Raw genomic sequence first — 52,990 nt, 5'->3', positions numbered from 1 at the left:
CAGGAGCGAGCGCGCCGCGCTTGCGGCCGCCGCGCGCGTCGTCGTCACGAGCGAGGCCAGCGCGCGGATCGTGGCCGCCGATTACGGCGTCCAGTCTCGGCGCATCACCGTCGTGCGTCCAGGCAATGATCCGGTTCCGCGGGCGCTGGGCAGCAATGACGGTCTTGTGCGCCTTCTCTCGGTCGGAACGGTGGCGCCAGGCAAAGGCTACGATGTGCTGATCGCGGCGGTTGCCACCCTTGCCGACATGCCGTGGCGGCTGACGATTGCCGGTGACCGGACGCGCAACCCGGGCGTCGCGGCCCGGCTCGACGCCGATATCGCAGCCCACGGTCTCGCCGACAGGGTGGCCGTGCTCGGCGCCGTGCCGCCCGAGCGCATCCTCGACCTGTATCTGGCATCCGACGTGTTCGTGCTCGCGTCGCGCTTCGAAAGCTATGGGATGGTGCTCACCGAAGCGATCGCGCACGGGCTGCCGGTGGTGTCGACCATGGCAGGCGCAATCCCCGACACGGTGCCGGCGGGGACCGGCCTCCTGGTGCCGCCTGATGACGTGGCCGCATTGGCCCACGCCCTGCGCCGCCTGATCAGTGATCGTGCCGAACGACAGCGGCTCGCCGCGAACGCATGTGCGGCAGCGGCGCAGCTCCCCACATGGCATGATTCCGCCCGGCTCCTTGCCGGCGCAATCGAGACGGTCGGCAAACCTCTTTTCAGCAGGGAGACGGCCGCAGGACGACGGATGTGAGGCGATAACAGCCTCAACCCCGCGCGCAGCCTCAGCAAACACCGCCAAATGGTCTTATCCACACGGCCTCCACCCATCTTCGACATTGCGCAGCCCGGCAGCCGAGCCCGGATCGCCCGCGACAAGGCCGCATGTTTAGCTGGCTCTAGAAACGGTCGGGCTGTGGCCCCAGCTTCGCCCGCCTCAGCCCGATCTCCGGGAGGAGCAGGGCCTACCCACCCAGCCACATCCCGCATTCCTTGGCTGCATCGACGAACGCCGCGCGGGCCTGATCCGGAGTGCCCTTGCCGCCGAGCGCATCCAGGCAGGCAGCAACGGCCAATCGCCATTTCGGCCCGCTCTCCTGCCACGTCAGAAGCTGTTCGGCCGCACGCTCGACCGAACTGATGGAGATGCTCAGCCCGGGTTTGTCGGTCATGACCGAGACGGGCGGTTGAAACCACATGCGTGCCAATGGCTTCTCCCTAAGATCGAATCTCCCTGAGCGGCTCTGCAGCCCGGCAGCCAGGCGTAATCCCGCCCAAGAGAGCGGCCCGCTATCCCCAGCCTAAACCAGCTCATCATACGGAATGATCCGCAGCATCTGTTTTACCCGCATCGCTTCGAAGAGTTGCCGATCATGACCCGAGATCAGCGAGCAAGGAGGCGGCGCTCAAGCAGCGCCTGCATGTCACGGCGGCCGTCGGCGATGACGAGGATGAAGACCTTGCTCCCGATGACGCGATAGATCAGGCGATACGGATCGAGCAGAACCTGCCGGAATTCCCGAATTCCGAGCGTTTCAAGTTCCTTGGGAATGCTGCCCCGGTCCGGGTAGCGCTCCAGTGTATGGATTTTCTCAAGGAATGCATCGAGTAACGATTCGGCCGCCTCGGCTGAACGATGTTCGGCCAGATACACGTGGATGGTTTCGAGGTCATCTTCCGCGCCTTGCGTCAATTCGACCTCGAAGCGCTCTTCCGTCATCAACGATCAGCCGCTTTCGCGCGCAGCCTTTCGACAACAGAGCGAGCTGGCTTCGTCTTGCCGGCGTCGATATCCTGATTGCCGATGGCTAGCAGCTTTAACAGTGCGAGCGTCTCTTGCGTCTGCTCGAAAGAGGCGACGTCCTGGATCACCGCCTTGGCCTCGCCATTCTGCGTGATCACCATGGGCTCCCGCCTCTCGGCGAGGTTCAAGAGGATGTCGGCTGCGTTGGCCTTCAAATAGCTGATCGGCTTCACCTGGGCCGAATATCGCATCGCTACCTCGCGGTCTAAATTCAGACCAAATATAGTCCGAACGCCTGTGCGCCGCAATGACGGCGCAAGATGCAGCCAGGACTGTCCCGTGTGGATGAGCTGCGGCGCCAGGAGCGGCGCGGCTGCCGACCAGCGCAGCCTGGCTCGCCGACGTCCTCGCCCGAAACCGTCTCGACGAGCTTCCGCCCTGGAACTGGCGACACTTGCGAGACCACGATCGTCTTTGTGCCGCGCGAGACCAGCGTCTTGAGAGAGACCGGGCCGGGCCCGCCATCCCCAGCGGAAGAGAGCGCGAGCAGGATCTCGTCGCCGATCTCCGGGCGGCGGCCGTCCTCGTCGGAATAGATCTTCTTTCCCGCGCGATAGAGGGGAGGTTGCTGATCAGGTGATCGCGAAAGCGCGCTTGCGCCCGGCGGTGGGGGCTGCGCGGTATAACGGATATCATCGCCGAGGTCGGGAATGACCGGACTGTCGGTTGCGATCTAGCTGTGGAGCCTCAACAGGTTGTTCTCGTCGAGAGCGAGTCTGCTGATGGGTGTCTTTGCCTGGATTCCGGCATGGGGTCGATGCCAGTTGTAGTGATGGAGCCAGCGCGGCAGCTCCTCCGTTCGCCGCTCTGAGTGGTCGTAGGGCCTCGCATAAGCCCATTCGCGCAGCGCGGTCTGGATGAAGCGTTCGGCCTTGCCGTTGGTCTTGGGCGTGTAGGGCCGTGTCCTGATGTGGCGCAGGCCGAGATCGCGACAGGCGTCGCGGAAGGCGTGGGCTTTGTAGCAGGAGCCGTTGTCGGTCATGACGCGGGCGACGGTGACGCCGAGGTGTTCGTAATAGGCGACGGCGGCGCGCAGGAAGGCGACCGCGCTGATCGCCTTCTCATCCGGCTTCATCTCGACGAAGGCCAGCCGGGAGGCATCGTCGATGCAGACATGGGCGAACTCCCAGCCAGCCCCGACGCTGCGACCGCCGCCGCGATCCCCGGTGACGCGATGCCCCGGCTCGCTGAACCGATTGAGCTTCTTGATGTCGAGATGGATCAGCTCGCCAGGATGAGCGCGCTCGTAGCGGCGCACCGGCTCGGCCGGATCGAGGTCACGCATCCGGCTCAGCCGCGCCCGCCGCAGGATCCGGCTCACCGTGGCTGGCGAGACGCCAACCTGCTTGGCGATCGCCTTGCCGCTCAGCCGCTGGCGGCGCAGCGCGATGGTCTGCTCAACCTGGCCTTCGGGCGTCGGACGATGCAGCCGGCGCGGACGCGACGAGCGGTCGGCCAGACCCGCCAGGCCCCCGGCGGCGAAGCGCGCCATCCATTTACGGACGGTCTTCAGGCTGACGCCGACGCAGACCGCGATCTCGCCAGGCCTGCGCCCATCGGCCGCCATCCCGACGATCCGCTCTCGACCCAGCGGCGTCAGCCGGGCATTCTTGTGGATGTTCATCCGGTTCCTCCCAGAGGGCTCTGAAGTGTCGCAACCTCAGCTTCCTCGCTCGGGACCGGATGGACAACCTATTGAGAGCTCACATCTAGCAAGGTAGCAACTGTCCGGAGTTTGGACCGAAACTGGAACACGGCTTGTTATAGAGAACGCCGGAGCGGCCTTCGGTTGGGAAGGAATAGGAGTAGGTCGGCGGGCCCGAGACACGCCCTTGCAGCGGAGTGCGGTAGCTCGGACGCCGCATCGCTTCGTCGATGGCGACACGCGTCAAGACGCCAGCGACACCGGCAAGGCCCCCACCGAGAGCGCCGCCGATCAAATCCAGCGCGATGTCGCGCTGCGCTTGGGCCTGGGCCTGGGCTTGGGCCTGCGGCGTAGCCGTGAAGGAACTGAGCGCGACAACGGAAATCGCCCAAGCGCGGTGCATGCTACGTACTTTCTCGCGGTTTCAGTAGGGCGTGCTACCAAATCCCGCCTTTCGGGCGCGCTAAGAAATTGAGTAAGCACAACTTTAAGGCGATCTACGAGAGCTGGGGCCAAGCGCGGACAATCCGACCCAATATTCCACGGCCATGATCGTGAGCCTGCCGAACCTTCACCCTTGGGTGTCCTGCTCAGCCGCCTGGTGTGCGCAGCCCTCAGCCCTAAACCCCAACAACTCGTCATACGGAATAATCCGCAGGATCTGTTTCACCCGCCGCCCTGAGGAGTGGTGCCTGGCGCCTGAGCGAGAAACAGAGGATCAGCGGGACGAAATACGGCATCTGCCGTATTGAGCGCCGCGGGCGGAACCTTGAAATTGCAGGCATGAGCCTCCGTGCGGAGGCCTTTTGCTCCCGCCCGAGGTGGCTTTTGTCTTTTCGAGCCAAGCCCGCCATCGCCGCCCTGTTGCTGACGACGGCCCTGACCAGCGCAGCCGCTGCCCAGTCGACGGGTCTCCTGACCGATCCGAACACGTGGCGGACGCCGGAATATCTGGCGCAATGGGGCCTCGACACCATCAATGCCGCGAAGGCCTATGCCCGAGGCGTCGATGGCACCGGTGTCCTGGTCGGGGTCATCGATACCGGCATCTTCGCCGGCCATTCCGAGTTCATCGGTCGCTATGGCGGAGGCTACGACTACCCCACCGGAACGGCGCAGGCGATCGATCGCAGCGGGCACGGCACGATGGTTTCATCAGTCATCGCCGCCAACCGTGACGGCACCGGCATGCACGGGGTCGCCCCCGGCGCCACGCTCGTCGTGGCCGGAGCCGAAATCGAGTTGGGATGGGTCGAAACGGATCTCACGACGCGAGCCTATGCCGATCTGCAGGCGCGCGGCGTCCGTATCATCAATAACAGCTACGGCGATGACCGCCCGATTACGGCATTCACGCGGGACAGCATTCTGGCGGAATATGCGTCAGACATCCCCACCTTTCGGCGCGCAGTCGCTGCAGGGGTTCTCAGCATCTGGGGCACGGCGAACCAGGGTCTCGACCAGCCGAGTGCCCAGGCTGGACTGCCTCATATCTTCCCGGAGCTGGAGCGCGGCTGGCTGGCCGTGGCGGGCTATGCGGCCGGCTACGAGCCCTGGTATACCAACCGCTGCGGCGTGGCGAAGAACTGGTGCCTGACGGCGCCCGGCGGGGGCGACTGGTTCGGCACCGAATTTCCCGATGATCCCATCGTCGTGGCCAACAACAGCGGCGGCTACTCCAAGGTTTACGGCACCTCGGTCGCAGCGCCGCATGTCGCCGGCGCAGCCGCGCTGGTGTGGCAGATGTTTCCGTTCTTCACGGCCGATCAGGTGCGCCAGACGCTGCTCGGCACGGCGCGCGACATCGGTGATCCGGGGGTGGACGAAAAATTCGGCTACGGGTTGCTCGATGTCGGCAAGGCGGTGCTCGGTCCCGGCCGATTCGACTGGGGCGATTTCGTCGTCGAGCAGCCGGGGGGCGTCGCTTTCTTCGAGAACGACATCGTCGGCGCGGGCGGCCTGGTCAAGCGCGGCGGCGGCGAACTCGTCCTGACCGGGCACAGCGCCTATGCCGGGGCGACGCGCGTCGAGGGCGGCTTCCTCTCCGTGATGGGCAGCATCGCCTCAGCCACCACGGTCAGCGGGCTCGGTGTCCTGGCCGGCTCCGGCGTGATCAACGGCGCGGTCGACAATGCCGGCACCGTCTGGGCCGGCGACGGATATGGCGTCGGCGTGCTCACGATCAACGGCAACTATGTGCAGCGCCCCGAGGGCGTGCTGGTCCAGCAGATCGACGGCACGGGAGGCCTCAACCACCTCGCCGTCACCGGCACGGCGAGCCTTGCCGGCCGCGTCGCCTTCGCCGGCGGGAACACGCTTCTGCCGCGCCTGCTCAGCATGCCGGTGCTCAGCGCCGGCGAAGGCATCAGCGGCCGCTTCGATGGTGTCGAGGGGCCGGCCGGCGACGGCACGGCCGCCTTCATTCGGGCGAGCCTGCGCTATCAGCCCCGCGTCGCCTATCTCGACATCCGCACGCTGCCGTTCGACAGCCCGCAGGTCTGCGCCTCCGCCAACCAGTGCGCGGCTGGCAGCGGCCTGGAGCGCGGCGTCGCCGGCGGGGATCGCGACCTGCGCGCGGTGGCGGCGCTGCTGCAGTCGGCCGGCACGCGCGCCGGCGCGCAGCGGGCGCTCGCCGCGCTGTCTGGCGAGACGCAGGCCAATCTCGGCACGCTGGCGCTCGGCGGCTTCTCGCCCTTCGCAGGAATGATCGAGCGGCGCCTTGCCGCGCGGCGCGCCGGCCCGGCCGAGCCCAGCGGCGGATGGAGCCCGGCGCTGGCCTATGCGCCGGGCGCGACGAACGACCCGCTGGCGGCGATGCTGAGGCAGCTCCCGGCCGCCCGGGCGGCGCCCGAGAGCAGCGCCTGGCTGCGTGGCTACGGCCTGTTCGGCAGGCTGGGCGGCGACGTCAATGCGGGCGGCGGCGCCTATCGGGGCGGCGGCGCGATCGGCGGCGTCGACCGGCAGTTCACGCCCTCGTTCCTGGCCGGCGTCAGCGTCGGCTATTCCAGCATGGATGCCGATTTCCGCAATTTTGCCGGCAATGGCAGCGTCAAGGCCTATGAGGGCGCGCTCTATGGCAGCCATGCCAGCGGCCCGCTGCGGCTCGACGGCATCCTGGGCTATGCCCGCCTCGGCTTCGACAGCCAGCGCAGCATCGCCTTCGGTGCCCTGTCGCGCCGGGCCCGCGCCGAATACGATGGCGACCGCTTCAGCGGCGCGCTGGAGGCCGGCTACGGCGTCGATCTCGGCTGGTCGAAGGTCGAGCCGCTGGCCGGGCTGCGCTACACCTTTCTGCGCCAGGACGGCGTCAGCGAGACCGGTGCCGGCAGCATCGGCCTGAGGACCCCATCGCAATCGGCGCAAAGCCTGCTCGGCAGCCTTGGCCTGCGTCTGGCGACGAGCTTCGACATCGGCACGAGCCGCCTCGCGCTCGAGGCGCGCGGGCGCTGGCAGCATGAATTCCTCGACGACGTGATGGTGCTGAACGCGTCCTTCATCGGCGCCCCGGCCGCCAGCTTCCCGGTGCGGGGCGCCCGGGTCGCGCGCGACAGCGCGGTCATCGGCGCCGGCCTCTCGCTCCAGATCGGCCGCAGGCTGACCCTGTTCGCCGATTACGACGCCAGCCTGAACGGCGACGTCACCGCCCACGCCGCGACGGCCGGGCTGCGCGTGACCTGGTAGAGGGCAAGGCCGTGCGGGAGCGGCAGTTGCGATGCGGCATGGCCCAGCGCGCGACCAGCGTCGTGACAGAGACCGGGCCAGGCTCGCCGTTCTCGTCGGCATGGACGCCAGTGCCTTGATCGATCGCCGCGGCCAGAGGGCCGGATGTCGTCGCGACGTCCGCAACCGGTCGGGCACCGCGAGTGCGACGCCGGGTAAAAAGACGTCACGGGAAAGCCGGAACTACGGCTCGCAGCGGTCAGGCTGCTCGAGCCTCGGGACGTGCGGGTCGACAAGGAGGCCTGCCTGAAGAGGCCTGCGCGCGCGGGTGTCGCCCAGCCCCGAAGACGCTCAGCCGGTGAAACCCATCATCGCGTTCAAGATGGCTGACGCCAGTTTTGTCGACCAGACGAATCTGATGTCCGGGCTCACTGAGGCGCCCAACCTGATGGATCTCAACCCCTTCGCGTTCGAGAATCTCATCGCCAACCTGTTTGGTCAGATGGGCTTGGAGAGCAAGCTCACGCGTTCGGCCGGGGATGGTGGGGGTCGACTGCGTCGCCTTCGACACGCGACCGGGATTGGCTGGCAAGGTCATCATTCAGGCCAAGCGATCTCTTCGGCTCGATGATGAACGAAGTCGCGAACAAGGGCATTCTCGTCACCACCAGCGACTATGGACCCGACGCCGTCACCTTCACCACGGATAAGCCGATTGAACTGATCGATGGCCGCGGGTTGCGCGTTCTGCTGCAAGCGATTGGAACGCAGGCGCGAATCGTTTTCCCGGAGCAGAATTGAAAGCGGCCTCGGGCATCGCAGGTCAGGAGCCGTCTGACGATCTGGTCGCTGCGCCGGCCGGAAAGGGCATCCAGGACGCCGGAAACGAACTCACGGCTGGATAAGACTTGGGGGCAACGTCAGCTCTTCTGCTTTTTGGGCAGGCCGTCCGAGCATGCTTCGCCTTGACGGTGGTGCAGGCGCAATGCCTGATTGCGGCATTCGCCGACGCATATTTTTCTGCGGATGTGGTTGCTTTCTCAGGGGGCCTGGGCCATCTCTAGCAATAACAAGACCCGCCACGCCTCGGACGAAGCCTTCGGGCTTCGCACTGCGCACCCCGGCGGGTTTCTTGTTTTTGGGCCCTGCCAGTTGCGCAGTCGCGGATGAAGTTTACCAAGCCCTCACTTTCGATTTCCGATCAGATTGTGTTGCTCGTGCGGCGAGGCATGGCGGTGCCAGACCCGGCGCGCGCCGAGCACTTCCTGCGCCATATCAGCTACTATCGGTTGCGAGCCTACTGGCTGCCTTTTGAGCAGCCAGCTGCGGCCGACGGCGACCACACGTTCCGCAAGGGAACATCCTTCGAAGATGCGCTGCAGCTCTACATGTTCGACCGGCATCTGCGCTTGCTCGTCATGGACGCGGTTGAGCGAATCGAAGTCTCGCTGCGCGGCGGCTGGGCGCACCATCTGGCGGTCACCTATGGGCCTCACGGCTACATCAATCCGCAGATCTATGGCGATCCCGCCAACTACGCGACGGCTCTCGCGAGCCTGATCGAGGAAATCGGCAGATCACGAGATACCTTCATTATCCACTACGGCCGAAAATACTCTGATCCGCAGCTGCCACCCATCTGGATGGCCGCTGAAGTCATGTCGCTGGGGCGGCTTTCGAAATGGATCGGTAATCTGGGCGCACGTGCTGACCGCCAAGCTATCGCCAAGACCTACGGATTGGACGAAAAGGTGCTGCTTTCCATCGCGCACCATCTCACTGTCGTGCGCAACATCTGCGCGCACCATGGCCGCCTCTGGAACAAGCAGTTCACGGTCACGATGATGGTCCCGAATTCGCCAGGGTCGCTCAAACTGGCAATGAACCCGCAGACGACGCGCAAGCTCTACAACACGCTCGCGACGGTTGGATACATGCTGCAGGTCATTGCGCCCGGCAGCGAGTGGCGGAGGCATCTGATCGAACTGCTGGACGCATACCCATTGGCACCGCCGGCGGAGATGGGCTTCCCGGCCAACTGGCGCGTCTTGCCAGCTTGGCGACTGCCGCCAGCGTGAGGTGTCATCGCCGGCGGTGACCGGATACCCCTTGGACGGGCCAGCAGGCCGTCCAACATCGGGGCAGGCCTAAACCCCGAACAACTGGTCATAGGGGATGATGCGCAGCATCCCCCGCATGGCGTCGAAGCGCAGTTCCTTCGGCGGGTGTGACTTGCGAGACGAGGATCGTCCTGGCGCCGCGCGAGACCAGCGTCTTGACATGGACGGGGCCGGGCTCGCCATCCCCGTCGGAATAGAGCTCGAGCAGGACCTCGTCGCCGATCTCCGGGCGGCGGCCGTCCTCGTCGGCACAGATCTTCTTTCGCGTGCGGCAGAGCGGGTACGTGCTGTTCGTCAAGGACCGCGCCAAACGCGGCATCGGGATCGCCAGGCGCCGTTTTGGGGCGCAAAGCCGACATTCGCTGTTGGACGATGATCCAACCTCCGTTCTTTGCGCGCGGCTGACGGGTCGCAGTCGTGCGAGTGCAACGGCCGCGGGGGCGCTCACATCAGATCATTCCATCGAGCCATGACTCGACAATGCGGACGAGCTGGTCAGGGGCTTCCAGCGGCACCATATGTCCGGCGCCTTCGATGACGACGAGTTCCGCATCGGGTATCCCCGCTCGCAACTGCTCTGCTTCCTCGACGCTGCGGACCCGGTCATCAGCGGATGCGACGATCAAGGTCGGACACGCGATCTCCCCGAGCCGATCGAGGTCGCTGCTCCGTGGATGCGCTGCCTGTCGCATGAAGACGTCGCCACCCAGGCGCTTGGCCATCTCCCGCACGCGGTCGACCAACGGGTCGTCGCTGCTTCGCGAATGGTGAAGCGTGCGCATCACCGAGGCTCGGCTCAGGCCGGCATAGCCGTGCGAGGCGACCCTTTCAACCGAACGAACCTTGCGCTCGGCTTCGTCGGGCGTATCGGCTCGGCCCGAGGTGGCGACGAGCACAAGCGCCTGAACGCGGTCCGGAGCCCTGCGGGCGATCTCCCGCGCGACGTATCCACCCATCGAGAAGCCGATCGCCACGAAGCGTTCCGGGGCCTGTGAAAGCACGCCTTCGGCCATCCCTTCGATGGTGTCGTGGCCGGTGAGGTCGCCATGGAAGAGCGTGTGGCGACGGGCCAGCGCGGGCGCCACCTCGCGCCAAAGTTCGGCGCCCAGCATGAAGCCGGGAAGCAGGACGAGGTTCAACGGGTCGTCCTCCACTCTATGAAACTCGGCGCTATAGCGTGACGGCCTGCAAGGAAAACTGCTTCCCGGACTCAAGGGGGATCAGCCTCTCGGAGAGGAAGGCGAAGCCGGTCCCTTCCGCAGCCTTATGGAAGTCATCTCAAACCCCCAGCAACTCGTCATACGGGATGATCCGCAGCATCTGCTTCACCCGCAGCGCGTCGAAGCGCAGTTCCTTCGGCGGGTTGTACTGGGAGACGACGATCGTCCTGGCGCCGCGCGCGACCAGCGTCTTGACATAGACCGGGCCAGGCTCGCCATCCTCGTCGGAATAGAGCTCGAGCAACACCTCGTCGCCGATCTCGGGGCGGCGGCCGTCCTCGTCGGCATAGATCTTCTTTCCCGCGCGATAGAGCGGGTACATGCTGTTCGTGATCAGGTTGACCGCAAAGGCGCGCTTGCGGCCGGCCAGCGCCGGAGGCCGGGTGGTGCGCTCCAGCACATCGCCGTTCAGCCGGAAATCGCCATCCTCCTCGCTGCCGCCGACCGCCGTGCCCATCACGGGCAGGTCGCGCGCGCCGCCGAGCGGCTTCAAAAGCTCAGGCTGGCCGGCGATCGCGGCATTGGGCTCGGGCTCGTCATCGCCCGCCATCAGCGCGCCGTCCAGGATCAGGTGCTTCAGCCCGACGGCGGCGAGCACGCTGGTCAGGTGCTTCGAGCGCCGGGTCTGGCCATCCTCGATCTTCTTGATCGCGACCTGGGAGACGCCGATGCGCCGCGCCAGCTCGGCCTGCGACCAGCCAAGTGCGTTGCGGGCATCCTTGATGAGCGGGCCGAGTTCCATAGCCCAATCAATAACTTAGGATATCGCGGCCGTCTCGATAACTTTTGTGATTGACTAATCATAACTTAAGTTATCAATATGGAGCATGACCTCAGCCGCTCACCTGACCTCAATCCACTCAGCGACGCCAGTCGCGCCAGCGACGCCGGGCGCGCCGGCGACGCCAGTCGATTCCGCGACGCCGGGCGCTGCCCTGACGCCGCCCGAGCTTTTGCGCCGCGAGATCCAGCGCGCCGGTTCCGAAGCGAGGCTCGCCACTGCTGCCGGCTGTTCGCAGGTGGCGATCAACAAGGCGAAGCGCGCCGCTTCCGTCTCGCCCTGGATGGCGCTCAGGCTCGAGGCCGCGACCGGCGTGCCGCGCCAGCACTGGCGCCCCGATCTCTGGCCGGGAAACGGCGTGCCGGGCGAGACGCCGGAGCAGGCCTTGCCGGAGAGGGCCGCGCCATGGCCCCCGCAGCCCGCCCGCATCGCCCGGTTCCGCAAACCTGTTTGCGTGACGCAGCTCGCTTTCCCGCTCGACAGGAGGCATCCATGACCGCGCTACCGATCCAGGGCTATGCCCGGGAGTATGGCAGCGCCGCCGAGATGCTGGCGGCCTATCGCGCCCGGCAGGCGCTGCCGTGGAAACAGGCGGCGAAACCGGACGAGCCGGCGCAGGCTATCATGCGGCCCGCGCGCGAAGCACCCGCCCGGAGCGAGACAAGCGCCCGCCAGGCCGAGAGCCGCGAGACCGGCAAGCGCGAGGCCGGCAAGCGCGAGGTGGGCAGGCAGCAAGCGGAGACCCGGCCAGGCGCGGTGCCCTGGGCAGTGGTGCGCAGGCAGTATCGCCTGTTCCATGCCAGCATGCCGCCGCGTGGCAAGGCCCGCGCCGGCGAGATCATCGCCGCGGTCGCAGCTGAGACCGGCATCGCCGTCGATGCGATCAAGGGCGAGCAGCGCGTCGCGCCCATCGCCCAGGCGCGCCAGCTCGCGATCTGGCGGGTGGCGGGCGAGACCGAATTGTCGCTCTCCGAGATCGGGCGGCTGTTCCACCGCGACCACACCACCGTTCTCCACGCGATCCGCGTCATCAATCAGCGCCGCGGCGCCGATGTCCGTTCCTATGGCGGGGTTCCGGCCGCCCGAACCGACGAGGGCAAGAGATCCGCGAACCAGGCATCCGCGAACACGGCATCCCCGAACAAGGCATCCCCCAACGAGGCTCCTGCCGGCCGCAAGCCCGCAGGCGGGACGGCGGTGGCGCCATGATGGCCGCACCCGATCCCAGCCCCCGCGGGCAGGGCAGCGCTCGCTGCCTGTCGCAGCAGCGTCATCTTCGCCAGTCCCCCTGCCGTCATCGCCCGAGAGGTGTCCGCTTGAGCCGCCAGTCCCGTCCTCGTGCCGGCTTGATGCAGGGCCGCACAATCATGGTAGTCTGCAAGTCTATCGGTGATGTCGCGCGCGCATCCGAGCCGAAGACCAGGGGTCTATTGGCGAAGGCGTCCGGGAGGATCGTCGGGGACAGGGAACTCTATCGCGGGGGCGCGAGATGAGCCGTGCCTGGATGCCGCTCTATGTTGCCGATTACCTCGCAAGCACGGGGCATCTCAGCGCGGCCGAGAACGGCGCCTATCTGCTGCTGATCATGCATTACTGGCAAAATGGCGGGCTCCCCGGCGAGGACCGAAGGCTCGCCCGGATCGCCCGGATGTCGCCGGCCGAGTGGGAGGACAGCCGCGACGTGCTCGCCGAGCTGTTCGAGGAGGGCTGGGTCCATAAGCGCATCGAGGCGGAGCTGAAGGTCGCCGCCGAGATCAGCGGGCAGGCGCGGGCCAAGGCCGTCCGGCGCTGGCAGGGCCCTGCGGCAGATGCCGGGGCGAATGCTGTGGCAGATGCCGGTGCAAATGCTGCAGCTGATGCCGGGGCAGATGCTGCAGCTCATGCTGGCGCTATGCCGGGGCAGATGCCGGGGCAATGCCAATCACAATCACCTACTACAACAGTATCTAACGATCCTGTTGTAGTGCGCGCCAAGGCGCCGCCCGAACACGTCCAGATCCTGGATTGCCTGAAATCGGTTCTTTCGGATGAGCGGGCTGTGGGCGTCATCGCCCATCGCAAGAAGCTGAAAAAGCCCCTCACGCTTCACGCCGCCAGGATCCTTGCCACGGAACTCGCATCCGTCACCGAGCCCGACAAGGCCGCGGACCTGATGATTTTGCGGGGCTGGCTGGGCTTCTGTGCCGAATGGGGCGTCAATGCCGGGCTCACGCTCGCATCCCCGCCGGGCCAGCCTGGGAGCGATGCCGCGTCCGGCGTCAGGATCTCGCCGGTCGACGATCCCGAAGCCTGGGATGCGTGGCGGCAGGCGAGGGGAGGCAAGCCCCTTCCGACCGACAAGACAGGCAGGTGGACCGTGCCCACCCGTCTTCCCCCGAGCACCACCCAACATGAGAGGGAGCAGGCAGCATGAATGAGCGATCCCCCGTTGGCATTCCCGACGAGGCCATCCTGAGCGGGCCGCAGCTCGACTGGCGACATGTCGATGGCCCGGCGATGTGGTGGGACTCGGATATCCACTGGCTGACACGGTGGGAGCGCCTGAAGCTCTGGCTGCACCTGACCACCGCCGACGAACTCGCCTGCATGCACTGGCCTGCGTTCGCGCTGCGCCGCTTCGTGCTTCTGGCGCAGCGCACGGCCTGCCCGGGCACTGAGACGCCCACCCCCGGAAACCCGAACCCGAGCACCGGCGAGCCCTAGCCAACAAACGCTGGAGTTTCTGACAGCGTGCGCCCGGCTGCGGGCGCGCGATGGCGGGCGGCTGCGCCGAGTTCCCGGCGAGAGGCCCGCACCAACCCAAGCCAACCCAAGCCAACCAGAGGAAGAAGACGAGATGGCACGCGCAGGACGCAAACCCCGCATCGATGTCGGCCGCTACCCGAACGGCCGGATCAGGAATGCCGAGCGGGGCGAACGCCCCGACAAGATCATGGCGGTGGCGCTCGCGCAGCCGCACCGCCGGGGCAATGCCTCGCCGATGGCCGGCTATGCCTTCGGCCGGATGTTTCTGGGCGGCATGATCGACCGGCGCCAGTTCGAGGCGGCCGAGACGGTGACGCGCCGTTTCGTGCGCTATCACCGCCACATCACCGACAGCCTCCCCAAGCTGCCGAGCATGGTCGCCGAGCTGGTGGCGGGCACGACAGGCGAGGGCGCCGATCTCGACGACGAGACGGTGGCCAAAATCCGCTCGGAGTATCGCGAGCTGCAGGATGCGCTGGCCGATGTCGGCCTGCACCATGACGGCAACGCGATCCTGATGCGGGTCTGCGTGCTCGACCGCGACATCACCGACCACGCGACCATGGGCACCTTCCGCTGCGCGCTGAACACCATCGCGCATCGGCTCCGGTTGAGCTGATGGCGTAGTTCAAGGTGGTGATTTGCGCCCGTGTCAGCGATGACCGGGCGCTTGTTCGTTTCAGACCCAACGAGGATGCCGCCGCCTTTCGCCGAAACGCTCCGCTGGCGTCTGCTTCAACCCACGACCATCCTCGACAGGTTCTCTGGGGCAGCCGGCACCGAGCCCGGCCTTGTCGGTTCTGTTCAGGCTGCAACCCGCAGCTTCAACCCGAGCGCCTTCATCACGCCCATCAGGGTTGAAAGGCGAGGGTCTCCCTTCTCGCTCAGGGCGCGATAGAGCGCCTCGCGCGTCACGCCGGCGTCCTTCGCCACCTGCGTCATGCCGCGCGCCCGCGCGACCTCGCCAAGAGCCTTGGCAAGAAACGCCGGGTCATCCTCATCGAAGGCGGCCTCGAGATAGGCGACCTGCTGCTCAGGGGTCTTGAGATACTCCTGGATATCGAATCTGGTCGTTTCGAGGGGCATGTCTCAGGCCTCCTTTGCCATTCGCTTGGCCTTTGCGATATCCGCCGATTGGCTGCTCTTGTCGCCGCCGTACAGCAACGGCGTCGTTGGTCAATGAAGCCCTCTGCTCTTGCCTCATCTCTCTCTTGTCTGCACTGCTGTCTAATTGGAGTTTAAGGGTTCCGAGCTGATATAGTTCTATGAAACTTCCGTTCTTTGGCCGCAAATCATCATCATCGCCTTCGCGAACACCGGATTCGCCGCCGTCAGTCAGCGGAAATGGCGAGGTCCATCCAGGGCATCGCGCCGTGCTCGATCATCTGCGCAGGATTGAGGCCACGCAGCCACTCGCACGCCCACAGCTCGTCGGCCGTATCCTATTCGATATGGTAGGCAAGATGATCGCAAACGATCGCGGCGTGCGCATGGAAGATCTCCTCGCGATCCTCGCATCATGCGGCGGTTTCTCCTGCTTGTCCGCCGCGTTCAGCGAAGTCCTCGGCCCTACTCCCCCGACCGGCAACAATCTGACGGTGGTGGAAGGCAAGGACGGCCATCGCTATTTCTTCGGCGACCTTCCCAACCGCTATCTCATCGAGAGCGAATTCGCGCTGCTCGGCTTGGCTTTGGGCATGGCTCAAGCTTGCGGCGGAACTGTCTCCCTGGATATGGCGCACCAGACCATGCGTCGGGTCGCGAACACCGTAGGCGGGGACGAATTCGGAAAGCCGGAGCTTCCCACCGAGCATCGTCCCGGCGATTTCCCGATCAACTACGTTCGCGACCACTGGCCGAAGGCTCTCGAAGCGCTAAACTTCTATGAAGTACCGCCAACGTTGCGACCGGCCGCGATTGGCTTTGCGCTTCAGCGCGCGATCGAGGCGGGCCAGGATGCTATCGATCCGACGATGGCGGCGCGGATCGTGATTGAGTGCGCCGTTCCGATGGCCAAGATCGATCCGGAGCGACTTGTCTAAGCTCGGATTCACCCACCTGCGACCGTCGGAATGTCTGCTCATGAGCAAGGCCCCCCGGCGGCTTTAGGGAGTGGGACCGGCGCGGGTGATCTGCGCCCGCCAGGAATGACCGGGCGCTTCCGCGTTCTGGTCTCGCAACCCTGCGACCCTGCCTGAGGTCTCAAATGCGCAACGCGCCGGTCTCCGCTCGCCGACTTCTGCTTTCAACGCGGGGGTCGCAGGTGGCGTCTTCCGACCAGGCAGCCCTGATCGGAAGAGCCGGGGCTATTTACCCAGCTGGCTGACCGGGAAGCACCAGGTCGGCCACCTTGTAGATGTGGAATTCGCTTTTCGAGACGGTGTCCAGCTGCTTGAACTTTTCGGCGAAAACCGGATCGGCAAAGAACTCGTCGACATTGTTCTCGTCGCGGATCGCCTCGATGTTCACGACGGTCTTGCCGTCCGTGCTCTTCGACAGGTTGCTCCAGAGAAACCCCGCCTTTCGCTCTGCGACATAGTGCACGACATCCTGGATGATCCTGAAGGCTTCCTCCTGCTTGCCGGGATGGGCATGGATGACGTTGACGACGAACACGGTGGGCTCAGGAGCGAAGGCGAATTCGGCTTTCGGGGTATCGGTCACGGGATCTCCGATCAGGAAGGGCCGGCGGAATTTGCCGGCGCGGCCAGAGATAGACGGCGCCACGGGGCGGAATAAATGGGCTATGTCTCCGGAGATAACGGACATGGATGTCCGCAATGGAGGCTTATGCCGTGGACAATATCGCTGCGTTGAACGCGTTCGTCGTGACCGCCGAGACGCGCAGCTTCGTCCGGGCCGGAGAGGCGCTCGGCGTCTCGGCCTCGGCCGTCGGCAAGACCATCGTCCGCCTGGAGAAGCGCCTCGGCGTCCGTCTCTTTCACCGCAACACCCGCAGCATCGCGATCACGGCCGAGGGCGCCATGTTCCTGGAGCGCTGCCGGCGGATCTTCGGCGAGCTGGAGGCGGCGGAGCAGGAGCTGTCGCAGAGCATCGCGGCGCCCCGCGGCAGGCTTCGCGTCAGCCTGCCGCTCGCCGGCATGCTGTTCATGCCGACGATCACGAAGTTCATGCAGGCCTTTCCCGAGGTCACGATCGACCTCGATTTCACCGATCGCCTGGTCGATGTGATCGAGGAGGGATTTGACGCGGTCGTCCGCACCGGGGAGATCAGCGATAGCCGCCTGATGATGCGAAGCCTGGGCAGATTCTCGCACCGCATCGTCGGATCAGCTGAGTATTTCGCCCGCTTCGGGACGCCTGAAAAACCGCAGGACCTGTCGGCGCATATCTGCCTGCACCACAAATATCCCTCGTCCGGCAAGCTCGAGCGCTGGCCGCTGCGCCACGACGGAAAGTCGGGAAAACTGGATCTGCCGATCTCGTCCATGGCCAGCACGCTGGAACCCTTGATCAGCATGGCCGAGGCCGGGCTCGGCGTCGCCTGCCTGCCGCTCTTCACGGTGGGCCAACAGATCGCCGAGGGGAGGCTGGTTTCCGTCCTGGCCGATCATGTCGAGGATGCCGGCGAGTTCCGCATCCTCTGGCCCTCCAGCCGCCAGCTGTCCCCGAAGATCCAGGCCCTCGTCAGGTTCATGGCCGAGAATCTGTTTCGCTCGTGACGGCAATCTCTCGCCTGTGCGACCTCGACGGAGGTCGCGGCAGGGAAAGCGGATTTGCCCCGAGCGACGCCACCGCCCTCGGCTCAAATCCAGGCGATACACAAGAATCGCATGAAGAAGGGTTTATATGCGTTTTTTATGCGTGCTATGCCGTTATTCAAGGTGGTGATGTGCGCCCGGGCCAGAGATGGCCGGGCGCTTCTGCGTTTCTGAGGCACACGTGCCCTCGACAGGTTCGCTGGCTCCTTGCGAGCCGACCTTCATGACGACCTCTTCGACATGAACGTGCTTCTCGACATCGAGAAACATATGGCTGTTGCCAATCGTGCGCCTAGGCGCGCACTCTCAGAATGGTGGCAGGGCCTCGCCGAAGGGGCACTTTGTGAATCGGACGCGGTGAACTATGTTGACGGCGTCGGCGGTGTCGTGACATGCGAGCGACCATGACCAAGTTTCAGAAGCGCAAGGCTTCCGCTAAGCGGTTCGCAGGCAGCTTTGTTGCCGGCCTGAGTACGCTTGCGGCCATTTGGCCAAGCTCTGCGCCCGCTCGTTATCCGCACCGATCGGAAACTGATGCGCTCAGGTCCGACGCGCGCAAGATCGGTAACGATCTTCGTCGCGTGATCAGCCGTGAGCAGGAACGTGTCACGAAGAAATAGGCCCGCCGCGCCACCCGCTCCTCAACAGCCGCAGCCAACGACGCACAGGGTCGAGGTGCATCATCAGAGTTGGGAGGGACCGCTTCCGTCGCCGGCAACCCTGGAGGCGTTTCGGGACATCGTGCCCGACGCTCCCGAGCGGATTTTCAGGCAGTGGGAAGTCGAGTCCGCTCATCGTCGAGACTATGAAATGATGGCGCTGAAGGGCTCGATCGCTCGTGACCAGCGAGGCCAGCTGGCCGCTATCGCGTTTGCATTGTCGGCCCTGGCGACTGGCATCATTGCGCTGTTCCTCGGATATCCCGCGGTGGCAGGCGTTGTGGTGGGAACAACCATCGTCTCCGTTGTCGCTGCATTCCTCTATCAGCGCCGCAAATCCTAATGTCCATCGGGCGCGGATGACATGACGAATTCCGTGACTGGCGCGCTCTGTGTGGTCAATCTCATCGCGGTCCAATATTACTGGAAGACGACCTTTGGCGAGTTTTCCTTCGTCGCAGGGCTGTCCGTCGTCGCACTGACAAACCTGGCGGTCCAAGCGGCCTCGCGTCGACTACGTCGATGATCAGCGATCCGCGGGCGTGATGCGCGTGCGCTGCTCCCGCCATCTCTCACCCCGCCCCGAGCGGGGTTTTTCATGGGATCCGCACCGATGGGCCGCCCATCCCTGTTCACGCAAAAGCTCGCGGATCTGATCTGCGAGCGCATTGCCGATGGCCAGAGCCTGCGGGCGATCTGCGCGGAGGCGGGCATGCCCGCGACCGGCACGGTGTTCCGCTGGCTGGAGTCGCACGAGGGTTTTCGCGGGCAATATGCCAGGGCGCGCGAATTCCGGGCCGATACGCTGTTCGACGAGATCCTGGAGATTTCGGACACGCCCGTCGAGGGCGAGGCGGTCAGGGCCGGCAAACCCGCGTCTGAGACCAGCAGGGGCGTCGACCATCGCAAGCTGCAGGTCGAGACCCGCAAATGGATGGCGGCAAAGCTCCAGCCGCAGAAATACAGCGACAAGCCCCCGCCCACTGTTCCCGGCGCGGAGGGCGCGGCTCCCCGTATCGAGGCCATTCGCCGTGTCATCGTTGATCCAACTGGAGATTCCGACAGCTAGGGTCTTTGCCCCGCTGCTCGAGCCGGCGCGCTACAAGGGCGCCCATGGCGGTCGCGGCTCCGGCAAATCGCATTTCTTCGCCGGCCTCCTGGTCGAGGACAGTTTGCGCGAGCGCGGGCTGCTCTCAGTCTGCATCCGCGAGGTCCAGAAGACGCTGAAACAGAGCGCCAAGCGGCTGATCGAGACAAAACTCGCGGAGTTCGGGCTCGGCCAGGCCGAGGGCTTCAAGATCTTTCGCGATACGATCCAGACGCCGGGCGACGGCGCCATCATCTTCCAGGGCATGCAGGACCACACGGCGGAATCGATCAAGTCGCTGGAAGGGTTCAAGCGCGCCTGGATCGAGGAGGCGCAGACGATCTCGGCCCGCTCGCTCAGCCTGCTGCGCCCGACCTTGCGCGCTGAAGGCTCCGAGATCTGGTGCGGCTGGAACCCGCGCCGCAGGCTGGACCCGATCGATGGGATGTTGCGCGGCCCGGCCCTGCCGACCGGCGCCGTCGTCGTCCAGGCGAATTGGAGGCACAACCCATGGTTTCCGAGCGTGCTTGAACGGGAACGGCAGGACTGCCTGCGCGACAACCCCGAGCAATACGACCATATCTGGGAAGGCGGCTATGCCAGCGTCTCGGCTGGCGCCTATTACGCGACGCAGCTTGCCGAGATGCGGCGCGAGGGCAGGGTCGGCGCGGTCGGCCCAGACCCGCTGATGACGATCCGCGCGATCTGGGACATTGGCGGCACCGGCGCCAAGGCCGATGCCTGCGCCATCTGGATCATGCAATTCGTCGGCCGTGAGATCCGCGTGCTGAACTATTACGAGGCGCAAGGCCAGCCGCTCGCCAGCCATGTCACCTGGCTGCGGGCGAACGGCTACGCCAAAGCGCTCTGCATCCTGCCCCATGACGGGGCGAGCAACGACAAGGTCTATGACGTGTCCTATGAGAGCGCGCTGCGCGAGGCCGGGTTCGAGGTCATCGTCGTGCCGAACCAGGGCAAGGGCGCGGCGATGCAGCGCATCGAGGCGGCCAGGCGGCTGTTTCCGGTGATCTGGATCAACGAGGCGACGACCTTGGCCGGGCTCGAGGCGCTCGGCGCCTATCACGCCCGCAAGCACGAGGCGCGCGATATCGATCTCGGGCCCGAACATGACTGGGCCTCGCATGCGGCCGATGCTTTTGGGCTCGCCTGCGTCGTCTACGAGGAGCCGCGGATGGCTAAGCGCGAGCGCAAGCTCAGGCTCGCCGGCAGGCCCGGCGGATGGATGGCGGCATGAGCATGACCAGGGACAAGGCCGGGACCGGCCAGGACATTGATGAGCAAGACACAAGCGCGATGGCTGCCGAGGACAAGGGCGCCGAGATGACGGCTGCCGAGGACAAGGCCAGGATCGTGCGCGACGCGCTGAAGGTCTATGACGACTGGATGGAGCGCGAGCGGGCCAATATCGAGGCCGGCTATGACGATCTCGAATTCCGCGCCGGCAACCAGTGGCCGCCCGAGATCGAGGCCGGGCGGATCGAGGAAGGGCGCCCGGTCCAGACCATCAACCAGATCCCGCAATATGTCCGCCAGGTCACCGGCGACATGCGGCAGATGCGGCCGGCGATCAAGGTCATCCCGGTCGACGACCAGGGCGACGAGGAGAAGGCCGAGGCGCTCGCCGGCGTGATCCGCTATATCGAGAACCGTTCCGATGCGCCGGGCGTGTATTTCCAAGGCGCCGACAGCCAGGTCACCTGCGGCATCGGCGCCTGGCGCGTGAAGACCGAATATGCCGGCGAGAGCACCTTCAACCAGGAAATCCGCATCGCGCCGATCGAGGATGCGCTCGGCGTGATGTTCGATAGCGACGCCGTGCTGCCGACGCGCGAGGACGCGGTGAAATGCCTCGTGCCCTTCGACATGTCGCGCGAAAAATTCAAGGCGCTGTATCCGCAGGCGAGGCTGACCGATTTCGCGGAGAGCGGGGAGGCGGGTTCGGCCCGCGGCGACTGGCTTGGCAGCGACACGATCCGGGTCGGCGAATACTGGTGCAAGACGCCGGTGAAGAAGACGCTGGCGCTGCTGGACGACGGCGCGATCGAGGACGTTTCGGGGGACGCGGCCCGCGCCGCAGCGCTGAAGGCCGCGGGGACCCGCGTCGAGACGCGCGAATCCTACAGGCTCCATCGCTCGCTCGTCACCGCCCATGAGGTGGTCGAGGGGCCGGAGCTCTGGCCGGGCTCGCATATCCCGATCGTCCCGGTGATCGGCGAGGAGGTCCGCATCGGCCGGCGCATCGTGCGCCATGGCGTGGTGCGCTTCGCCAAGGACCCGCAGCGCAGCTACAATTACCTGTCATCGGCGCAGACCGAGGTGACGGCGCTGCAGCCAAAGGCGCCCTTCATCGGCACCGAGAAGAATTTCGAGCAGTACCAGGATGTCTGGGAAACGGCGAACCGCCGCAACCACGCCTATCTGCCCTATACGCCCGACGGCGCCAATGGCAGCATCCCGCCGCAGCGCGTGCAGCCGGCGGTGTCGTCGCAAGGCATTGCCGAGGGCATCGAGCGGGCGGCGCGCGACATGCAGTCGGTCATCGGCATCTACAATTCCTCGCTCGGCGCGCGCTCGAACGAGACCAGCGGCAAGGCGATCCTGGCGCGCCAGCGCGAGGGCGACACCGGCACTTACGTCTATATCGACAACTGGGCCCGCGCGATCCGCCATACCGGCAAGATCCTGGTCGACCTGATCCCAAAGATCTACGACACGGCCCGGGTGCTGCGCATCATCGGCGAGGACGGCCGGACCGAGGAGATCAGGATCAACCAGCTTGGCGGCGTCGCGGCCGATGGCATGACGCCGCGGCTCAGCCATGACGTCACGACCGGCGCCTATGATGTCGCGCTGCAGATGGGGCCGAGCTATGCGACCAAGCGCGAGGAGGTCCGCGACGGCATGACGGCCTTCATCCAGGCGGCGCCGCAGACCGCGCCGCTGATCCTCGACCTCGTCGCCAAAGCCCAGGACTGGCACCTCGCCGACGAGATCGGCGAGCGCCTGGAGACCGTGCTGCCGCCCGAGATCCGCGCCCTGAAGGCGCAAAAGGCGGGCAAGCCGGTGCCGCAAGCGCCGCAGCCACCGCCCGACCCGGGCCAAGAGGCGGCCCGGCAGATGGAGCTGGCGACGCGCGAGGCGGAGCTGGTCGGCAAACAGGCGGATGCCCGCCGCAAGCAGGCTGAAGCCGGCAAGGCCGAGCTCGAGCTCGAGCAGGCGATGGCCGCGCAGATGCTGGCGGCCGGGGGCGGGCCGTCGGCAGGCGAGCCGCAACCCGACCCGGCGCTGGCCGGCATGGCCCAGGCGATCGTCGAGCTGCAGGGCGTGGTGGGCGAGATTGTGCAGGCGCTGCAGGGGCCGGCGGGGGAGGTGGAGGGTTCGGGAGGGCTGATGGTTGAGCCTGAGCCTTTCGCGGAGCCGACGGCGGGGCTGATGCCGATGCAGCAGCCGTTGCCAGTTGAGGTGCGATATTCAGCGGCGGAACCGCAGGGCCAGCCCCCGCAGTTCTAGCTGCGTCGCCGGTTGTGCTCTACCAAGTATCAGGCAAGCTGCACGCGGGAGAGGTAACATCAATCAGGCGGTAGATATGATAGCGGCCATTCGCGGGCACCTCTCGGCGCGGGTACACCTTGGGGATCCGAGCCTTTACTTGTACTCTCTTATCAGAACATGCAAATACAGCGGACGCAATCGCCTGCACCTTTGGACCTCCGACGAACACGCTTATAACGGCATGTTCACCCGCTCCCTTTGAATAACTTCTCAGCACGTCAAGATGCGAAGATAGACTGAATGCAGGCACATCCGATACCTCGGATTCTTCAAGGCGGTACATCTCCTTCACCTTCGAGACTTGCTGATCAAGCACGTAATCCACTTCCGGATGAAGCGAGCTGCGGGGCACCAGGACAGCGACGCGCTCGGGACTAAATTCATTAACCAGACCGTAGAACATGTCGGCATCACCGCCGAGGCCGACCAGGAGCAGCTTCTCTTCTCCCATGCCTCCGCTACCTTCCAGCAGTGGAACAGTCTCGTACCTGTCAACCAGACTGGAGAATGAAGCTGAATTATCGCCCTTCTGATAGGATCCCTCAGCATATCCAAAGTCTATGGCGTGAATTGCCCCGCTTCCCAATCCGTGAGCGATGAGCCATTGCATGTATATGCGCGGCATTGTCGAGCAGTCGACAAATACGCGACGGAATGTGCCATGGTATGAACCGATCCTGTTTGATAGCTCCGACAGGGTCATCTGTAGCGTGTTTATGTTCCTCTGATAGTCGACTGACGGACGCAACGCCAGTTCCGTCAATTCCGCACCGCAGAGTGCAGAGAACTCCCGCAATTTCCGCCTGCTCTCGTCAATAGCTGCTTCGCCAGAATCCGCGAGCGCGAAGTCAAGGACGAGCACCTGCTTGACGGCCAGCGAAATGTGCCGCTCCAGCGCAGCGCACCTGCTCTCCCATCCGAGCGCGACGATAGCTATGTCCGCCGAAATGGAAACGCGGTGCTCGATCAGGCATTCAGCGACCGCGATGTTTCCATAGACGCTGTATTGATCATTAAACATTGGTAGTCCCGTCGTCGAACAACGATCTCTGGAGATGACTCCAGTCCTCGACTGGGAGACCAATTTCCTTAAATACCGAGTCGGCCCAATCCTCCGGCGTCTGCTTGCGAGTAAGGAGAAGCTCCACCACTCGCCACGCGGGCAGGGCATTGGCCACATAGGGGCCGCGATAGGAGAACCTAAAGTGAGGTGCAAAGCGTCGATGCAATCGAACAGTTACCTCGGTGGAATCCGGGTTCTCGTAAGGGCTCTCAAGTTTGCCACGCTCGGAGACCTCCCGGATGAATCCATCTTTCTCGGCACGTTTTAGGACTTCATCGATCTTGCTGTCTGGAAGCTCCATCTTTGCCGCTATTGAACGAAGCTCACTGCGGTTTATGCTGAACAACCCTCGTTCTGTCGTTCCAATGAAATCATTCTCGTCAGATTCCGTCTGCAGTTTCGTCGTTAATCTGCCGAGCGCACGTACCATCCTCACGCTCTCCTCCTCAAAGGGTTGCGCGAGCGACTCCAATCCCTGCAGTTTCTTTTCGGAGGCCGAGATGACAGCTTGCCGCTGCTGTTCAATCGAGATCTCTGTTTCGGAGTTGATGAAATCTAAGATTCGACTAATACTCGCGCTTCTACCGACGGCGCGAGAGTATATTTCGCCCATTATATCGAGGAAATCGCGTATGCACAGGTCACTTAATTGGATAATGATCTGGTGACCCACATACGGATACTCGTGAAGACGAAGCATGCGGCACGCTTCCAAAAAGGCCCAACCCTGCTTTCTCGCGAGAATCCGCTGAAGTGCCTTAACGTCGATTGAGGGCACGCGACGCTCTCGCTCCTTATCTGGCATCTGGCTCAGCGCTAACCCTTCGACGTAGGGGCGCGCCTTCGAGTTCGGGGTGAGTTGCCCCAGTTGCGCTCGTGTCATGTTAAGTTCGAAGAATTCCCGAGCCTCGTCCGCAATACGGATCAGCTTCTGACGGCCTTCAGAACTCTCAGGACTGGCGCTCTGGATAACCCGTTCAAGGATCTGGTTGAGCGATATCACCCCCAAGCGGCGCTTGAGCGAAAATGCGGTGAGTGGGTGTTTGATTTTAAGTTTATCTCGCGCCTTGTCAGGTAACGCATAGAAAAGACGCAGCGAAGCGACATTCTGACAGAGTTGCGCGAATTCCTTGTCGGAGACAGAATCTAAGTTCTCAACATCTCGATCAGCATTAGATAGTGACTGACCGGGTATAACCGTCCTGATGGTGTCATAGAGGCCACCTATATACGCTAGCACCCATTTCACCTCGCCACGTGTCTTTCGGACAATCGTGTTAAGGAATTGCTGCTGGAGCGGTGTGAGAACCTCACAGTCATCGATCATGATCTTTAACTTGATAGGCGGCTTCGCCTGGAAGGCAGATCCTTTGATCAAGGGAGATACTTCACTCACAACCCTGCTTAAGATGGAGCCGGGATCAGTCGCGAAGAAGGGTGAATCGCTCCCTCTGCCACCCATGAAGAAAGCATTGAAGCATCGTTCAATGTATCTCGACACGAGGAATTTAAGTTCATCAAGTCCGAAGAAATCTGGGTTTCCTTCGAACTTCAAGAAGTGCAATACGTCCCGGTTAATTCGAAAAGCGACCCCCCTGTCATCGGTCGCAGAGTAGTCTAGATGCCCCTCCCTTCGAAGAGAACCAAGAGTTTCCAAAAATCGTTCAACTATCTTGAGCTCAAGATAGTGTGAAAAAATCACAAATTGTCTGTTCCTAAGCGCTTCCGGATCAAGGCGGATGTGTTCAGGGATGAGCGAGAGAACGGCGTTGTCGATAAGTGGCGAGAATGTTTCGTTGAGCTGGAAGAACACTCCATACCAGTGGAGAGATCCGATCTGTTCAGCAAGACTTTGGTCGTCAAGAATATGAAGCGTTGACATCGAGCGCAGAATGCTCGTCTTGCCACTGCCCCGTGTACCGGCCACGAATACGGGCTTTGCCGCATTGGAAATGTCAGCGGCTTTCTTACTAAACCATAGGACAGGGCGGCTTTCGTACTCAATTCGGTTTGGACCGAAAGGATTTTGCATCTACTTGCCCTTCACTTGAATTTTCCAGTCCTTGTTGGATCTGCTCAATCCATGAATTTCAATATATTGAGATGAATGGAGCATAACCAGAGTGTCTTCCAATATATTATCCGCCAATTTTGGTTGAAATAAATCAGAAAGTTCATTCCAGAACAGTAAATCACGATCTCTATCGACTCGATATTGCTTCAATTTGGACAAGAGAGCAAAAGCGTTGCTGTCCAATGCGGTTCGCGAATTTAACGATGCCGGGATGAAGCAATGCTCCTCCTCGACGAGAGTTCCGTCGGCGGGCCTCGAACGGTAGGGAATCACCCTTACTCCGACAAGGTCGTCGTGATCTGTGATGAACAAGATGAGCTCGTTGAACCCTCCGGCAATCTCTGGAGCGGCAATAGAAACGACCTGGCTGCCGAGCTTTCGGGGGTCGCTGACTACCTCAATAGGGTCCTGATGAATGTGACCGTGGAGGTACAGGATTGGCTTGCAAGCCGAAAGAAGTTGGGTGCGAACGAAACCCGCGTTCAGCATCTCGGCGTATGGAGAGATGCGTGGTGTCTTCTGCGGAAGCAGATTGTGGTGCCCGACGATCACTCCGAACGCCTGTTTTGCCTCCAGCAAGTGCTCCATCAGGCTGTTGAGCATGGGGGCAGATACATAAGGAGTGTCGAGCTGGCTGTAATACTGGTCGATAAGATCCTTTGGCTTCTCTGGAGGTACAATCGCAGTAGGGATTGCGGGCCCGTCATCAACCGGTACGGGGCTCCCCAGATCGATGGGAGTGGACCAGTCGTCCGTCTTAAGTTTGTCCCTCAGAAACCCCGGTAGATTCTGAAGTTCCCAGCTTCCTATCGACGTATTCACGAGCAGGATTTCCGTGGGACATTCCGTTTTCCCCACGGAGACGGCGATCGGCCGATCGAGCGGTACGGGTTGCCAGCCAAACCGTTCGGCCAATTGGCTGATCATTCGGAATTTTTCGATCTTCCCCAGCTCAAGTGCGTCCTTTCGATTGACGTCATGATTGCCGGGAACGAACAGCAGAGGGATCGTCCTAGAGGCTGCACCACCGCCTCGGCAGAGCAGCGAAAAATGCCGAAAGGCGCCTTCAAGGAATTCCGACTTGCCGCGGGAGGAGAAGTCTCCGACGAAGACGACCCCGTGCATAGAATCCGAAAGCGCCAGATGGCGCAATTTCCGTAACACCGCTCTAAAAGCAGAGCTTCGAAGATTTTCGGAGATGGCAGGCGAAAATTTCTGATCTTTGGCATCTACGTCGCTGGCTACGAAATGCCAGTCTGGATAGTGTATATCACCAACCTGAAGGATTCGAATTCGACGCATTTTGGACCTCGCACACCTATGCCTAGTCCGAGGCGGGCGCGGTTTCTAGGCGCTGGGCCGCAGCCATCCACACCTCCTCAATGCTCCACCGCGATAGCGAAGCTTCTCGACTCGCAAGTTGGCCTCAGGATTATTCGCGCCTATCCGCCGATTGGCGGGCCCTCGCCGAGGAGCGTCCTAGCCGCGATCGGGAAACGCCTGCTGCGCGCACTGATCACGCGTAAGCGGTGGACACTGTCTGGTGTTAGAATTCGAACGCGGTGGCGTCCTGGACGCGCTTCGGACGGGTGGCGGCATGAGCGACGCAAACGGGAATGAGCGCGACACGTCGGGCGCCGTGATCCGGCCGCCGATCGCCTGGGCGCTCGCGGTGCTCGTTGGGCTCGCGCTAGACTGGCTTTATCCGCTGCGGTTCCTGGCGCTGGAGATGCCGGCGGGCGCGCTCGGCGGCATCCTGTTCCTCGCGGGCCTCGCCCTGCTGGTCTGGGCGGCGACGAGTTTTCGCCGCGCCGGCACGCAGATCCCGACCACCCAGCCGACGACGGCGATCGTCGACCAGGGGCCGTACCGCTTCACGCGCAATCCGATCTATCTCGGCATGTTCTTCGGCCTCATCGGCCTTGCCGTCGCCGTCAACAGCCTGTGGCTCCTCGTCCTGCTGCTGCCGTTCTATGTCGTCATCCGCTACGGCGTGGTCGCCCGCGAGGAGGCCTATCTCGATCGCAAATTCGGTGAGGTCTATCGCGCCTACAGGGCCCGCGTCGGGCGCTGGCTGTAGCGAGCGTGGGTCAGCGGCTGGAACCCGCGCGAGCGCGGTCAGATGGACAATGGCTGTGGCCGCTCACCACCGTGGGGGCGCTGGTGGGGCAGGGCTCTGAGCAGGGCCCTCACTCAGGGGCCCTTGCTCGTTTCGCTTCCGGCAGCCTTGCGTCACGCCGCATGGGCGTGTCCGGGCACGACCACCGCCGACAGCGCGATGCCGATCGCTTCCGGGTCGTCCTTCAGCGCGCCATCGGCGAGCGAGACGACGCCGACGAGGCGCTTGTCGCGATTGACCACCGGCAGGCGCCGCACCTGGAGCTCGCCCATGTTCTGCGCGACCTCGTCCATGCTCTCGTCGTCGAAGCAGTATTTCACGTCGCTTGTCATGACCTCGCGCACGAGCGTGTCATGGCCGCGCCCCTCGGCGACGGCGCGGATGACGATGTCGCGGTCGGTGATCATGCCGACAAGATGGTCGTTGTCACCGACAGGCATGAAACCGATATCCTCGGCTGCCATGCGTCGGGCGACCTGCTGCAAGGTCTCGTCTGGCCGGGCGATCTGGGCGCCCCTGGTCATCACATCCGATACAATCATGGTCCTGAGCCTCCGTTCTTTCGGGACGCCTTCAGGCCTCGGGCAGGCCGTTCGGCTGATCCTGATTTCAGGGCGGGCGCGGCGGGAACGAGGACAGGACGGGTTGCGAAGACGATCCGCTCATGCGCTGTCCTGATCCGGCGCCGCTCTCCAGCCAACGAAGAACGCGGGCGAGTGTTCCCGATCGCGCTTGCGAATATCGGGCATGGGTTGCTGACCCGCCGCGCGTGGGGGAACCAATCCCGGATTCGTCGGTTCGCTGCATGGGGTCTCGCCATGAGGAGAACCATGATGTTGAAGACAATCATTCTTGCTGCGGCGATCACCTTGGTTCCGGCCATGGGCATCGCCCAGAATCCGCAGGGCGCGCGCGGTGGTGCGACTGGCGGCGCGGCTGCCGGTGCGGCTGCCGGTGCGGTTGTCGGTGGCCCCGTCGGTGCGGTCGCTGGAGGCGTAGGCGGCGCCGTTGTCGGCGGCATCGTTGGCGACAACACACCCCGGTTCAAGGAATACGTCGTCGAGCAGCGCGTTCCCTCCTACAGCTATCGCCAGGAGCTTCGGGTTGGCACGGTGCTGCCGCAGCGCGGCGTGACCTATCGCACGGTGCCGGCCGAATACGGTGTGAGGAAGGGCTATCGCTACACGGTCGTGAACGATCAGCCCGTTCTGGTCGAACCGAGGACGCGCCGGGTGATTCAGGTCATCGAATGAGCCGCCAAAGCGGGGCCGAGCGACGGCCCCCTATCAGGCTTGGCCCCGTCAGCCTTCACCGGGCTGGCGGGCTTCGTCTTCGGATGGGCTCTATCAGCCAGCACCGAGATCGAGCGCCATCAGGATGCTGTCGCGGTAGAGGCCGTCGCGCTTCCAGTCGCGCCGGCGCCGGCCTTCGATCTGGAAGCCAAGCCGCTCGTAGAGGGCGCGCGCCGGCGCGTTGTCGTGGAGAACCGAGAGCTCGATGCGCTCGAGCCCGCGCTGGCGCGCCCGCTCGAGCGCCAGCGTAAGCAGGCGCTGGCCGAGGCCCTGGCCGCGATGGCTTGCGATGAGGCCCATGCCGAGGCTGCCGACATGGGCACGGACGGGCGAGGCATCCGGGGCAATGTCGCACCAGCCGACCACCTCGCGATCGACCGCCACGACCTGGGGCGCATTGGCCTCGCGCAGGCCGGCGACAAAGGCGGTGTAGCGCTCGAGCGGAGGCGCGCCGAGCCGCGAGAGCCAGCGCCCCTCGCGGGCGACGTCATCAAGGCAGCGGTGACAGCCGGCAAGATCGCTCAGTGAGGCATCGCGCAGTTCGATACTCATGTCTGCCCCCAGCAACGCCCGCGTGTCCGGCGCAGACTAGAGCTGGAGCCGAGGTCGAAGGGAAGGGCGGCGAAGGAGCGTGAGCTTGGCATCTCGCGCCCCTTAGCGGAAGTCGCGGTTGTCCCTACAAGTGCGCTCTAACGTTAAGTCAGGCGAGACGTTCCAGGGCGATCGTGCCTAAACGTGAGGGGCGGCGCCAAAGTGATGGCCCTCACACAATGGGGAATTGACGCGTCCCGTCACGTTGCGCATTTTCATCGCGTAGCGTCAGGGGCAAATTTTGCTGGTCAGGCTGGGCGAACTCTATCGGAGCCGAAAGCACTTGTTCGCTTGGCCGCTGACCGAGGATTGGACCGACGTCCGAGCCACTCTCGAGCTTTTTGCGACGCTGAAGCTGCATTTGGCTTTGGCTGACGACAGCGGAGTCTCGATCGGCGGATTATCGCTGATGCTTGAATTTGATGCGCTCGGCGGTAGGCAGGGAGCGGCGGTACTGCGGTTCTGCGATCAGTCCAATTGGCACCTTGGACGCTTCGATTTTGGCGAGGAGGAAACCCATAGTAACCGTCGAGCAATTAGCCAGGGCTGCAGCGGGGTGCCAGCCTTGGTGAGGGGCTCGCACTGTCACCAATTCGGTCTCAATGAACGGCTCGGCGCTGACGCCTTCCGGGCGACCACCGGGTGCCCGCCTGCGGCTATTCCTATAGTTGACGACCCTCCATCATTTCGTCAACGAATGCGGCTAGTATCTGCGGAGTTCAACATCGAAGGGCTTGACGATATCCCGCCGCCACCATTTCAGGGCGATCTGCTTAGATGACACAAACCACCAACCTGCATGAGATTGCGAACTTGGTAGCCGCGAGCTTGGCCAAGGCGTCTCCGCGCGGTGAGTCTGCTGTCATCGCAACACCGGTGCTGGCGTACGGCCACACTTTCGTACCTGTTCACATCAGCCCGCATCGCAATGGAACTCTTGTCTCCGATGGCGGGTTCGCCAAACGGGAAGCTGCGCTTTTAGGCGGTGACAACTTGTTTAGCGCACAAGCTCGCCGAGCTGCGGCGCATTATGGTGTCCAATGCGACGGCGACATCTTCTTCGCTCTTGAGCGCGAGGCAGAGATTGATGCGCTCACAAGTGCTGTTGCATCTGTCGCTAACGCTTCGAAGTCCACAATCGAAGGTGTCATGCACCGGATGGTGGAGACGCACGTCGACGCCAATCGCGACCTTGTATTGCGTAGCATCATCGCAAGCTTCCATCATACGCAGGTTCTAACGGGATCTAAGGCGAAACTACACGGCGCAAGGGAGCAATGGGACTTTGACGTTGTTGTTCAAACTCCGCAGCGCACGCTCGCAGTTGACATAATCTCCCCCCATTCAGGGTCGGTCACCAGCGCGTTCGCGAAGTTCAGTGACATTCGCGATCGGGCGAATGCGCCACGAGGCGTCGGAGTGCTGCTAGATAAAGAAAAGACGCCACGTTTGAAGCTCATTACGGATGTGGCTAGCCTTGTGCCTTTAGAGGCCGTCTCGGAGCAGCAGTGGCGACATCTGGCGCGGGCTGCCTAGTTTTGCGTCGCGGTTCTGGCCGTTCCGTCCTCCGTCACGGCGGAGCGGTTTTATGCCAGGCTCGGCTTCAAGGCGGTTCGCGACAGCTATCATGGCGAGGAGCGCACCATTGTCATGGAGCGGAACCAAGATCGGGCGTGAGCTGACTGCCCGCCAGGACTCTGGCTCTTCTCTGATGTCGGCGCCTTGCCCGCTTCATGGTTGGGACAAGGCGCCTGACGGAATCGCTGGGCCCAGGAAACCGGGAGGGTTCAGCTCTTCTTCTTGGCCGCCATAGAGCCCGCGGTGACCTCGTCCTTATGGGCCGCGAAGGCGGCCAGGACTTCGGCCTTCTCGCGTTTCGGGACCTTGGCGAAATCCAGGCTCCGTCCGAGCTCTTCTGCAACCGCGTCGAATTCGGCCGGAGAGATCCGCAGGTTCCGATGCGCCTCCTCGAGCCCGATCGGCGTCTTGCCCGGCCGGGTGGCCGTGTACTCGAAGGGCCCGCCCGAGACCTTGCAGACCCAGAGCGTCCGCATGAATTTGAGACCGGCCAGCCTGTCCAGGTTCTTCGTGTGCCATTCCCGCAGTTCCGGGTTCTTTGATTTCTGGCCGACAACGGGGTTCTTGACGACGGCGTCGCTGAAATGATCCACGACCGCCGCAATGGCGAAGACGCCACCCAGCCGCTCATAGAGCGTTTTCTCGGATGCCTTTTGCTGCGTCTGCGCGGAGGCCGTCTCCGCGAAGGCCAACCCCGTGACCGGGGCGGCAAGCGCCAGCCCTGCGATGACGCTCCGTCTGGCGATCAAAGTCGAAACAGCCTGTGCCATCGTCGCCTCCCGTTGATGTGCGCAGGCTGGAAACGTTCAGCGAGGCCACATGTTCAGAAGGCTCACGTTCCGTGCCGAGCCGCGCGCGGGCCTGCTGCCTCGTTGGCGGCAGCCGGATCGGCTGGTAGTTCTGCCCTACCCGAGTCCAGCGAGGCTAACGATGACCATCCATATTCGTTCTGCGCGGGCGGACGACGCCGACGCGATCAGTGCGGTGATCCTCGCTGCGCTTCGCGAGACCAATGCCAGGGATTATTCCCTCGACGTCATTGCACAGGTGGAACGAAGCTTCAGCCCTGCTGCGGTCTCGGAGCTGATGGCCAAGCGAACGATGTTCGTTGCGATGCAGGCAGACCAGCTCGTCGGCACGGCAAGCCTGGATGGTCGGGCCGTGCGGACCGTGTTCGTGCGCCCCGATGTTCAAGGCCGGGGTATCGGCAAGCGCCTCATGGCAGAGATCGAACAGACGGCGCGCGACAGGGGCGTCGCGGTTCTGGCCGTTCCGTCCTCCGTCACGGCGGAGCGGTTTTATGCCAGGCTCGGCTTCACCGCCGTTCGCGACAGCTATCATGGCGAGGAGCGCACCATTGTCATGGAGCGGAGCCTGACGGAGCCGCAGGTTCGGGGAGGGGCTAAAACTCGGCGTAGATCTCGATGATGTTGTCCTCCGGGTCTCGGAAGAACAGCGTGCGATGACGCCATCTGGCTAAGTCGGTTGGCTCTCTCAGGATTGTTATCCCCTTGGCGAGCAGCTCCTCGTGGCACCGATCGACGGCCTCAAGCGACACGCGAAAAGCCAGTTGGACTGCCGCTGACCCGGGAGGCAGGGGACCATCATCGCAGACGGGCCAGGGTCCGCGAGGGCGAAGCGAGAGCAAGCTCGCCCCAACACGAAAGCTGACCCAGTTCTCCTGATCGTGCTCGATCTGGAAGCCCATGATGTCGCGATAAAAGGCGCGCGTGTCCGCCATCCTGCTGCACAGGACGACGGTATAGTCGAGATTCCCGATCCCACCCAGGCTCATCGCGGACTCCAATCTGCTCGATCAAGGCTATCCGAGCAGGGAGCGAGACACCATCGTGAGCAGATGGTTCCACCGCTTCGGGCAGGCGTTCGCAGGATGCGGATGTGACTCCAGTGACCCGCTGGGCCTGACTGCTGCTGACCGGCTGACCCAATCGAGATCATCGCCGTGACGGCGGGTCTTCAAGCCTCCCCGCGAGGGTCGGCCTGATTAAGTCGAAACCGGGAGACCCGTATTGCCGCGGTTCGCGCCGTTGCTCAATGCGACGGTTTTGCGTTTCCGCGCGTGTCGTCATGGGCAAGATAGCTCAGGACGCTGACGATGGGCTGAAGCACCGAGATGCTGGCCGCGTTGCCCTTGGAAGTCGTCAGGAGCTGGTCGTAGCGGGCCACGACCTCATCGCGTTGAACAAGCCCCTTGTCGATCAACAGGTCGATCAGGGTTGTGACAATCAGGATCTGGCTGCTGCTCAGGTCTGCCAGGACGTCAGCGTCATCTTCGTGCATCGCTCCGTCTCCCTCGTGAGCGATCAGCTGAACACTTTGAGGGTCTTGCCGCAACGACCGAGTGCATGAGGCGGCTCCGCCTCGCCTCGTCTGGCCGGCGGGTTTTTCCATTCCTGAACCGCGGGCAAACCCCCGCCGTTCGCACCGCTTCGGGCAGGCCTTCGCATGATGCGGAGGCCGCCGCGATGACCGCGCCGCCCCTGACCGGGCGGCTTTTTTCATGAGCAGAGCATGAGCGAGGATTTCAACCAGGCTGCCCCGGAGGCCGCCGACGGCGCGCTGTCGGAAACCTGGGACAAGGCTGCCCTTCCAGGGGCGGTGCCCGAGACGCAATCGACCGAGACGGCCCTGCCGGACGGCGCGGCAGGCGAGGGCGATGACGACGAGGGCCAGAAGGGCCAGGAGAACGATGCCGAGAACGGCCAGGAGAACGGCGAAGACAATCGGCCGCGCAAAAAATCGCGGTCCGAGCGCCTGAGACGGCAGAACGAGCGCTTGCAGGCCGAGCTGGCCGTGCTGAAATCCGGGTCGGCTGCTGCAGCCGTGCAGGATCAGGCCGGGTTCGAGGCTGCGGTTGCCCGAAAGGTCGGAGAGCCGCCGCGCGAGGCCGATTATGGCGGGGACTGGTTCGCCTATGAGCGCGCCATGACCGCCTATGAGGCCGACAGGCGGCAGGTCTCGCGGCAGGTGCTGGAGAGTGTCGAGCAACATCAGCAGGCGGAACAGGCGCGCGTCTCCGAGATGCTCGACGACTATGTCGAGCAGTGCGAGGAGGTCGCGAAATCCATCCCCGACTTCAAGGCGGTGGTGACCTCGCCGACATTCATGACCACCGACCTGGTCAAGCGTCTCATCCTGGATGCCGGCGAAAAGGCCCCGCTGGTCGCCTATAACCTCGCCCAGAACCCAAAACTCTGCGCCCGCATCAACGCGATGTCTCCGCTCGAGGCGGCGCGCGAGATCGGCCGCATCGAGGGGCGGGTTCTGCTCCCCAGGAACAATGCCACGCGCGCTGGCCCCCCGCTCTCGGCGGTCCGGGGCAGCGCATCCCCGCAACGCAGCCTCGGCACGTCGATGAGCGACTACGAGCGCTGGCGCAATTCATAAGGAAAAGCCGCAATGGCCAATGATCTGAAGGTCCAGGACATCATCGTCCGGGAAGCGCAGTACCAGCTCAAGAATGCGCTGGTGCTCGGCAATCTCGTCTCCCGCGTGCATGAGGGCGAGTTCGCCTCCGATGTCGACGGCTGGAAGAAGGGCGACAAGGTGCGCGTCAAGCGTCCGGAGAATTTCATCCCGGGCGAAGGCGCGACGCTCTCGGTCGCAGAAGTCGAGGAAGCGACGATGGATGTCGTCGTTGACACCCAGCTGAACAAGGGCCTGTCCTTCACCTCGAAGGAGCTGACGCTCTTCCTCTCGGGTCCGAAGGGCGCCAGGCGCATCGGCGAGGAGAAGATCAAGCCGCTGATGCATGCCTTCGCCAACCGGATCGATTCCGATTTGGCCGGGCTCTATCGCCATGTCCCGAACTATGTCGGCACGCCCGGCCTGACGATCGACGCCTATCCGGATTATCTCAAGGGCACCGAGCGCCTGAACGAGCTCGCCGTGCCGATGGATGCCCGCTACGGCCTGCTCAGCCCCGCCGATGATGCCGGGCTGAAGGGCGCCTTCAACAACTACTATGACACGGCTGTGGCGCGAAACGCCCTGCAGAAGGCCAAGCTGCCGATGCTGGACGGTTCTGACGTCTACATGTCGCAGAACGTCAAGACGCATGTCGTCGGTGTCGCGACCGGCACGCCCCTGGTCCAGGGCGCCGGCCAGGCGGTGACCTATGCGGCGGCGAAGATGAGCTATACCCAGACCCTGAACACCGATGGCTGGACGAGCGCCACCACCGGCATCCTCAAGGCGGGCGACGTCTTCACCATTGCCGGCGTCTATGCGGTCAATCCGGTCGATGGCGACGTGCTGCCCTTCCTGCGCCAGTTCGTGGTCAGGGCCGATGCGGATTCCGGCGCCTCGACCGGCCCGGCGGCGCTGACGATCTCGCCGCCGATCATCACGTCGGGCCCCTACAAGACGGTGAGTGCCGTGCCGGCCGACAACGCGCCGATCACCGTGCTCGGCACTGGCGGCACCGGTTATCGCCAGCCGATGATCTTCCACAAGGACGCCTTCCACCTGGCGGTCGTCCCGATGGAGATGCCGGAGGGCGCGGCCTTCAAGGCGCGGATCAACGAGGACGGCATCTCGGTGCGCGTCGTCTCCGGCTACGGCATCACCGACGATATCAGCACCTGGCGCTTCGACGTGCTCTATGGCGTGACCCCGGTGCGGCCGGGCCTCGCCGTGCGCCTGAACGGCACCGCCTGACGATATCCCGCAACGACAACGACAGGGGCGGCTCGCACGAGCCGCCCTTTTCCTTTTGAGGGCGCATCATGAGCCAGACCAAAGCCGATCTCGTCCGCGAGGTGCTGGGCGAGCTGTTCTCGCTCGCCTCCGGGCAGACCCCGAATGCCGATGATGCGGCCTGGGTCGAGCAGCGGATCGAGCCGGCGCTCGCCCTGCTCGCCCGCAAGAACGTGATCTATCTCGCCGATGCCGAGGCGATCGCGGACGAGGCCTTCGATCCGCTCGTTACCTATCTCGCCCAGGTCTGCGGCCCGAAATTCGGCCGCCCGCGCGATTTTGCGGCGCGCCAGGCGGCGGAGGACGAGCTGCGGCTGGTCCAGCGCATCGGCACGGGCACGGGCGCGCTCTTGACCGTCGATCCGGGCCTGCGCCGACGGCGGCCGCGCTCGCTGACGGGGGAGTTTTGATGGCGCCGCAACCCCTGCCATTCCCAAAATCCTCATCGCCCGGTGCGCGCGCCGGCGAGGGCGAGGGCCGCTACATGAACTGCTATTCCGTGACCGAGGGCGGGCGCTCCTATGTCCGCCGCGTGCCCGGCCTGGCGCGACAGGTCGCGACCGGAAAATCCGGCATTCGCGGCATGCTCGATGTGAACGGCGTCATCTATATCGTCTGGGAGGGCGCGGTCACGACCGTCTCCGGGGCGGTGGTCGCGACGCTCACGGGTGCGATTCCGGGCAGCGACGGCGTCACGCTCGCCCGCAACAACAAGGTCGTGGCCGGCGTCTCGGTGCCGGATGTCGTCGCGGTGCGCGAGAGCGGCGGGGCCTTCATCCTCGGCGCGACCACGGTCAGTCCCTATCCCGATGCGGACCTGCCGGCGACGGTGAATTCCGTCGATTTCCTCGGGGGTTATTTCCTGTTCTCGATTCCAGATGGCAGGTTGTTCGCGAGCGAGTTGAACAGCACGGCGGTGAATGCGCTCTCCTTCACCTCGGCCGAGGCGCGGGCCGATGGCCTGCGCCGCGTCGTGGTTTCCGGCAGCCTCGCCTATGCGCTCGGCGGCAGCACGATCGAGCCCTATCAGAATGTCGGAACGTCCCCGTTCCCGCTGCAGCGCGCACCGACCGTGCCACCTGTCGGCCTGCTCACCACCATGGCGATCGCCGGCCATGAGGAGGCCTGGAACCACCCGCTCTATTTCGTTGCCTCCGACAAGACGGTGAAGGCGCTGAGCGGCTTTCGCGCCGAGACGGTCTCGACCGCCGATGTCGACCGCTTCATCGCGGCCTCGAGCGTTGCGAGCATCGAGGCGTTGGTCTTCGTCGATGACGGCCGGCCCTTTTTCGCGGTTTCCAGCGACGCCGGCACCTGGGTGCTCGATGTCGCGGCCAATGCCTGGAACGAACGGCAAAGCACGGCTGAAACCCGCTGGCGGGCCTCGCGCTCGATCTATTCCGGCGAGCGCTGGGTCTTTGGCGACAGGTTGAGCGGCGATCTCCTGGCGCTGTCCGATGGGCTGAGGGAAAATGGCGCCGATCTCGGCGGCTTCATCCAGTCCGGGCCGCTCAAAGCCTTTCCGGCGCGGGTGGCGGCGAGTCTCACCGCGGATTTTACGCAGGCCGATCTCACGATCCATGTCTCCTGGAGCCATGACGGCGGCAAGACCTGGTCGGCGGAGCTACAGCGTTCGCTCGCCCGAGCCGATCGCTGGCCGCTCAGTGTCTCCAATACCGGGCTTTCGACCCAGCACGGCCTGATCGTCCGCTTCCGCTGGAGCGGCGACGCGGATTTCTCGTTCAGCGGCGCGAGCGCCGAGCGCCTCGATGTGAGGGTGAGCTGATGGCTGATTTCGACCCCCTGACCATTCCGGCGCCGCTGCCCGATAGCGTGCCGCGCGTCGAACAGAACGGGCACCCGACGATCGAGCAGATGCAGCAGGAGATCGCCCAGACCGCCTGGATGCAATCGAATGTCGCAAGCACGAATACGCGGCTGAACCTCGTCACCGAGGCGGTCGGCAGCGTCTCGGCCGCGGTCGAGACCGAGGCGGCGGCCAGGGCGACCGCCGATACCGCGCTCGCGAGCGCGATGACCACGGTCGAGGCCAAGGCGAATGCCGCAACCGCGTCCGGCCAGGTCTATCTCGCCGCCAAGGCGGCGCCGAGCGGGGCGACCGCGGCCTATGGCTGGTATCTGACCGCCGGCAACGCCTATGCCGGGATGCAGGCCATGGCGCTGAGCGGCGGCGGCTCGGCCATCGGCTTTACCGCCAACCAGTTCTGTTTCACCGATGCCGGCACCGCGCAGGCCGTGTTCAGCTATATCGGCGGCGGCAGATGGGTGCTGAACGGCGCGATGATCATCCGCTCCGGAGCGAGCGGCGAACGTGTCGAGATCACCAACCGCGGCGTCTACTGCTATGACGGCAGCGGCGTCCTGCGTGTCGAAATCGGGTTCCTGACATGACGGTCGGTTTTCGCGTGCGCGATGCCGGCGGAAACCTTCTGGTCGATAGCCCGACGCGGCTGTCCCGCATCATCGGCGTGCTGTCGATCTCTGCCGGCTCCTCGGGGACGGTGACGAATGACGGGTTCCTGACCGGGGTTGGCTACTGCATCGCGCTCCGCACGGACGTCGGAGGCCCGCCTGTCATGTCAAGCACGATGGTTCCGCCAGCGATCAGCTTCTCCGGCAACCAGATGTCCTATAGCGCGGCCCCGCCGACCGGCGACCACCTCCTGATCTATGGGGTGCGGTAATGCCGGTCGGACTGCGGTTCAGGAACAGCGCCGGCACGGTGCAGGTCGACGAGAGCTACCGGAACCTCGCCTTCCGCGAGCGCAGAGGGATCGCGCTGAGCGGCGCGGCCGAGATTTCCTATCACGACATCGCCATCACAGGCGGGAACGTCGTCGTTGCCATGTACAGCCAATACTACGCGCCGATTCTGCTGGCCGTATCGGTGTCAGGATCCACCTGGACGTATCGTTGGGGGTTCTCCTACCGAAGCGCCGGAAATCCGACCAGCGACACCGCCTATCTCTACATTTTCGATGACCCGCCGGCCGTGAGCTCAGCGGTGGGAGTGCGGGTCCGCGATGCGGGCGGCACCATCGTCTACCACTCCGACGTGAAGCCGCTCATCCTCGCAGGCGACCCTCAAAGCAGCGCATCGTCGTTCACAGGGACGTCGGGACGCGTTTATGCCCCCCTGATCCTCTCCGCTTCGATCTTCTCGGTGTTCGGGTCAGGCAATTTTTTCAACAACACCTTTGCGCTGCGAGCGGCCGGGAACGTGATCGCACCGGTTGAGGTGACGATGGGCATCGGGTCTGCCGGGGTCAGCAGCACCGGCCTTTACGCCCCAGTCGATGTGACCGGCTACGTCTGACCTCTCGTCTGATCTCCTGCCAAACCAGGGATTTATCATCATGGCATCTCCGTTTTCAGGCCGCGCGGGTCGCCTCGCGGCGATGTGGGGCGTCGACCAGGCGAACGCCAACGCCGCCCGCGTCAGCGATCTCCTGAACCAAGGGCAGGCGAATGCGCTGGGTGCCGTCGGCGCCGGCCGCACCGCCTCGCTCGACGCGCTCAACCAGGGCTATGCCGCGGCTGCCCCGGAATACCAGGGCGCGATCGCGCGCTACCAGCCCTGGGCGGAGGCCGGCAAGGGCGCGCTCGGCCTGTACCAGAACAGCCTCGGGCTCGGCGGCGCCGCCGGCAATGCCAGCGCCAGGGCCGCCTTCCAGGCCTCGCCCGGCTATGAATGGCAGGTCGACCAGGCGACGGACGCGGTTGCGCGCAAGGCCTCTGCGCTGGGCGCGCTCGGCTCGGGCAACACGCAGGCCGCCATCACCGACCGGGCGAGCAACCTCGCCAACCAGGAATATGGCGGCTGGCAGGAGCGGCTGAACGGCCTCTCCACGCTCGGCTACCAGGCCGCCGGCTCGCAGGCGAACCTGCAGCAGGGCCTGGGCAATCTCCATGCCCAGCAGGGCAGGGACCTGTCTGGCGTCCATCGCGAGACGGCTGCCCGCGAAGCCGGCATCTACGGCAATTTCGCCGGGCTCGGCGCCTCCAACCTCGCCAATCTCGGCCAGCAGACGCTCGATCTCGGCAGCGCCGGCCTGATGGCTGGGCAGCAGGCGGCGGGCAACCGGCTGAATTTCGGCATGAACCTCGCATCGCTCGGGGCGGGTTTGGCCGGGCGCTATTTCGGAGGCAAACAGAATGGCTAAATATGATTTCGGCCCCGCCCGCGTCGATTTCTCGACGATCGGCAATCTGGGCCAGGCCTTCTTCGAGCCCTATGACAAGGCGAAGAAGCAGAGCGCGCTGGAGGCGCTTGGCCGGGATGTCGAGACCGGCCACTATCGCGCCGCCGCAGCCAAGGCCGCCCAGGCCGGCAATCCCGAACTCGTCAAGGCGCTGATCGGCTTTGAGGAGAAGCGCCGGGAGTTCGCGCAGAAACACGGCGGGCTCAGCGATGGGGCGAGCCTGGGCGGCAACGCCATGGGTGCAACGGTGCCGGGTGGCATGGCTTTGCCTGGCGGCGCGCCGGCGCCGCGTCCATTCAACCGCGGGATCCCGTCATATGGGAGCGCGGTGCAGATCGATCGCGATGGACAGCTCCACGATCCCGGCCAGGGGTCGGTTGCGGCGCAGAAACCTGAGGTTGGATCGCTTGTCGCGGCGCCAGCGGGGGCCGCCGACTATCTCCGTGCAAATCCTGCACTCGCCGCAGCGTTCGACGCCAAATATGGCGCCGGCGCTGCCGCCAAGGTCCTGGGACGATAAATGGCGAACCCGTTTGATCAGTTCGATCGCGATTCCGGCTCATACCGGCCGCTTGTCGTTACCGTCGCGCCAAACAGGACGTCGACAGGCAACCCGTTTGACCAGGTTGATGCCGACCCCGCGAAAGACGTTGTCGTGGACGTGGCGAAGTCGGGCGGATCGGGCCTTGTTCGCGGCACGACCGGCCTGCTCGGTACGATTGGCGATGGTGCCAACCTCTTGGGCAATTTCAGTGATGACGCCACGAATTGGCTGCGGGACAAGGCTATCGACGCCGGTGGGGGAGCGCTGGTCGAACGGTTCTGGGATCCGTTGCCTCCTCGGCGCAACGCCGTGGCCGATTTCATCGGCTCCGAGAACATCAACCGGGGCGTCGACGCCGCGGCAGCCACGTTGGGCGGCAGCCCAGTCACGAACTACAAACCTAAAACAATCGCCGGAAAGTACACCCAAACGGTGGGGGAGTTTATCCCGGGCGCTCTTGCCGGGCCTGGCGGCGTGACAAGAAACGCGGTCGTCTTTGGGGTTCTTCCGGGCCTGGCCAGCGAAGCTGCGGGGCAGGCCACCAAGGGGTCGGCAGTCGAGCCCTATGCGAGAGCCGCTGCCGCCGCTGCGACAGGTGGCGTGGCCGCGGTCACGGCGAAGCCCGCAACGGCTGAGGCGCTCATCGCAAGGCAGATGCGCGGCATCGACGCGGCCATCGTTGACGCTGCTGGCGAGCTTATGAAGTCTGACTATGGTCGCAAGATTAGCCTGACCTTGCCTGAGGCCCTCGCATTCGCTTCGAACGGCAGGGGCAAGAGCCTCATCGAGTTGCAACGTCTTGTCGAGGACTCCAGAGGCGGCGGCGGGATCATGGAGAACTTCATGGCCCGGAGGCCGGCTCAGGTTGAGGCTGCGGCGGAGCATGCTTTCGATACGATTGCACCGCAGTCTCGATCGCCATCCATGATTGGGCCTGATATCGGCCAGGCAGCGAAGGATACAATTCAAGAGGCGACCGAGATTATCGGCAAGCCGTCGCAGGGGCGTTCCTATGAGGCTTTGCGCCGTCAGTATCTGGAGCCGCTGCTGAGGGGCCCCCTTGGTAAGCTGGCCAACCGCGATATCGAAACACTGCAGGCCATCGAAGCGCTTTTCCCGTCGGGCCCGATGGCGGGTAGCGCGGGAGAGATCGCCGATGCTGTTGGCGCGCTTGCGCAGCGCAATCCCATGGCAGCGCGCCAGCTCGTTCGGGCTCATGTCGAGAGCGTCTTCAGCCAGGCGACACCGAAGCTCCGCACAGCTGCCGATCAGTTCGGCGGGGCCAATTTTGTGACCGCCTTGCGTGGGAATACGCCTCAGGCGGAAAACCTTGCAGCGGCCATTAAGGCTGTGGCCGGCCCGGAGGCATTCCGAGGCTTTGACGAGTTCTTGAACGTCCTAAGCGCGACCGGCCAGCGTCAGCGCATCGGGGCCCCGGGGGCGTTGAGCAAGGAAGTTCAAGATGCGCTCAAGGGAGCGCCGCTCGGAGAGGCTGCAAATGTTGCGTCCAATGCCATCGGTTTCAAGCCGCCCAAGGTGATCGCGGAGACCTATGAGAACTGGCAGCTTGGCAGGAACACCGAGAAGATCGCCGAACTCATCACGGACCCCAACGCGCTGCCACTGTTCCGCAGGCTCGCCAAGGCGGACCCTGGCTCCATCCAATCGCAAGCCCTTGCTGCCCGGCTGGTTGTCATGGCGATTCAGTCGACGTTTCAGGCACGCTGACACGGCCATCATGCAGTTGACGCCGCCGGTGCGAGCTGCGGCATAGCGGCCAAATCCGGCATTTCGGCTTCGACGCTTCTGCGTGCCGGTCTTGCCTCGGCACGTGCTGCGGATGCAGAGGCTGGGGAGACGCGAAATTCCGCGAGTCCTCGCCGCTCGGCAGGACGGCCAGGGCGATCGCTGTGCTAATCACGGACCCCAATCCGCTTCCGCTGTTCCGCAGGCTCGCCAAGGCTGCGCCTCGCTCCAGTCACGCGCAAGCCATCGCTGCCCGGTGGATCGTCATGGCGCGCCCGTCGATGGCGTCGGCGCGCGGTCAGATCGTTGGTGAACGCCAGGACAAGCAGCCAGATCAGCCCGAAGAACGGCAAGGTGATAAGTGAGATGATGAGCGTGGCGAACAGAGACTCCCCCAAGGGTTTGTCGCTCCGGTATCCCACCCAGAAGGGCACCGCCGCAAAGCCCACGATCAGGGCGATGAGAGCCCGGCGCCACGGCGTCGAGAGGCCTCTCCAGTTCGATGGGGCATCGCGGATGACGAGCACGGCGGCTGTGTACATCCCGGCCAGAAGCATGCCGGCCAGGAGCATGAAACCCGGTTTCTCCGCGGCAAGGTAGGCCCCCAATGCGAACAGTGCCGCCTGTGGCAGATACCAGACAAACAGCTTCTTCAGGATCTGCAATCGATTCACGTCGGCCATCTCATCCCCCCATGATGCGATCCTGCCGCAGGGGCATGCGCGAGTCCACATTCGCCGGGCGATCGCGGGCTGATCCAGCCGAGGCGACCCGGCCAGAGGCTCCACGGGCGGTTTTGCTGAATGGCCCTCTCTGCCAGGAATGGGCCAGTCGTGCCGTTCGCGCTGGACGGCGCGTCGCGGAGCAGTCCGGGAGCCAGCGAGGGGCGGGGGCTCACGGGGCGGTCGTGACCTGGATCTCGGTTGTCTCGCTGACCAACCGGGAGCGGAGCCAATCAGCCAAAGCGGCCTCGGTGGTCTGGCCGGCCGCCAAGGACAGCCACGTGAACACCAGGTCCTCGTCGTCGGCGATCATCTCGCAACCATTCAGCCCGAGGAACAGTTCCGTCACGACCAGAGACGTTCGCTTGTTCCCGTCCACGAAAGGATGGTTTTGGGCTAGTCCGTAGCCATAGCACGCAGCCAGGCCAGCAAGGTCCGCCTGCTCATGGGAATGCAGGTTCTTCGGCCGGGCGAGGGCCGAATCCAGCAGGCCCTCGTCGCGAATTCCGGGCGCGCCGCCGTGCTCGACCAATTGCTCATCATGCAAGGCGAGCACGACAGTTTTGTTGACCCAGATTGGAGAGGCCACTACTTCGCCAATTCGCGCAACGCATTCCGACGCTTTTTCATGACGCGCCGGGCCATGTCCATTTGCGCTTCGAAATCGGGGTCATAGGGCGTGAGCCGGGAGCCTCCCGGGGCCCGCGTGAGGTACACGGTATCCCCCAGATCGACCTGCATGCGGTCGAGTTCTTCCTTTGGGAGGATGACCCCACGGGAGTTGCCGAACTGCCGGATCTTGAGCGCGACCATGGTAACCTCCCCGGTTCGGCGGTAGGATAACAACTGTTATAACATGAGCGTTCCCGCCGGGAAGGTCAAGAACAAGCGGCTCCCCTAGGACTGGTTGTCGGGCTGGGAGAACGCTGCCACGCCGGCCGGGTGTCCGAGAGTTAATCCACGTCCTCATCCGTTCGCGCCAAGTGCCCGAACTGAATCACAAACCCGGCGCGCGCTGTTGCGGGCGCTGCCGATGTTCGTTGACTGCGCGAGCGGGCTCATCGGCGGGAACGGACCATGTCGTGAGGTTCCGCGCTTTTCAGGGCGAAGAACGCCGTCCCGATATGGGAGCAAGCAAAGTTCCCCTATCGGGAATGATTTGAGACGGCTGATCCAGCCAGTCCCTCCACCCCCAGGCCGCTCCTCACGGGGCGGCTTTTTCCATGAGGAGCCGCCATGGCCGGCGCTGCCTATGAAGTCACGGCAAGCCTGACGGATGACGAGTCCTTCGGCTTTCCCCTCGAGCTGAAACAGCAGAACGGTGTCAGCCTGCCTTTGGCCGACTACGCCTTCGAGTACGAGCTGGTCGGCGGCGCGGTCGCGCTGCGGCTCGATGAGGCCTCGGGCATCGCTGTCGACCTGGCGAACAGCCTCGTCACGATCGATCCCGGCAGCGATTTTCGCCTGCCATGCGGCCGCTATCGCCATGGCTTCCGGCTGAGGCACCGGACATCGGGCAAGACCGTGCAGCTCTTCGATGGCTCCGTCACCGTGACCGAAGGCAATTTCTCATGAACCTGACCATCCGGCTGAAGAGCGCGCCGACGCTCCGCATGCGCTATCTCCCGGGCCTCAAGGGCGACACGGGCGAGGCCGGCACGATCGCTCTCGGGCCGACGCTCACGGGTGCGCCCGGGACGAGCGCCTCCGTCACCAACTCCGGCACGCCGACGGCGGCTGTCTTCGCTTTCACGGTGCCGCGCGGCGATGTCGGCGCCGATGGCGAAAGGGGCTGGTCGCCGGCTTTTGCGGCGGTGATGGACGGCGCCCGCAGCGTGCTGCGGCTGGTCGACTGGGTCGGCGGGGAGGGCGTGAAGCCCGCCACCGGTTCCTATGTCGGAGCGGCCGGCCTGGTCGCCGATATCGCTGATGCCGTCGACCTGCGCGGGCCTGCCGGCTCGGGCGTGCCTGCGGGCTCGATCACGACGGCGGAACTCGCCAATCGCGCCGCGACCTTTGCCAGGATCCAGGCGATCGCCTCCGGCCGCCTGCTCGGCCGCAAGACGGCCCTGTCAGGTGACATCGAGGAACTGACGGCGGCCGATGTGAGGGCCTTGCTCGCGCTCGCGCTCGGCGACCTCGCCGATGTCGACCTCGCAACCACGCCGCCCGCACATGGCGACGGCTTCGTCTGGGACCAGTCTGCCGGCAAATGGAAGCCGGGCCCGGCCGGCGGCGGCATGTTCCGGGGCGACAACGGCACCGTCGGCAGCCGGAAGGGCGACATCTTTCGGGTGGCGGAGCAGCAACTCGATTCCGACGTGACGATCGCTGCTGACGAGAACGCCTATGCGCCGGGACCGTTGGCGGTTGCCACGGGCAAAACCCTCACGATCGCGGCCGGCGGCAATCTGGTGATCCTATGAGCAACCTGCGCGTCGGAACCCTCTCGAACATCGCCGGCACGGGATCGCCCGACATCGTCGGCGGGGAGTTGTGTCGGGCGAGGTTCAACCTCAACGGGATCGGCACCATTGCCGCAAACGACAGCTTCAACGTCAGCAGCTTCCTGGACAACGGTCTCGGCGACTACACTGCGAACTGGCAGGTTGCTTTCCCAAATGGGAGCTACTCGTTTGGCTTCGGAGGGCAAGATAGTTCAACAATGTCGATCATGTGCGGCAAAATCGGAGTCTCGCCAAGTGCCAATGCCTTTAGGTTTGCTACGGCCAATGCCTCCCTGAACCCGGCAGATGTGCTTATCGCGACCGCCACCACCTTCGGAGACAAGCCATGAGCGCCTTGAAGGTCCAGACCATCCAGGATGCGAGCGGAGGCAACCCGATGGCGGTCGCTGATCTCAATCAGGGGCGTGCGAAGAATTGGGTCAATTTCAATGGTACAGCCGCCGTTGTAACACGAGACAGCTTCAATATGTCATCGTTGACTGACAGCGGTGTGGGCTTCTACGGCATTAATTTTTCTTCTTTCATGGCAAACGGAAACTACATGTTCGGAGGCATGGTTGGCGGTATCTCTGGGTACGGTCTTCTGTACCACATAGACGGCACCTATCTTCGCTCAGCCGCTGGCTACGCCGTGGGCACCGTCTTCGCCAACAGCCTCACCGCTGCCGCCCAGGCCGCCGATTACCCGTTCGTCAACATCCACGTCGACGGAGATGCGCCGTGAGCCAGCTTCGAGCCGACAGCCTCGCCAACCGGCTGGGCACTGCGAGCCTCCCGACCGACACCATCGTTCAGGGTACGGCGAAGGTCTGGGGCAAAGTCGACATGACCACGGCCATCACCGTCAATGACAGCTTCAATGTCGCGTCGGTCATCGATCTCGGAACCGGCCTGTTCACGGCTGCCCTGGCCGTAGCGAACGGCAATGCCCATGGCGGCTCGGCCGGCAACGCCGGCGTTCCCGGTAACGGTATCCGCGGAATGCAAGCCGCCTATGACAGTGCAGCTGTGATCCGCCATGCGGCATTCGGCAACAGCTTCGCCCTGAGCGATGTCAGCCACTGCAATTTCGTCGGCTGGGGGCATTGAACATGACAATTCTTCGTGCCGGCACGGTCGCAACACGGCAGGAATTGCGCGCCGATTTTGCCCGGATGGAGGCGGCGCATCAGGCGCTCGCACCCGTGCCTTGTGACCATCGCATCGCCTATCACGACGAGACGCAGGAGGCGGTCAAGGTGATGACCCCGGCGCCGCGCTTCATTGCGGCCTTGATGGCCGGCGGCTTTGTCAGGCGTGTTCGCTGCATCGGCGATGATCCCGTGTCTGGGGCGCCGGTGCTGGAGGGCAGCGGCGAGCTCATGGGGCCGATGAGCTACGACGAAGCGGTCGCGTTCGTCGCCTGGAAGGACATGCCGCCCGGCACCAATCACTTCCAGATCCTGCACACCGACGATCTGCCGCGCATCGGCGGCAGCATCGACAAGGCTCGCAAATTCAGAGCCGCTTGGCGGCTAAAGGAGGCAACATGAACATTGTCGAAACATATGTGATGGTCGAGGGCAGCCCGCTGCCCGCGAACCTTCAGCCGCCGCAGGCTGCGTTGCAGGATGCATTCTGCAAGGGCGAAGGTCTGCCGCTGCGCATCGTCATCGATATGGCCGCCGCACGCCCGGTCGCTCAGGAGATGGTCCGGCAGGCACGGGCCGCCGCCTTTGCCGCAAATGATGCGGCCACTGTCATGGCGATGCAGCGGAGCGATACGGCCGCCCTCGATGCATGCCGCGTCAAGGGCGATGTGCTGCGCGGCGCCCCGGCCGATCCGCGCCTCTCTGCGGCCTCGACGCCCGACGCGCTTCTTGATGCGGTCGCGGCCATCGTCGCGGAGTTTTGAAGCGCTCGCACCGAAAGCAAGCAGCTCAGCCATCCCTCACCCTTTGAGGGACAACTCGCTCTTGGACGCGATCAGCCAGACGCGCCTGCCACTTGCCGCCCCGAATGGGGGGGCATCGCTCAGCCCTGGGGTTTCTCGTCGAACAGGCCGATGCAGGGATAGTTCATCCCCTCGACCGCGATTGACTTCAACCACTCGCCTCGACGGAGCCTCGTCTCTGAAATCACCGCAACGCCAAGACACCAATCGATTTTTTCGGCGCTCGCCCCCGTGGCTTTGAGAGGATGGCGTGCGCAACGGGCCCCTTTGCGGGCGATCTTGATGAGGTCGTTCCGGCCCCTGCCGCAGACATACTCGTAGCCGAGCCTGGAACCCACGACGGCGGCGAGCAAGCCAGCCGCCCAACACAGACATACCGCTTCATTCCAGCCCCCCAAGCCGCGCTGATCGTGCCGTTGCATAATGGGATCGTCCACGGCTGGATCAACCACCGCCCATCCCTTCAAGGGTCGCCCCAGCCGGCGGCCCTTTTCTTTTGCCGGGAGGAGAGACCATGACACGTCGCATCAGCGATGAAGGCCTGGCGCTGATCAAGCGCTGGGAAGGATGCCGGCTCGCCGCCTACAAGGACGTGGCCGGGGTGCTGACGATCGGCTACGGCTCGACGGGTCCGCATGTCCGGCCGGGCTCAAGGATCACGCAAGGTGAGGCCGAGCGGCTGCTGCTGCGGGACCTCGCCCGGTTCGAGCGCGCTGTTGCGACCTTGGTCACGGTGCCGCTGAATGACGGCCAGTTCGCGGCGCTCGTCTCGTTTGCCTTCAATGTCGGCGAGGGCGCGCTCGCCCGCTCGACGCTGCTGAAGAAGCTCAATGCCGGCGATGTCACCGCCGTGCCGGGCGAGTTGATGAAATGGGTCAATGCCTCCGGGCGAAAGCTCGCGGGCCTGGTCAATCGCCGCTCGGCCGAGGCCGGGCTGTGGGCGCGCGGCTCCCATATCTCCAGCAATACGGTCGCGGCGAGGCCCGCAAAGCCCCCGGTCGTGACGCTGGACAATGCCGTCAAGGTCGCGACGCCGCTCTCAGGCCTGCTCCAGGCCTTCACCAGCGGGCCGGCGCAGGTGGTGCTTGCGCTCGCCTTCGTGCTCGGCGGCGGCTTCCTGCTCTGGCGCTGGCATCGCGCACAGCAGGAGGCGGCGGCGTGAGCATTCTCTCTGCACTTTGGGGCCGCTTCGCCGGCCATGTCGCCGCACTCGCCGCATTCATCGGCCTCCTGCTGGCTGCATTCCTCGGGGGACGCCGGGAGGGGAAGAGCCTGATGCGGGGGGAGCAAGAGCGCCAGCGCCGGAAAGCCATCACTGACAAAGGGAAGCGTGACGATGAGATCGACCGCCTTGGTCCTGCTGCTCTCGAGCAGCGCCTTCATCGCTGGTTGCGCCGGGATGGAAGGTGATTTCTGCGACACCGCCCGCCCGCTCCGGCCGTCCCCCCGTGCCGCCGCGGCCATGACCGAGCGCGAGAAGGCGGAGATCGTGAAGCATAACGAGCATGGCGAAAGGCAATGCCGATGGACGCCGTGAAATCCCGTCTCGCTGTCAGCCTCGGCAACATCCTCTCGATCGGGATGACGGTCGTCTCGCTGGTGGCGGTGATCGTCACCGTCAGCCTGTCCTATGGCCAGTTGCGCGCCAAGGACGATGTCCACGACATGCGCATCGCAATCGTCGAGGCGCAGCTCGCCAAGCGCGAGACGGCGGAGCAGGCGGTCAATAATCGCTTGTCGACCATCGAAGGCGATATCCGGGTGATCCGCCAGATCCTCGAAGGCGTACGCCCGGCGCCGCGATAGGGGCGTGAGCGCCGGCGCCATCACCCCGTGTCCGCCTTGCCCGCCGGTCCCGTCATGGGGCTGGCGGGCGCTTTTCTGCGTTTGGCGATCAGTTTCGAGACGAGCCAGGCTGCGCCGCATAGAGGCCGGCGCAGAGCAGGCCCCACCGCCACCTTGGTGTAGGGGCTCGGGGGCGTCGCCTGGCTGGCCTCGGGCACCGTCATGAGCCAAATGCCGGCCAGAAACAAAGCCGCCATCGGCATGAGCCAGAGCACGATGACGCCGAGGAGCCGATCGCTCACGGATCTGCTGGTGAAGAGATAAAAGCACAACCAGAGGAGCGCGATCGCGGCGTACCAGAATTCGACCACAACGGCGCCAATGGCCCACATCGCGGCTCCCCGGGGCAGGGCACGTTCGGCAAGGCACGTTCGGCATGTCATCGAGGCAGCCGGCATCCTAGGCGACGCGCGGCGCTGCAGGAAGCCGAGCGCTGCTCGCCCGCCGGCCGCGCCGGTTCGCAGGGGGGCCTATCCCCGCGCTTTTCGGCTCAGGAACAGCCCGATCTGCTTGTCGGCTTCGAGCACGCCGTTCCCCCTCGCGAAGGCCGCCTCGATCGCTTCGCGAAACCTGGCGAGCTGCGCCTGCGAGGCCTTGTCTCCCGGCGGATAGGAGGTCAGCGCCAGGAAGACGTCGTCAGGCTCGGTGATCCGCAGCCGCGCCGGGTGCCGGGCAAAGCTCACCTCGCCAAACTGCGCGCGCAGCAGATTTTCGGCGTCCTCAAAGCCAAAAGCCGCCCCCGCCGGATCGACCGGATCGCTGCCGAACACCGCGGTGAGCTCATGGAGCGCCCGCAGATTGCCGATGTCGTTGGTCGTGACCGCAAGATAGCCACCCGGCTTCAGGACGCGCGCCATCTCGGCGATGGCCGCGCCCGGATCGGGCAGGTGGTAGAGCATATGCATCGCGACGACGGCATCGAACGCGTCATCCACGAAGGGCAGCACTGTGGCGTCGGCCGCCTCGCCGCGGAGCGCGCCGAACGGCAAGGGGGCGCAACGCCTGAGCGCCTCGTCGACCATGCCGGGCGAGAGATCGGCGAGCGTCAGCGCGAGCGCTTGCGGCAGCTGATCGACCGCGGCAGCCCAGAACCAGCCCGGGCCGCAGCCGATATCGAGGACATGGTCGCCGGTTCGCAGCGGCAATTGCCCGGCCACCCAGGGAAACCAGCCGGTCTCGGCGACGCTGTACTGGCTGTGCAGACGGGCCCGCGCCGCAAGCTTGCGGCTGTCGCCATATTGCCCGGCATTGTCGGTGACGATCGCTGCCATGCGGCCTTCCCAAATCCGGCGCGCGATGACGGCGGGCCCGGCCTGAGCATGCCCGAAGCGCGGCCAGGCCCGCAACGGGGGCGGGCGCCTCCTGTCGCGTCGCATGGCGAGGTTTGAAGCCTCCGCGTCCTGCTGCGCTAGCCCCCGTTGTACGATCCTTCCTGGTCTACCAGCTCACCTTGATCCCGAGCCGGCCGTCATGGGAGCGCGCCCGCCGGCATTGCAGGGTTGCGCTGGTTCTGCTGGCGCTTCGCCGCCCGACGCGGCATTGCTTCATCTGCGACACGGCCCGAGTCGGCGCTTGATTTGAGGACCCTGATGACCATCGCTCAGACATTCGACCAGTGGATCGACCGCCGCGGCACGCATTGCGCGAAATGGGACACGATGGAAACCCATTACGGGGTTTCGCCGTCCGGCGGCCTTGCCATGTGGGTGGCCGACATGGATTTCCGGCCGCCTTCCTGCGTGCAGGACGCGGTCGAGGCGATGGCGGCCCATGGCATCTACGGCTATTTCGGCGATGAGCGGGCCAGCAACGACGCGATCCGCTGGTGGATGAAGACCCGCCATGGTTGGGAATTCGAGCCGCAGGCGATCTTCACCACCCACGGGCTGGTGAACGGCACGGCGCTCTGCATCGATGCCTATACCAAGCCCGGCGACGGCGTCATCGTGATGACCCCGGTCTACCACGCCTTCGCCCGCATCATCCGGGCCGCCGATCGGCGCGTCGTGGAATGCCCGCTGGTGAACGAGGATGGCCGCTACCTGCTGGATATCGCGGGCTGGGATGCGCTGATGACCGGCAATGAGCGGATGCTGCTGCTCTGCTCACCGCATAATCCCGGCGGCCGGGTCTGGACCCACGACGAGCTCAGGGAGATCGCGCAGTTCTGCGTGCGTCACGACCTGATCCTGGTCTCCGACGAGATCCACCACGATCTCGTCATGCCCGGCCACAAGCACATCGCCATGCCCGTGGCGGCGCCCGAAATCATCGACCGCCTGGTGATGATGACGGCGACGACCAAGACCTTCAACATCGCCGGCTGCCATTCCGGCAATGTCATCATCCCCGACGAGGCGCTGCGCCGCCCGTTCCGGGCGCGCATGAACGCGCTCGGCATCTCGCCGAATTCCTTCGGCATGGCGATGGCGACCGCCGCCTACAGCCCCGAGGGCGCAGCCTGGGTCGACGAACTCGTCGGCTATCTCGACGGCAATCGCCGGCTCTTCGACGAGGGCGTCGACAGCATTCCCGGCCTGCGCTCGATGCCGCTGGAGGCAACCTATCTCGCCTGGGTCGATTTCTCCGGGACCGGAATGGAGCCGGCGGAGTTCATCGCGCGGGTCGAGAAACAGGCGAAGATCGCGGCCAGCCATGGCGCAACCTTCGGCTCCGGCGGCGCGAGCTTCCTGCGCTTCAACCTGGCGACCCAGCGCGCCAATGTGACCGAGGCCGTCGCGCGCCTGAAGGATGCCTTTGCCGACATGCAGTAGTCGCTCGCCCCGGGACGGTGGCGCCGCCCGGGGCTGGTCATTGCGGCACCCCGGGACTGCTTCAGCTCTGCGGGCCGGGGCGGCACTGGCGCAAGGACGGTGAGGCGAGAGCATTTTCGAGCGAAGTGGACACCGGTTCGCGTGAAGAAAATGCGATAAAACAAAGAGCTAGCAGGCTGCTGAAATTCCTGCTGCGTTTCCGCGAGTTTGGGTTGTGGGCGCGATTTTTTGACGGATATCGGCCGGTTTTGGGCTGTCCGGCGCAGGGGTTCTGGTCATATTGGCCTAT

At 64.5% G+C, this 52,990-nt stretch carries 68 protein-coding genes (1 of these 68 cut by a window edge); 44 read left to right on the top strand and 24 right to left on the bottom strand.

What is annotated here, in order from left to right:
* Positions 1-748, top strand: the 3' portion of a protein-coding gene (locus FG93_RS05610; RefSeq protein WP_081881327.1) for a glycosyltransferase family 4 protein. It extends 428 nt beyond the left edge of the window; 748 of the gene's 1,176 nt are visible here — the last part of the coding sequence; the start codon falls outside the window, past its left edge; it ends in the stop codon at positions 746-748.
* 211 nt (positions 749-959) lie between these two features.
* Here FG93_RS05610 and FG93_RS05605 read toward each other — a convergent pair whose 3' ends face one another.
* The 5 genes from FG93_RS05605 to FG93_RS05585 all read right to left on the bottom strand — a co-directional run bounded on the left by FG93_RS05605 (position 960) and on the right by FG93_RS05585 (position 3,846).
* Positions 960-1,166 carry a DUF982 domain-containing protein gene (locus FG93_RS05605; protein WP_244448503.1) on the bottom strand — a complete coding sequence of 69 codons (207 nt, stop codon included), beginning with the start codon at positions 1,164-1,166 and terminating at the stop codon, positions 960-962.
* Positions 1,167-1,378: 212 nt separating this feature from the next.
* Positions 1,379-1,714: a type II toxin-antitoxin system RelE/ParE family toxin gene (locus FG93_RS05600; RefSeq protein ID WP_043232809.1), complete on the bottom strand. Its 336-nt coding sequence runs from the start codon at positions 1,712-1,714 to the stop codon at positions 1,379-1,381.
* Positions 1,714-1,989: a type II toxin-antitoxin system Phd/YefM family antitoxin gene (locus FG93_RS05595; protein ID WP_043232806.1), complete on the bottom strand. Its 276-nt coding sequence runs from the start codon at positions 1,987-1,989 to the stop codon at positions 1,714-1,716. Before FG93_RS05595 ends, FG93_RS05600 begins: the two co-directional genes overlap by 1 nt.
* Positions 1,990-2,471: 482 nt before the next feature.
* Positions 2,472-3,422 carry an IS481 family transposase gene (locus tag FG93_RS05590; RefSeq protein WP_043232804.1) on the bottom strand — a complete coding sequence of 317 codons (951 nt, stop codon included), beginning with the start codon at positions 3,420-3,422 and terminating at the stop codon, positions 2,472-2,474.
* An 85-nt stretch (positions 3,423-3,507) separates the two neighbouring features.
* Entirely contained in the window at positions 3,508-3,846 is a 339-nt protein-coding gene (locus FG93_RS05585) for a hypothetical protein (protein ID WP_043232801.1), read from the bottom strand.
* A 425-nt stretch (positions 3,847-4,271) separates the two neighbouring features.
* Here FG93_RS05585 and FG93_RS05580 point away from each other — a divergent pair, with 425 nt between their 5' ends.
* The 4 genes from FG93_RS05580 to FG93_RS05570 all read left to right on the top strand — a co-directional run bounded on the left by FG93_RS05580 (position 4,272) and on the right by FG93_RS05570 (position 9,181).
* Positions 4,272-7,124, top strand: a complete 2,853-nt coding sequence (locus FG93_RS05580) for an autotransporter domain-containing protein (protein WP_043232800.1) — start codon at positions 4,272-4,274, stop codon at positions 7,122-7,124.
* Positions 7,125-7,461: 337 nt separating this feature from the next.
* Positions 7,462-7,734, top strand: coding sequence for a hypothetical protein (locus FG93_RS33275; protein WP_043232798.1), 273 nt, complete (start codon positions 7,462-7,464; stop codon positions 7,732-7,734).
* Positions 7,731-7,904, top strand: a complete 174-nt coding sequence (locus tag FG93_RS33270) for a restriction endonuclease (protein WP_200878075.1) — start codon at positions 7,731-7,733, stop codon at positions 7,902-7,904. Before FG93_RS33275 ends, FG93_RS33270 begins: the two co-directional genes overlap by 4 nt.
* A gap of 365 nt (positions 7,905-8,269) precedes the next feature.
* Positions 8,270-9,181: an Abi family protein gene (locus FG93_RS05570; RefSeq protein WP_043232795.1), complete on the top strand. Its 912-nt coding sequence runs from the start codon at positions 8,270-8,272 to the stop codon at positions 9,179-9,181.
* Positions 9,182-9,269: 88 nt separating this feature from the next.
* On the opposite strand, the gene FG93_RS05565 is transcribed toward FG93_RS05570, so the two are convergent.
* From FG93_RS05565 to FG93_RS31055, 3 genes are all read right to left on the bottom strand, one after another.
* Entirely contained in the window at positions 9,270-9,521 is a 252-nt protein-coding gene (locus FG93_RS05565; protein WP_152579329.1) for a hypothetical protein, read from the bottom strand.
* Positions 9,522-9,672: 151 nt separating this feature from the next.
* Positions 9,673-10,362 carry an alpha/beta fold hydrolase gene (locus tag FG93_RS05560; protein WP_043232791.1) on the bottom strand — a complete coding sequence of 230 codons (690 nt, stop codon included), beginning with the start codon at positions 10,360-10,362 and terminating at the stop codon, positions 9,673-9,675.
* Positions 10,363-10,501: 139 nt separating this feature from the next.
* Positions 10,502-11,185 carry a helix-turn-helix domain-containing protein gene (locus FG93_RS31055; protein ID WP_052513408.1) on the bottom strand — a complete coding sequence of 228 codons (684 nt, stop codon included), beginning with the start codon at positions 11,183-11,185 and terminating at the stop codon, positions 10,502-10,504.
* An 85-nt stretch (positions 11,186-11,270) separates the two neighbouring features.
* On the opposite strand from FG93_RS31055, the gene FG93_RS32815 reads away from it, so the two are divergent.
* The 5 genes from FG93_RS32815 (at position 11,271) to FG93_RS05530 (ending at position 14,588) form a co-directional block, all read left to right on the top strand.
* On the top strand, positions 11,271-11,720 hold the full coding sequence (locus FG93_RS32815; protein WP_043232788.1) for a hypothetical protein: 450 nt from the start codon (positions 11,271-11,273) through the stop codon (positions 11,718-11,720).
* The gene (locus FG93_RS31665) at positions 11,717-12,433 is read left to right on the top strand and encodes a helix-turn-helix domain-containing protein (protein WP_052513407.1); all 717 of its coding nucleotides are present in this window, start codon (positions 11,717-11,719) and stop codon (positions 12,431-12,433) included. Before FG93_RS32815 ends, FG93_RS31665 begins: the two co-directional genes overlap by 4 nt.
* 280 nt (positions 12,434-12,713) lie before the next feature.
* On the top strand, positions 12,714-13,637 hold the full coding sequence (locus tag FG93_RS31045) for a DUF1376 domain-containing protein (protein ID WP_081881324.1): 924 nt from the start codon (positions 12,714-12,716) through the stop codon (positions 13,635-13,637).
* Positions 13,634-13,927, top strand: coding sequence for a hypothetical protein (locus FG93_RS05535; protein WP_043232786.1), 294 nt, complete (start codon positions 13,634-13,636; stop codon positions 13,925-13,927). Before FG93_RS31045 ends, FG93_RS05535 begins: the two co-directional genes overlap by 4 nt.
* Positions 13,928-14,060: 133 nt before the next feature.
* Positions 14,061-14,588 (top strand): hypothetical protein, encoded by a 528-nt coding sequence (locus tag FG93_RS05530; RefSeq protein ID WP_043232783.1) that lies wholly within the window; start codon positions 14,061-14,063, stop codon positions 14,586-14,588.
* A gap of 185 nt (positions 14,589-14,773) precedes the next feature.
* Here FG93_RS05530 and FG93_RS05525 read toward each other — a convergent pair whose 3' ends face one another.
* On the bottom strand, positions 14,774-15,055 hold the full coding sequence (locus tag FG93_RS05525; RefSeq protein WP_043232781.1) for an addiction module antidote protein: 282 nt from the start codon (positions 15,053-15,055) through the stop codon (positions 14,774-14,776).
* 179 nt (positions 15,056-15,234) lie between these two features.
* On the opposite strand from FG93_RS05525, the gene FG93_RS05520 reads away from it, so the two are divergent.
* Positions 15,235-16,011 carry a hypothetical protein gene (locus FG93_RS05520; protein ID WP_043232778.1) on the top strand — a complete coding sequence of 259 codons (777 nt, stop codon included), beginning with the start codon at positions 15,235-15,237 and terminating at the stop codon, positions 16,009-16,011.
* Between the two features lie 268 nt (positions 16,012-16,279).
* On the opposite strand, the gene FG93_RS05515 is transcribed toward FG93_RS05520, so the two are convergent.
* A complete protein-coding gene (locus tag FG93_RS05515; RefSeq protein ID WP_043232871.1) occupies positions 16,280-16,633 on the bottom strand; it encodes an antibiotic biosynthesis monooxygenase in 354 nt (117 codons plus the stop codon).
* A 131-nt stretch (positions 16,634-16,764) separates the two neighbouring features.
* On the opposite strand from FG93_RS05515, the gene FG93_RS05510 reads away from it, so the two are divergent.
* From FG93_RS05510 to FG93_RS05485, 7 genes are all read left to right on the top strand, one after another.
* On the top strand, positions 16,765-17,652 hold the full coding sequence (locus FG93_RS05510) for a LysR family transcriptional regulator (protein WP_043232869.1): 888 nt from the start codon (positions 16,765-16,767) through the stop codon (positions 17,650-17,652).
* A gap of 443 nt (positions 17,653-18,095) precedes the next feature.
* A complete protein-coding gene (locus FG93_RS32810) occupies positions 18,096-18,311 on the top strand; it encodes a hypothetical protein (protein ID WP_043232776.1) in 216 nt (71 codons plus the stop codon).
* Entirely contained in the window at positions 18,283-18,693 is a 411-nt protein-coding gene (locus FG93_RS33805; protein WP_081881323.1) for a DUF2335 domain-containing protein, read from the top strand. Before FG93_RS32810 ends, FG93_RS33805 begins: the two co-directional genes overlap by 29 nt.
* Before the next feature lie 21 nt (positions 18,694-18,714).
* Positions 18,715-18,876 (top strand): hypothetical protein, encoded by a 162-nt coding sequence (locus FG93_RS32800; RefSeq protein WP_161783777.1) that lies wholly within the window; start codon positions 18,715-18,717, stop codon positions 18,874-18,876.
* 87 nt (positions 18,877-18,963) lie between these two features.
* Entirely contained in the window at positions 18,964-19,419 is a 456-nt protein-coding gene (locus FG93_RS33265) for a hypothetical protein (RefSeq protein WP_043232772.1), read from the top strand.
* Positions 19,382-20,692, top strand: coding sequence for a PBSX family phage terminase large subunit (locus FG93_RS05490; RefSeq protein ID WP_348270467.1), 1,311 nt, complete (start codon positions 19,382-19,384; stop codon positions 20,690-20,692). Before FG93_RS33265 ends, FG93_RS05490 begins: the two co-directional genes overlap by 38 nt.
* The gene (locus tag FG93_RS05485) at positions 20,689-22,968 is read left to right on the top strand and encodes a portal protein (protein ID WP_161783776.1); all 2,280 of its coding nucleotides are present in this window, start codon (positions 20,689-20,691) and stop codon (positions 22,966-22,968) included. The genes FG93_RS05490 and FG93_RS05485 overlap by 4 nt, the downstream gene beginning before the upstream one ends.
* A 19-nt stretch (positions 22,969-22,987) precedes the next feature.
* On the opposite strand, the gene FG93_RS05480 is transcribed toward FG93_RS05485, so the two are convergent.
* The 3 genes from FG93_RS05480 to FG93_RS05470 are packed head-to-tail and all read right to left on the bottom strand — an operon-like array spanning position 22,988 to position 27,449.
* A complete protein-coding gene (locus FG93_RS05480; protein WP_043232766.1) occupies positions 22,988-24,031 on the bottom strand; it encodes a hypothetical protein in 1,044 nt (347 codons plus the stop codon).
* Positions 24,024-26,105, bottom strand: a complete 2,082-nt coding sequence (locus tag FG93_RS05475; RefSeq protein ID WP_152579326.1) for a hypothetical protein — start codon at positions 26,103-26,105, stop codon at positions 24,024-24,026. The genes FG93_RS05480 and FG93_RS05475 overlap by 8 nt, the downstream gene beginning before the upstream one ends.
* Complete coding sequence (locus tag FG93_RS05470) at positions 26,106-27,449, bottom strand: metallophosphoesterase (protein ID WP_081881321.1); 1,344 nt, start codon at positions 27,447-27,449, stop codon at positions 26,106-26,108.
* 295 nt (positions 27,450-27,744) lie between these two features.
* Between FG93_RS05470 and FG93_RS05465 the strand changes: the two genes are divergently transcribed.
* Positions 27,745-28,227 carry an isoprenylcysteine carboxylmethyltransferase family protein gene (locus FG93_RS05465; RefSeq protein ID WP_043232867.1) on the top strand — a complete coding sequence of 161 codons (483 nt, stop codon included), beginning with the start codon at positions 27,745-27,747 and terminating at the stop codon, positions 28,225-28,227.
* Between the two features lie 152 nt (positions 28,228-28,379).
* Here the strand turns inward: FG93_RS05465 and FG93_RS05460 are convergent, their stop codons facing one another.
* Positions 28,380-28,808, bottom strand: a complete 429-nt coding sequence (locus FG93_RS05460) for a CBS domain-containing protein (protein ID WP_043232760.1) — start codon at positions 28,806-28,808, stop codon at positions 28,380-28,382.
* Between the two features lie 291 nt (positions 28,809-29,099).
* Between FG93_RS05460 and FG93_RS05455 the strand changes: the two genes are divergently transcribed.
* The gene (locus FG93_RS05455; protein WP_043232864.1) at positions 29,100-29,519 is read left to right on the top strand and encodes a DUF1236 domain-containing protein; all 420 of its coding nucleotides are present in this window, start codon (positions 29,100-29,102) and stop codon (positions 29,517-29,519) included.
* Between the two features lie 93 nt (positions 29,520-29,612).
* Here the strand turns inward: FG93_RS05455 and FG93_RS05450 are convergent, their stop codons facing one another.
* Complete coding sequence (locus FG93_RS05450) at positions 29,613-30,110, bottom strand: GNAT family N-acetyltransferase (RefSeq protein ID WP_043232758.1); 498 nt, start codon at positions 30,108-30,110, stop codon at positions 29,613-29,615.
* A 322-nt stretch (positions 30,111-30,432) separates the two neighbouring features.
* Here FG93_RS05450 and FG93_RS05445 point away from each other — a divergent pair, with 322 nt between their 5' ends.
* Together FG93_RS05445 and FG93_RS05440 are read left to right on the top strand one after the other, a co-directional pair.
* The gene (locus FG93_RS05445; protein ID WP_152579325.1) at positions 30,433-30,930 is read left to right on the top strand and encodes a hypothetical protein; all 498 of its coding nucleotides are present in this window, start codon (positions 30,433-30,435) and stop codon (positions 30,928-30,930) included.
* On the top strand, positions 30,927-31,685 hold the full coding sequence (locus FG93_RS05440) for a hypothetical protein (RefSeq protein WP_043232753.1): 759 nt from the start codon (positions 30,927-30,929) through the stop codon (positions 31,683-31,685). Before FG93_RS05445 ends, FG93_RS05440 begins: the two co-directional genes overlap by 4 nt.
* Positions 31,686-31,936: 251 nt before the next feature.
* Here FG93_RS05440 and FG93_RS05435 read toward each other — a convergent pair whose 3' ends face one another.
* Complete coding sequence (locus tag FG93_RS05435) at positions 31,937-32,497, bottom strand: group 1 truncated hemoglobin (RefSeq protein WP_043232752.1); 561 nt, start codon at positions 32,495-32,497, stop codon at positions 31,937-31,939.
* Positions 32,498-32,657: 160 nt separating this feature from the next.
* On the opposite strand from FG93_RS05435, the gene FG93_RS05430 reads away from it, so the two are divergent.
* On the top strand, positions 32,658-33,155 hold the full coding sequence (locus FG93_RS05430) for a GNAT family N-acetyltransferase (RefSeq protein WP_052513414.1): 498 nt from the start codon (positions 32,658-32,660) through the stop codon (positions 33,153-33,155).
* On the opposite strand, the gene FG93_RS05425 is transcribed toward FG93_RS05430, so the two are convergent.
* Together FG93_RS05425 and FG93_RS05420 are read right to left on the bottom strand one after the other, a co-directional pair.
* Positions 33,130-33,522 carry a VOC family protein gene (locus FG93_RS05425; protein WP_043232751.1) on the bottom strand — a complete coding sequence of 131 codons (393 nt, stop codon included), beginning with the start codon at positions 33,520-33,522 and terminating at the stop codon, positions 33,130-33,132. The two genes, FG93_RS05430 and FG93_RS05425, sit on opposite strands and share 26 nt — an antisense overlap.
* A gap of 257 nt (positions 33,523-33,779) precedes the next feature.
* Entirely contained in the window at positions 33,780-34,028 is a 249-nt protein-coding gene (locus FG93_RS05420; RefSeq protein WP_043232748.1) for a hypothetical protein, read from the bottom strand.
* A 231-nt stretch (positions 34,029-34,259) separates the two neighbouring features.
* Between FG93_RS05420 and FG93_RS05415 the strand changes: the two genes are divergently transcribed.
* The 10 genes from FG93_RS05415 (at position 34,260) to FG93_RS05370 (ending at position 42,941) form a co-directional block, all read left to right on the top strand.
* On the top strand, positions 34,260-35,135 hold the full coding sequence (locus FG93_RS05415) for a hypothetical protein (protein ID WP_043232746.1): 876 nt from the start codon (positions 34,260-34,262) through the stop codon (positions 35,133-35,135).
* Positions 35,136-35,147: 12 nt separating this feature from the next.
* Positions 35,148-36,407 (top strand): P22 phage major capsid protein family protein, encoded by a 1,260-nt coding sequence (locus FG93_RS05410; protein ID WP_043232745.1) that lies wholly within the window; start codon positions 35,148-35,150, stop codon positions 36,405-36,407.
* Between the two features lie 68 nt (positions 36,408-36,475).
* Complete coding sequence (locus tag FG93_RS05405) at positions 36,476-36,856, top strand: hypothetical protein (RefSeq protein ID WP_043232743.1); 381 nt, start codon at positions 36,476-36,478, stop codon at positions 36,854-36,856.
* Positions 36,856-38,232 (top strand): hypothetical protein, encoded by a 1,377-nt coding sequence (locus FG93_RS05400; RefSeq protein WP_043232741.1) that lies wholly within the window; start codon positions 36,856-36,858, stop codon positions 38,230-38,232. The genes FG93_RS05405 and FG93_RS05400 overlap by 1 nt, the downstream gene beginning before the upstream one ends.
* Positions 38,232-38,858, top strand: a complete 627-nt coding sequence (locus FG93_RS05395; protein ID WP_043232739.1) for a hypothetical protein — start codon at positions 38,232-38,234, stop codon at positions 38,856-38,858. Before FG93_RS05400 ends, FG93_RS05395 begins: the two co-directional genes overlap by 1 nt.
* Complete coding sequence (locus FG93_RS05390; RefSeq protein WP_043232737.1) at positions 38,855-39,151, top strand: hypothetical protein; 297 nt, start codon at positions 38,855-38,857, stop codon at positions 39,149-39,151. The genes FG93_RS05395 and FG93_RS05390 overlap by 4 nt, the downstream gene beginning before the upstream one ends.
* Entirely contained in the window at positions 39,151-39,783 is a 633-nt protein-coding gene (locus tag FG93_RS05385) for a hypothetical protein (protein ID WP_043232735.1), read from the top strand. Before FG93_RS05390 ends, FG93_RS05385 begins: the two co-directional genes overlap by 1 nt.
* Before the next feature lie 40 nt (positions 39,784-39,823).
* Entirely contained in the window at positions 39,824-40,630 is an 807-nt protein-coding gene (locus FG93_RS05380; RefSeq protein WP_152579324.1) for a hypothetical protein, read from the top strand.
* Positions 40,623-41,189, top strand: coding sequence for a hypothetical protein (locus tag FG93_RS05375; RefSeq protein ID WP_043232731.1), 567 nt, complete (start codon positions 40,623-40,625; stop codon positions 41,187-41,189). The genes FG93_RS05380 and FG93_RS05375 overlap by 8 nt, the downstream gene beginning before the upstream one ends.
* Positions 41,190-42,941 carry a hypothetical protein gene (locus tag FG93_RS05370; RefSeq protein ID WP_043232728.1) on the top strand — a complete coding sequence of 584 codons (1,752 nt, stop codon included), beginning with the start codon at positions 41,190-41,192 and terminating at the stop codon, positions 42,939-42,941. It abuts the gene before it with no gap.
* Positions 42,942-43,126: 185 nt separating this feature from the next.
* Here the strand turns inward: FG93_RS05370 and FG93_RS05365 are convergent, their stop codons facing one another.
* The 3 genes from FG93_RS05365 to FG93_RS05355 all read right to left on the bottom strand — a co-directional run bounded on the left by FG93_RS05365 (position 43,127) and on the right by FG93_RS05355 (position 44,494).
* The gene (locus tag FG93_RS05365) at positions 43,127-43,642 is read right to left on the bottom strand and encodes a hypothetical protein (protein ID WP_043232726.1); all 516 of its coding nucleotides are present in this window, start codon (positions 43,640-43,642) and stop codon (positions 43,127-43,129) included.
* Positions 43,643-43,853: 211 nt separating this feature from the next.
* Positions 43,854-44,270, bottom strand: coding sequence for a type II toxin-antitoxin system death-on-curing family toxin (locus FG93_RS05360; protein WP_043232725.1), 417 nt, complete (start codon positions 44,268-44,270; stop codon positions 43,854-43,856).
* The gene (locus FG93_RS05355) at positions 44,270-44,494 is read right to left on the bottom strand and encodes a transcriptional regulator (RefSeq protein ID WP_043232861.1); all 225 of its coding nucleotides are present in this window, start codon (positions 44,492-44,494) and stop codon (positions 44,270-44,272) included. Before FG93_RS05355 ends, FG93_RS05360 begins: the two co-directional genes overlap by 1 nt.
* Positions 44,495-44,917: 423 nt before the next feature.
* Here FG93_RS05355 and FG93_RS05350 point away from each other — a divergent pair, with 423 nt between their 5' ends.
* Genes FG93_RS05350 through FG93_RS05320 form a run of 7 tightly spaced genes read left to right on the top strand, consistent with a single transcriptional unit; the run spans position 44,918 to position 48,043 of the window.
* Positions 44,918-45,256, top strand: coding sequence for a hypothetical protein (locus FG93_RS05350; RefSeq protein WP_043232724.1), 339 nt, complete (start codon positions 44,918-44,920; stop codon positions 45,254-45,256).
* On the top strand, positions 45,253-46,107 hold the full coding sequence (locus FG93_RS05345; RefSeq protein WP_043232722.1) for a hypothetical protein: 855 nt from the start codon (positions 45,253-45,255) through the stop codon (positions 46,105-46,107). The genes FG93_RS05350 and FG93_RS05345 overlap by 4 nt, the downstream gene beginning before the upstream one ends.
* Positions 46,104-46,478 carry a hypothetical protein gene (locus FG93_RS05340; protein WP_043232720.1) on the top strand — a complete coding sequence of 125 codons (375 nt, stop codon included), beginning with the start codon at positions 46,104-46,106 and terminating at the stop codon, positions 46,476-46,478. Before FG93_RS05345 ends, FG93_RS05340 begins: the two co-directional genes overlap by 4 nt.
* Positions 46,475-46,873 (top strand): hypothetical protein, encoded by a 399-nt coding sequence (locus FG93_RS05335; protein WP_043232718.1) that lies wholly within the window; start codon positions 46,475-46,477, stop codon positions 46,871-46,873. The genes FG93_RS05340 and FG93_RS05335 overlap by 4 nt, the downstream gene beginning before the upstream one ends.
* Entirely contained in the window at positions 46,870-47,238 is a 369-nt protein-coding gene (locus FG93_RS05330) for a hypothetical protein (RefSeq protein WP_043232717.1), read from the top strand. Before FG93_RS05335 ends, FG93_RS05330 begins: the two co-directional genes overlap by 4 nt.
* Before the next feature lie 2 nt (positions 47,239-47,240).
* Positions 47,241-47,681, top strand: a complete 441-nt coding sequence (locus tag FG93_RS05325) for a hypothetical protein (RefSeq protein WP_043232714.1) — start codon at positions 47,241-47,243, stop codon at positions 47,679-47,681.
* Positions 47,678-48,043, top strand: coding sequence for a hypothetical protein (locus FG93_RS05320; RefSeq protein WP_043232711.1), 366 nt, complete (start codon positions 47,678-47,680; stop codon positions 48,041-48,043). The genes FG93_RS05325 and FG93_RS05320 overlap by 4 nt, the downstream gene beginning before the upstream one ends.
* A 119-nt stretch (positions 48,044-48,162) precedes the next feature.
* Here FG93_RS05320 and FG93_RS05315 read toward each other — a convergent pair whose 3' ends face one another.
* Positions 48,163-48,519: a hypothetical protein gene (locus FG93_RS05315; protein ID WP_161783775.1), complete on the bottom strand. Its 357-nt coding sequence runs from the start codon at positions 48,517-48,519 to the stop codon at positions 48,163-48,165.
* 77 nt (positions 48,520-48,596) lie between these two features.
* On the opposite strand from FG93_RS05315, the gene FG93_RS05310 reads away from it, so the two are divergent.
* The 3 genes from FG93_RS05310 to FG93_RS05300 all read left to right on the top strand — a co-directional run bounded on the left by FG93_RS05310 (position 48,597) and on the right by FG93_RS05300 (position 49,888).
* The gene (locus tag FG93_RS05310) at positions 48,597-49,244 is read left to right on the top strand and encodes a lysozyme (RefSeq protein WP_052513404.1); all 648 of its coding nucleotides are present in this window, start codon (positions 48,597-48,599) and stop codon (positions 49,242-49,244) included.
* Positions 49,245-49,418: 174 nt separating this feature from the next.
* Positions 49,419-49,619 carry a hypothetical protein gene (locus FG93_RS05305; RefSeq protein WP_043232708.1) on the top strand — a complete coding sequence of 67 codons (201 nt, stop codon included), beginning with the start codon at positions 49,419-49,421 and terminating at the stop codon, positions 49,617-49,619.
* Positions 49,616-49,888, top strand: a complete 273-nt coding sequence (locus tag FG93_RS05300) for a hypothetical protein (RefSeq protein ID WP_152579322.1) — start codon at positions 49,616-49,618, stop codon at positions 49,886-49,888. Before FG93_RS05305 ends, FG93_RS05300 begins: the two co-directional genes overlap by 4 nt.
* A 20-nt stretch (positions 49,889-49,908) precedes the next feature.
* Here the strand turns inward: FG93_RS05300 and FG93_RS05295 are convergent, their stop codons facing one another.
* Together FG93_RS05295 and FG93_RS05290 are read right to left on the bottom strand one after the other, a co-directional pair.
* Positions 49,909-50,259, bottom strand: coding sequence for a hypothetical protein (locus tag FG93_RS05295; RefSeq protein ID WP_043232704.1), 351 nt, complete (start codon positions 50,257-50,259; stop codon positions 49,909-49,911).
* Between the two features lie 138 nt (positions 50,260-50,397).
* Complete coding sequence (locus FG93_RS05290; protein ID WP_043232859.1) at positions 50,398-51,198, bottom strand: class I SAM-dependent methyltransferase; 801 nt, start codon at positions 51,196-51,198, stop codon at positions 50,398-50,400.
* Positions 51,199-51,516: 318 nt separating this feature from the next.
* On the opposite strand from FG93_RS05290, the gene FG93_RS05285 reads away from it, so the two are divergent.
* Complete coding sequence (locus tag FG93_RS05285; RefSeq protein ID WP_043232701.1) at positions 51,517-52,701, top strand: MalY/PatB family protein; 1,185 nt, start codon at positions 51,517-51,519, stop codon at positions 52,699-52,701.
* The last annotated feature ends 289 nt before the right edge of the window (positions 52,702-52,990 follow it).

The sequence above is a fragment of the Allobosea sp. LC85 genome (genome assembly GCF_000735605.1).
Taxonomy (GTDB): Bacteria; Pseudomonadota; Alphaproteobacteria; order Rhizobiales; family Beijerinckiaceae; genus Allobosea.
Note: the sequence above shows the minus strand (reverse complement) of the source record. Positions and strands in the feature narration are given on the sequence as shown.

Bases quoted from the DNA above. Each gene is read 5' to 3' on its own strand.
- FG93_RS31045 (WP_081881324.1), top strand. From the start codon at position 12,714: ATGAGCCGTGCCTGGATGCCGCTCTATGTTGCCGATTACCTCGCAAGC.
- FG93_RS05380 (WP_152579324.1), top strand. From the start codon at position 39,824: ATGGCATCTCCGTTTTCAGGCCGCGCGGGTCGCCTCGCGGCGATGTGG.
- FG93_RS05530 (WP_043232783.1), top strand. From the start codon at position 14,061: ATGGCACGCGCAGGACGCAAACCCCGCATCGATGTCGGCCGCTACCCG.
- FG93_RS05520 (WP_043232778.1), top strand. From the start codon at position 15,235: ATGAAACTTCCGTTCTTTGGCCGCAAATCATCATCATCGCCTTCGCGA.
- FG93_RS33270 (WP_200878075.1), top strand. From the start codon at position 7,731: ATGATGAACGAAGTCGCGAACAAGGGCATTCTCGTCACCACCAGCGAC.
- FG93_RS05345 (WP_043232722.1), top strand. From the start codon at position 45,253: ATGAACCTGACCATCCGGCTGAAGAGCGCGCCGACGCTCCGCATGCGC.
- FG93_RS05590 (WP_043232804.1), bottom strand. From the start codon at position 3,422: ATGAACATCCACAAGAATGCCCGGCTGACGCCGCTGGGTCGAGAGCGG.
- FG93_RS05370 (WP_043232728.1), top strand. From the start codon at position 41,190: ATGGCGAACCCGTTTGATCAGTTCGATCGCGATTCCGGCTCATACCGG.
- FG93_RS05430 (WP_052513414.1), top strand. From the start codon at position 32,658: ATGACCATCCATATTCGTTCTGCGCGGGCGGACGACGCCGACGCGATC.
- FG93_RS05350 (WP_043232724.1), top strand. From the start codon at position 44,918: ATGGCCGGCGCTGCCTATGAAGTCACGGCAAGCCTGACGGATGACGAG.
- FG93_RS05455 (WP_043232864.1), top strand. From the start codon at position 29,100: ATGTTGAAGACAATCATTCTTGCTGCGGCGATCACCTTGGTTCCGGCC.
- FG93_RS05395 (WP_043232739.1), top strand. From the start codon at position 38,232: ATGGCTGATTTCGACCCCCTGACCATTCCGGCGCCGCTGCCCGATAGC.
- FG93_RS05410 (WP_043232745.1), top strand. From the start codon at position 35,148: ATGGCCAATGATCTGAAGGTCCAGGACATCATCGTCCGGGAAGCGCAG.
- FG93_RS05475 (WP_152579326.1), bottom strand. From the start codon at position 26,105: ATGCAAAATCCTTTCGGTCCAAACCGAATTGAGTACGAAAGCCGCCCT.
- FG93_RS05605 (WP_244448503.1), bottom strand. From the start codon at position 1,166: ATGACCGACAAACCCGGGCTGAGCATCTCCATCAGTTCGGTCGAGCGT.
- FG93_RS05290 (WP_043232859.1), bottom strand. From the start codon at position 51,198: ATGGCAGCGATCGTCACCGACAATGCCGGGCAATATGGCGACAGCCGC.
- FG93_RS05470 (WP_081881321.1), bottom strand. From the start codon at position 27,449: ATGCGTCGAATTCGAATCCTTCAGGTTGGTGATATACACTATCCAGAC.
- FG93_RS31055 (WP_052513408.1), bottom strand. From the start codon at position 11,185: ATGGAACTCGGCCCGCTCATCAAGGATGCCCGCAACGCACTTGGCTGG.
- FG93_RS32815 (WP_043232788.1), top strand. From the start codon at position 11,271: ATGACCTCAGCCGCTCACCTGACCTCAATCCACTCAGCGACGCCAGTC.
- FG93_RS05595 (WP_043232806.1), bottom strand. From the start codon at position 1,989: ATGCGATATTCGGCCCAGGTGAAGCCGATCAGCTATTTGAAGGCCAAC.
- FG93_RS05420 (WP_043232748.1), bottom strand. From the start codon at position 34,028: ATGCACGAAGATGACGCTGACGTCCTGGCAGACCTGAGCAGCAGCCAG.
- FG93_RS05285 (WP_043232701.1), top strand. From the start codon at position 51,517: ATGACCATCGCTCAGACATTCGACCAGTGGATCGACCGCCGCGGCACG.
- FG93_RS33265 (WP_043232772.1), top strand. From the start codon at position 18,964: ATGGGCCGCCCATCCCTGTTCACGCAAAAGCTCGCGGATCTGATCTGC.
- FG93_RS32800 (WP_161783777.1), top strand. From the start codon at position 18,715: ATGACGAATTCCGTGACTGGCGCGCTCTGTGTGGTCAATCTCATCGCG.
- FG93_RS05585 (WP_043232801.1), bottom strand. From the start codon at position 3,846: ATGCACCGCGCTTGGGCGATTTCCGTTGTCGCGCTCAGTTCCTTCACG.
- FG93_RS05535 (WP_043232786.1), top strand. From the start codon at position 13,634: ATGAATGAGCGATCCCCCGTTGGCATTCCCGACGAGGCCATCCTGAGC.
- FG93_RS05325 (WP_043232714.1), top strand. From the start codon at position 47,241: ATGACAATTCTTCGTGCCGGCACGGTCGCAACACGGCAGGAATTGCGC.
- FG93_RS05390 (WP_043232737.1), top strand. From the start codon at position 38,855: ATGACGGTCGGTTTTCGCGTGCGCGATGCCGGCGGAAACCTTCTGGTC.
- FG93_RS05400 (WP_043232741.1), top strand. From the start codon at position 36,856: ATGGCGCCGCAACCCCTGCCATTCCCAAAATCCTCATCGCCCGGTGCG.
- FG93_RS05600 (WP_043232809.1), bottom strand. From the start codon at position 1,714: ATGACGGAAGAGCGCTTCGAGGTCGAATTGACGCAAGGCGCGGAAGAT.
- FG93_RS05310 (WP_052513404.1), top strand. From the start codon at position 48,597: ATGACACGTCGCATCAGCGATGAAGGCCTGGCGCTGATCAAGCGCTGG.
- FG93_RS05425 (WP_043232751.1), bottom strand. From the start codon at position 33,522: ATGAGCCTGGGTGGGATCGGGAATCTCGACTATACCGTCGTCCTGTGC.
- FG93_RS05335 (WP_043232718.1), top strand. From the start codon at position 46,475: ATGAGCGCCTTGAAGGTCCAGACCATCCAGGATGCGAGCGGAGGCAAC.
- FG93_RS05465 (WP_043232867.1), top strand. From the start codon at position 27,745: ATGAGCGACGCAAACGGGAATGAGCGCGACACGTCGGGCGCCGTGATC.
- FG93_RS05440 (WP_043232753.1), top strand. From the start codon at position 30,927: ATGACACAAACCACCAACCTGCATGAGATTGCGAACTTGGTAGCCGCG.
- FG93_RS05435 (WP_043232752.1), bottom strand. From the start codon at position 32,497: ATGGCACAGGCTGTTTCGACTTTGATCGCCAGACGGAGCGTCATCGCA.
- FG93_RS05340 (WP_043232720.1), top strand. From the start codon at position 46,104: ATGAGCAACCTGCGCGTCGGAACCCTCTCGAACATCGCCGGCACGGGA.
- FG93_RS05405 (WP_043232743.1), top strand. From the start codon at position 36,476: ATGAGCCAGACCAAAGCCGATCTCGTCCGCGAGGTGCTGGGCGAGCTG.
- FG93_RS05295 (WP_043232704.1), bottom strand. From the start codon at position 50,259: ATGTGGGCCATTGGCGCCGTTGTGGTCGAATTCTGGTACGCCGCGATC.
- FG93_RS05415 (WP_043232746.1), top strand. From the start codon at position 34,260: ATGAGCGAGGATTTCAACCAGGCTGCCCCGGAGGCCGCCGACGGCGCG.
- FG93_RS32810 (WP_043232776.1), top strand. From the start codon at position 18,096: ATGACCAAGTTTCAGAAGCGCAAGGCTTCCGCTAAGCGGTTCGCAGGC.
- FG93_RS05320 (WP_043232711.1), top strand. From the start codon at position 47,678: ATGAACATTGTCGAAACATATGTGATGGTCGAGGGCAGCCCGCTGCCC.
- FG93_RS05355 (WP_043232861.1), bottom strand. From the start codon at position 44,494: ATGGTCGCGCTCAAGATCCGGCAGTTCGGCAACTCCCGTGGGGTCATC.
- FG93_RS05450 (WP_043232758.1), bottom strand. From the start codon at position 30,110: ATGAGTATCGAACTGCGCGATGCCTCACTGAGCGATCTTGCCGGCTGT.
- FG93_RS05365 (WP_043232726.1), bottom strand. From the start codon at position 43,642: ATGGCCGACGTGAATCGATTGCAGATCCTGAAGAAGCTGTTTGTCTGG.
- FG93_RS05525 (WP_043232781.1), bottom strand. From the start codon at position 15,055: ATGCCCCTCGAAACGACCAGATTCGATATCCAGGAGTATCTCAAGACC.
- FG93_RS05485 (WP_161783776.1), top strand. From the start codon at position 20,689: ATGAGCATGACCAGGGACAAGGCCGGGACCGGCCAGGACATTGATGAG.
- FG93_RS05480 (WP_043232766.1), bottom strand. From the start codon at position 24,031: ATGTTTAATGATCAATACAGCGTCTATGGAAACATCGCGGTCGCTGAA.
- FG93_RS05375 (WP_043232731.1), top strand. From the start codon at position 40,623: ATGGCTAAATATGATTTCGGCCCCGCCCGCGTCGATTTCTCGACGATC.
- FG93_RS05570 (WP_043232795.1), top strand. From the start codon at position 8,270: ATGAAGTTTACCAAGCCCTCACTTTCGATTTCCGATCAGATTGTGTTG.
- FG93_RS05460 (WP_043232760.1), bottom strand. From the start codon at position 28,808: ATGATTGTATCGGATGTGATGACCAGGGGCGCCCAGATCGCCCGGCCA.
- FG93_RS05385 (WP_043232735.1), top strand. From the start codon at position 39,151: ATGCCGGTCGGACTGCGGTTCAGGAACAGCGCCGGCACGGTGCAGGTC.
- FG93_RS31665 (WP_052513407.1), top strand. From the start codon at position 11,717: ATGACCGCGCTACCGATCCAGGGCTATGCCCGGGAGTATGGCAGCGCC.
- FG93_RS05305 (WP_043232708.1), top strand. From the start codon at position 49,419: ATGAGATCGACCGCCTTGGTCCTGCTGCTCTCGAGCAGCGCCTTCATC.